Source organism: Pseudoduganella sp. GW821-FHT11H04 (assembly GCF_058807935.1).
Genome location: NZ_JBXARE010000007.1, coordinates 203,937 through 258,075 on the forward strand (window position 1 = coordinate 203,937; position 54,139 = coordinate 258,075).

Sequence of the window (54,139 nt, forward strand, 5' to 3'; positions counted from 1 at the left end):
GACAGCCAGACCGGTGAGCAGGAAGGCCACTGCAAAGAAGCGCGTCACCTCGCCCGACCGGTCAGCGATATCGCCAACCTGCTTGGCAAAACCGATTACCTCAATCTCGACGTTGCCGTTTTCAAACGGCTTGCGGACCTTCTCTTCCAGCAGGCGGTTGAATGCGATGTAGTCGAGCTTTTGCCCAGTTGCCGGGTCGGTGTCGGACAGTTCGGCCGTGACCAGCGCACTACTCTGGTCACGTGCCACCAGCGTGCCGATATGGCCGCCAGCAGTGGCGCGCTGGCGCATCATGCCGATCACGTCATCCGTGAGCTTCTCCGGCACGATGTCGCCACCGGCCACCGGTTCGGCACGGAAACCATCTTCGGTGATTTCGGTGAAGAACACGTTTGGCGTCCACAAGGAGGTGACGCTGGTGCGCTCCACGCCAGGCAGGTAGGTAACGGCTTCCGTCACCTTGAGCACCTGCGTCAGCGTGGCGGCGTTCCAGACCTCACCCTGGCGGGCATGCACAGCGATGGTCAATCGGTTTGCACCAAACAGCTCGGTGCGGTACTTGTCGAAGGTCTTGATGAATTCATGACCTTGCGGCATCTGCTTGTCAAAGCCGGCTTCCAGATGAAGCTGGGAGGCGAACCATCCCATCAACAGCGTCAGTCCGGCCAGAACCAGCAGGAAGGAACGACGGTGCGCGAACAGCGCCGTTTCCAAACGGAGTATGAGTTTCGCTAACATCAGAACGAGGACGACAGGCTAAAGGACATGAAATTGCGGTCGCGCATCAGGTTGCTGTTGCCACCGCCCCAGTTCTTGGTGAAGTCGACACGCAGCTTCGTTTCAGGCTTCACCTTGAAGTCAATCGTTGCGCCCAATACTGCCGCGCCCATTCCTTTCACAAACCCAGGCAGCGCCGTTGCGGACACGCCGGACACGCCTTGCGAAATGGCGATGTCTGGAATCAGCGAGGAACGCGTGCCGAAAATATTCGGGTAAGTCAGCGAAGCCGCCACCACCACGCCAGAAGATGTCTTGGTCGGCAGCGCGTAATCGGCCGTCACTGCGTAAGGAATGCCAGCGTTCTTCTGCAGTTTCGGGTAGTGCGCTACCGCGGCTTCCGCAGTGATCGTGCCTTCGCTCGCGCCAAAGGCTTGCAGCAAGCCGCCCAGTGGGCCGGATGGGGACATGATGTGAATCCCCGTCAGGTGCAGCTGGAAGTGGCGCGTATCGACCCAGCCCTTGCAACGTGTGCCCACTGGAGCCACTGTAAAATCGGCCAGCGCATTGCAGTAATAGGGATTGCTCGGATCAATCACGGAGCTCGGATCGATCGCCACCCCGTCATGCGGACGGTAGGACAACTCGGTACCGATTGCCCAATCGCCTGCCTGGAAGTTGTACGACACGCCGAGCAGGCTGCGCTTCTGGCCATAATCCTGGTAGGCCTGCCAGCCGAATGGGTTTGCCGGATTGCCGGAAACTTCATAGGAGGCGAAAGGAACCTTGTCGTTATAGCGGTAGTAGTAGATACCCAGTTCATCGCCTGATTCCGGCAAGCGATAGCGCAAAGCGACGCCGCCTTGCCAAGCAGTTGGGCGGTGGTCTGCCGAGCGTGGGATCACAGTCCCCGTGCCAAGCAGCGGGCCTGCCGGGTTGACATCGGCGCTCGCCAGTTCATCGAAACTAAGCATGCGGCCATAACTGTTGATGACGGTCGCAGTGTTGCCGATCGTCCCGTAAGGCATCGCCGGTACGCCTGCCTGCGCCAGCGCTGCATTCAGCACCGATGTTGGCAAGTAGATACCGCGCCCGCCTTTGCCGACAAAATTGGAGGTCGAGAAGAAAGTGCCCGGAGCATCAAAGGCAAAACTGTTCCACTTCCACTGGTAGTACGCCTCAATTCCCAGGCCAGGCGCCAGCGAAGAACTGAGCGAAACAATAGGCGAAGGAATGAACAGGTTTTTCAGCGGCGTTCCCGGCTGGTGCGCTGCAGGCACGTAGATCGGGTTGATCGCATTGATGCCGCCGGTAATGAACAGGTTCTCGCCCCAGTTCAGCACTTGGTTGCCGACACGCAGGCGCGCCTCCTGGCTGCCGATATCGAACTTCTTATTGATGTAGGCATCGAGCCAGCGAGGGTTGCTCTTGGCGAAATCCTTCGCTTCCGGATCAAGCGGCACGCGCTTGGTCTTGTCGATCGAGAAGTCCTGGTTCACCACCCCGCGCACCAAGCCGCTCCAGCCATCGCTGGCCCGTACATACAACTCGGTCGAAAACTGCAGGTTGGAGGAGACTACCTGGCCGCGCTTGTAATTCAGGTTGCCCAGGTCCTGGTTCAAGCGCAGCGTATCGAGGTTCATCGAGAACGCCACCGGATTGCTGGCCTGCAGCGGCGTCACGGCATCGCTCACGCAACCGCCGTTGTCGTTGCCGATAAAGCGGCACTGCGGCTTCGACGTTCGCACGGCAAGGCCGAACGATACGTTCGAATCGAGGTTGACGATCCAGTTGTTTTCCAGCGTCCACTGAGTGGCATTGGCCAGCCCGGATTGCACAGCCAGGGCGCCCATCACAGCATGTCGTAATTTCATGATGGTCTCCTTAGCGAGTGGTGGCGCGACGCAGGCCGTCAGGTTCAAAGACGGAAGACTTCAGGCGCCCTTCCCTTGCAGCAAGCCAGTCCGGCTCCTTGCGGCCAGCCAGCACGCGGTCCAGCACAACACGGTGGGAGAGATGGTCGTAGCTGCTGTTGGCAGCCCACACGCAGGCAGGAACTTCCCATGCCATGTACGGTCCCATTTCTGTGGTGCGCCATACCTTGCCTTGCGCGTCGAACATGTCCGCAACCAGGATGATCCAGCTGTCTTCATCGATATAGAAGGTCCGCTTGGGGAACATGTGGCGCATGCCTTCCTTCAGGGACGCCTCCACTACCCATACACGGTGCAGCTCATAACGCGAGTGGTCGCGGCTGAAGAACTTCGGCTTGACGACGTCTTCCACCTGGTTCGCGGGGGAGTTCAGGCGATAGGTGTTATAGGGGACGTAGAGCTCTTTTTTGCCCACCAGCTTCCAGTCGTAGCGGTCGAGCGGACCGTTGAACTGCAGGTACTGGTCGACCACCAGCAGGTTCTCGGTATTCAGCTGCGGCGCGTCGTACTGGTAGGTCGGCGCGCGGCGTACGCGGCGCTGGCTGGAGAAATACAGCCATACATCATTGGGTTTGGCGAAGTTGTACTGCGCCAGCGTGGCGTCGCCAGCGATCGAGGCTGGGCCGGTATAGGTGTTCAGCAGCTGGTATTCGATGCCGCCCGCATCGGCAACACCCTTATTGGAAGGAGACCACATCGGCGACATTTCCCACTCTTCCTGGACGATGGCTTCGCCGATACTGTCGCTGCCCTTCGGTGGAATAAACCCCGCGTGCGTGATATGGAAGCCCTCTCCACGCCAGTGCAGCTTGTGGTTCCAGACCGCCTCCGCGCCATTGCGCGGCATTGGGAACGGCACGCCGGTGCCAAGGACTTCGGCAATATCGTAGCCATTGACAGCCATCTTTGCGCTGCTCGCGTTCTTTTTGCTGCGCTCGTAGTAGAAGTCCGGATAACCGCAGGAGCGATGGGTCGCATAGATGTCCATGCGGTAGCCGGGAACGCTCTTGATCATCTCAGCCTGCCCCGCGGCCAGCTTGTCCTTGTAGCGATCGACATTGCTTGCGTCGATCGAGAAAAGGCGCTTTTCACCCGCATACGGATCGGGACGCGGCGAGCCGGTCTTCCAGCCGGCCGGCGCTTTCATGTCGCCACCGGTCCATGCCGGAATCGTTCCTTCTTTATTGCCCGCACGCTCGGCGCCGACCGGCGTCAGGTCTTTGCCGAGGCGCGAAACATCCTGGTCAGCGCCTGCTGCGCCGGCCGAACTACCCAGCACAAGCAAGGTGCTGCAAAACACTGTCTTGAGGCTCACCATCGTCTCCTTAGTAAATCTTTGTAGGACAACAAACCAATCTTAGGACAAATGTACAAACATGAATCTAAAAAAAACCGCGGACTACTTTGTCCCGCTGCCCGCAACTGCAACTGCACGGATTTCGATCACCAGTCCAGGCAAGGCCAGCTCAGTAATCCCAACCGCCGTCCACGATGGATAACGCTCAGGAAAAAACTGGTCCTTGACCGCCGAAAATGCCGGCACATCGGCTTGCAGATTCGTGTGGAAGGTCGTCAGTTCGACCACGTCGGCCAATGTGGCGCCTGCATGTTCCAGAATGTATTTCAGATACCCAAAGGCCAGCGTTGCCTGTGCTGTGATGCCTTCAGCTGGTTTCATTTCCGCATCCAGGCCAACCTGGCCGGAGACCCAGATGGTGTCACCGACACGAGTCGCAGGAGCGAAGTGAAAACCGTCATACAGCGCCTGGGTACCCGGCGGAATAATTGCTTGGCGTTTCATACGTAAGCCTTTCGTGAAGTAGGAAGCTTGCGAGAGATCGCGTTCTGCTCCGCGCACTCCAAAGCGCAGTATGCGTAATACAACTCGACGCACAGCGAAGACCAGGCCAATCCCGCAAGGATGTAGAAAACTATGTGTTCGGCATCACCAGGAATCTGGTAAAAGTCGTAGATGCTGGCGATCGCTTGTGTCAGGATCAGGACGACGATGACACCTGCAGCGTGGCCACCTTCTCCCGCATTGAAAAGGCGCTTGGCGAAATACGCAAGATAGAACGAAAAACCCGTCCACATCACGACATAGAAGACCGGTTTGAACGGGGCGAGTGACGGCACTGCGACCAATGCAACCGCTCCTGCAAAGGACAAGGCAAACAACCATGCATCCACCTTCAGCGAAGGTTTGAACCTGTGCGTGATAGCCATCAAGCCCAACGTCGTCACAATCGGAATACCAAAGGCACGGGAAAACGCATCGCAGAAATAAGAGATGCTGTAAGCCCCCTGGATACCGGCCAGCGCAAAGATCAGGAAGTTCGAGCCGGAAAAGGTCACGATCAGCCATTCAAGCCCCAGCAGATAGTTGCCACGCTTGAGGAACTTGATGCCGTACACCAGCGATGTCAGCACCAGCACCGAAGTCGAAAATAAGAGCAAATCAGTTTTGAAGTCCACGTCCATTCTCCTTTGAGTCGCTTATTCCTGTGTCCAACCGTTGCGGTAGAGATGGCCGGCCAGCACCCCCAGGCGCGACGTCAGGATGTAGTTTTCGCCGTCCTCGATCAGGGCCGAGCGCACGTCTCGGAAGATTTTCTCGATCGGGAATTCCTGCGTGGTGCCGTTGGCGCCAAAGAGCTGGAAGGCCTCATGCGTAATCTTCATGGCCTCTTCCGTCACACTGACCTTGGCCTGCGCGGTGACGTAAGGGTGGCTTTGTGGTGAGATGCGTGCGAAGGAAAGGCTGCGGCGTGCTGTGGCGCGCGCCATCTCCAGGCGGCGCAGCATTTCGCCAATGCGCAGCTGCGTCATCTGATGGTCGATGAGCAGCGCCCCGCCCTGTTTGCGCTCGTGGGTATAGGCCAACGCCAGCTCAAACGCCGAACGAGCCGCACCAACGAATACTTGGCACATATGGGTGCCGGCGAAAGACCACATCGACGCCAGGTTGCCCAGATATTCCTCTTGCAGCGCGATGGCAAAGCGCTTGGGCACCTTGACGTTATCAAAGTAGATCTCGCCTTGCGGCAGTCCGCGCTGGCCGATCTTGGCCAACGGCTTGCCGCGCGTGATACCAGGAAGGTCCAGCGGCAGGATCATTGCGATGCCATTGGTGAAAGTAGGATTAGCACCATTGTTATGGAAGCCGTCACCATAGTCCGCAGCCATATAAGCCAGGGCCACCTGTGCCACAGAGCCATTCGAAATCCAGGCCGAAGTCTGGCCATTGATGACGATTTCATCGGCGCCTACCTTCGCGGTCAGGTTGCCGACCGGCTGCTTGCCCTCTGCCGCCAGCTCTTCGCGATACAGGATGGCCGCATCGGAGCCGCGATCGGGTTGGGTGTTGATCCAACAGCCGATCTTGCCGGTACACATATCGATCAGTTCCTGGTCGCCGACCGACTGCGCCATCATCAACGGCGCGGCAGCAGCACCAATCGATACGGCCAGGCCCGAGTCGCCCCAGCCCATTTCCTCGCCGATCAGCGATTCGATACGCACAGCGGTTTCAGGCGGGAATTGGGAGATCAGTTGCGGGTCGAGGCCCAGCTTCGCCGCCTCGAACATCGCGGCCCAGTACGGGGAGGATGGAGCAATGACTTCTTCCGGCGTCATACGGTCAAGCTCGCGGCCAACCGGGCGTAAAACGTCGCGCGCCAGGCGGTGAACGGTGTGCTGAATCGCGTTTTCTTCTTCACCCAGTGGGGTTTCGAAACCGCTCAGACCAGCCAGTGGCAATGCAGTGGATTTGTACAGGCGAATCATTTGGTGCGTCTCCTTTCAATGTTGGCCACCAGGTCACCAAGCCCCGGTAACTTTCTTCATTGTAGGACAGAGTACCAAACATAGGACAAAAGTACAAAGTAAATCTGAAAAGTGTTGCGGCGCGGCTTCGCCAGCCACGCCGCAGGAGATAAAACAGGGGGATGTCAGGCCAGGAGAGACTTGACCAGGGTGTGCATTTGCTCGTCGAGATCACGCAGATAACTGCGCCGGCCGCGTCCACCGCCAACCTGGAATGCGATACCGTCGGCCATGGCGATGAGCAGCGTTGCCTTCTGCAGGCACTCCTTGAGTCCCAAGGAAGGGTTAATGCGATTGATGAGCGAGCCAATCTCGTGCGTCAGCGTTTCGTACCACTCATCCAGGAGCCGCGAACACTCGGGATCGACTGCCGCCAACGATGCGAAATGGCACCATAACGATGACCCCTCGACGTTTTTCACGTCGAGCAGTACTCGCGCGACCAGCACTGACAATGTTTCGCTGGGCGGCGTATCGGCAGCCATGGCGCTACTCAAATCAGCCATATAGGCCTCTACCACCGGTTCAACAACCGCGCGCAATACAGACAGCCGAGTCGGAAAGTAGTACTGCAGGTTGCTGATACTGATGCCCGCGCGCAGCGCAACTTCGCGCAAGGTAAATTCCAGGCTGCCGCCTTCGAGCAGAAGCTTGCGCGCAGCCTCGATGATTCCGTTGCGCGTACGCTGGCCTTGCGCCCGCAAGTCGCGACGCACTGGTTCGTCTGAAGTTTCCTTGGCAGCCCGACGCTTGCGCGCAGGACGTTCATCGGTTGAGACTGTCATTGTCATTCTATCTAAACATAAGAAATGCCATTGTTATGTTTATTGACCTAAGAAGTCAATGGCCGCGCTGCTCCAGGGCGCAGTAAGCATAGAACAGTTCCAGGCAAAGATAGGCCGCCACAGCGCCCTCGATCATGAAGTAAAACATGCGATTTTGCGCATCGACAATGCCAGTAGAGATCACGATGACCTGTATGCCAAACAAGGCAAGCGCAACACCAATCGCATGGAGATACTCGCCAACGTCGGCCAACCTCTTGGCGAAGTACCACAAATAGACCGAGAACGCTGCCCACGTCCCGATGCGGACACATGGCTCCAGCCAGTCGATTGCAGTCGCAGATTCAAGCAATGCCGAGCCAACGAGTACGAAGCTGAGGAACAGCAGGCTGGCGCGTGCAGAGGGCCGGTAGTGGTGTGTCACAGCCATAAGCCCGGCGGTTGCGACGACAGGAGTGCCAATTCCCCGCGAAAACACATCGCAAAGGTTCGCGATGTCGTAAGCAGCCAGCACGCCATAAAGCCCAAATAAGAGAAAATTCAAACCTGAGAAGGCCAGGATGAACCACAAACTGCCTAGCAGGTAGTTTCTTTTGCCTAACAACGCCCAACCCGATGTGCTGGCAATCGTTACAAGGAGTAAAGTGGCCAGTGAGAGCGCGAAAGTTTGGATGTCCATGGCGGCACCTGCAATCTGAGGTTTATAGGTACATGTTAGCAAACTTAGGACAATAAACCAAACAAATAAAATGGAGCGACAAATGAATACCTGTCGCGAGGTTCTACGTTTGAATGTGGACGGCACGTACTTGGGGCGGAAATTCCTTGCGTATCGCGCTCAAACAAGCCTGCTCATCGCGCTAACTGCCCTATTGGGTGCCGGCGAATGGGTACTCGACTACATGAATGATCCTGCCACCGCCGGCAACCTAGTATGGCCGCGATTGGCGTTTGTGTGGATGATCATCCCAGCATGGGGAGTCTGGCGCACCAACAACCATAGGCTCGCCGCCCTCATCGCACTATTCGCCTTGGCCCTGGCGCAGTTTCATGACATCGCGATCCTGAAAACGCAGTCCGGTGAATTGACCGCAGCGGTCATGAGCTCGATCTTCTATCCAATGGTTGCAGTGTTGCTATGCCTGGGCTTTTCGCTATTTGTCAATTGGGCGGCATTAGGATTGGTATCAATCAGTCCCTTCCTTTTAGCGACGACTGGATGGCTCGGATACTTCCCATATCAGCTGTATGGCATGGTTATCTGGCCCACCTCGATTTTCCTGGCGCTCATTTGCGTGGCATTCGCGTTCGGCGATCGGCGCCGGCATCTGCTTGAGAAGGCGCTCGAGAATGCCTCCAACACGGATCCATTGACCGGCGTGGCCAACCGCAGGCACTTCCAGCACTTGCTGCAGCGTGAGACTTCACGTTTCTTGCGTACGTCGCATCCCTGCACGCTTCTGATGCTCGATATCGACTATTTCAAGCACATCAACGACACCTTCGGCCACCCCACCGGAGACCACGTAATACAAACGCTGGCCAATTTATGCAACAAGACCTCACGTGACGTCGACATCGTCGCGCGGCTCGGGGGCGAAGAATTCGCGATCCTCATGCCGGAAACCGGCCTTGATGGATCAGCGCACCTGGCAGAGCGAATCCGCCTGCAAGTACAAGAATTAAAGTTGCGGAGCCACTCGGGCCAGGAATTTCAGTGGACGGTGAGCATAGGCATCGCCAGCTTGGAATTGCCGGTGCAGACTGGCAAAGATCCCGCTGGATTGGGAGAGCAGCTCATGGCGCGCGCAGATGCTGCACTTTACGACGCCAAGGACGCGGGACGAAACTTGGTCAGGTTTGCCAGTTGATCCGCGCTATATCGACGATCGACTTGAAATGCCTTTAGTGTGCAGTATGCCTTCGTTCTGGCGGAGGAAGTGTCCGTCGAACCTGGATAGAGAATCCCGTTCTTCATCACTCCATTCCCCTAACTATCCACCTTTTAGCCCCCTTGGGAACGACAGGGGGGCGCAATTCGATCAAGGAAAAGTGCCTACGCAATGCCTACGCAAAGAAATGGCCCTAACGTCAGATTTCTTAAAAAGGCTTGATTTTGCTAATTTCATTATATCGAGTGAAGCATCCAACCCTCGGCCAAAGAAGCCGATGGTCTACGGCACGCCGACGACGCCCCCCATAGCACACTTGGTCTCTCATAGGGGGAGAGTGAGGAGGAAGGTGGCCTGCCCTACAGGAGTCGAACCTGTGACCGCCGGCTTAGAAGGCCGATGCTCTATCCAACTGAGCTAAGGGCAGAGACGCGGGCAAGGCGATGAAAACCGTTGCCGCAAATGAAAAGCGGGTTGTCCGAAGACAACCCGCTCGAGGAATTTCTTGGTCGGAGTACAAGGATTCGAACCTTGGACCCCCTGCTCCCAAAGCAGGTGCGCTACCGGGCTGCGCTACACTCCGATGAACGAATAATACCCCGGCGAGGCATCATTCGTCAATGTCACGGCGGCAACTTTACGCTGCCAGCGCCGTTTCAACTTTATCGGCGATGCGGCGCGCCATGCTCTGCGCTTTGTCGGCGTCGCGCGCTTCGACCATCACACGGATCAGAGGCTCGGTGCCGGAGGCACGGATCAGCACGCGGCCGGTGTCGCCCAGCTCGGCTTCCACCTTTTCTTTTTCCGCAACCATGGCGGCGTTCTTGGTCCAGTCGAAGCCGGCCTGAACGCGCACATTGATCAGGGTCTGCGGGAACAGCGTGACTTCGCCAGCGATCTGCGCCAGGGTCTTGCCGCTGCGCTTGAGCGCGGACAGCACTTGCAGCGCGGAGATGATGCCGTCGCCGGTGCTGTGCTTGTCCAGTGCCAGCAGGTGGCCGCTGCCCTCGCCGCCCAGGATCCAGCCTTTTTCCTGCATCACTTCGAGCACGTAGCGGTCGCCGACTTTGGCGCGTGCGAAGCCGATGCCCTTTTCTTTCAGCGCCACTTCGACGGCCATATTGGTCATCAGGGTGCCGACTGCGCCGGCCACGCCGCCATTGGCTACGCGGTCCATCACCATCACGTACAGCAGCTCATCGCCGTTGTACATGCGGCCGGCTGCGTCGCACATGATCAGGCGGTCGGCGTCGCCGTCCAGGGCGATGCCGAGGTCGGCTTTGTGCTCCAGCACGGCTGCGGCCATGGCTTTAGGCGCCGTTGCGCCAACGCCGTCGTTGATGTTCAGGCCGTCCGGCTTATTGCCGATGGCGACCACTTCCGCACCCAGTTCGTGGAAGACGTGCGGGGCGATATTGTAGGCGGCGCCGTGGGCGCAATCGACCACGATCTTCAGGCCGCGCAGGTCCAGCTCGTTCGGGAAGGTGCTCTTGCAGAATTCGATGTAACGGCCGGAAGCGTCGTCCAGGCGGCGGGCGCGGCCCAGCTTCTCCGGCGACACGCATTCCATCGGCTGCTCCAGCATGGCTTCGATGTCCAGCTCAACGGAGTCAGGCAGCTTGGTGCCCTGGTCGGAGAAGAACTTGATGCCGTTGTCCTGGAATGGGTTGTGCGAAGCCGAGATCACGACGCCAGCCTGCAGGCGCAGCGCGCGGGTCAGGTAAGCAATGGCTGGGGTCGGCATCGGGCCGGCCAGTTTCACATCAACGCCGGCGGCGGCGAAGCCGGCTTCCAGCGCGGCTTCCAGCATATAGCCGGAAATACGGGTGTCCTTGCCGATCAGTACGGTAGGACGGGCAGTGCCGGTGCTGGCGGTCTTGGCCAGCACTTTGCCCGCGGCATAGCCGAGGCGCATGACGAAATCAGGGGTAATCGGCGCCTGGCCTACCAGGCCGCGAACGCCATCAGTACCGAAATATTTACGTGCCATATTTTGTTCTCTTCCTTTCTTAATGAGCCGCCTGCCACACGCTCAGTGCGTCGACGGTCTCTGCTACATCGTGCACCCTGACGATCTGGGCGCCATGTGCGACTGCTGCCAATGCGCCGCCGATACTGCCGGCCAGGCGCTGCTCAACCGGCTTGCCGGTGACCGCGCCAATCATGGACTTGCGCGACAGGCCTGCCAGCAGCGGCACGCCGAGCTCGGCCACCATCTGCTTGCCGGCCTTCAGCAGCGCGTAATTTTGTTCAACCGTTTTCCCGAAACCGAAGCCGGGGTCGATCCACAGGCGCTCCTTGTCGATGCCAGCCGCCGTCAGGACGGCAATGCGTTCGGCCAGGAAATCCGTGACTTCGCGCACGACGTCATTGTACTCGGGGTTGGATTGCATTGTTGTAGGATTATCAAGCATGTGCATGATGCACAACGCACAATCGCTATCTTTCACGGCTTCGATCGCGCCGGGAGCGCGGAAACCGTTTATATCGTTGATCATGTCGACGCCTGCGAGTACCGCTTCGCGCATGACTTCCGGTTTATAGGTGTCAACGCTGATGGCTTTGCCGCAGTCGCGCAGGGCGAAGATGAGGGGCATGACGCGGCGCAGTTCTTCGTCCAGCGACACGGAGGGTGCGCCGGGGCGGCTGCTCTCGCCGCCGATGTCGATGATGTCGACGCCGTCGCGGATCATCTGTTCGGCATGGGTGATGGCGTAATCGAGGCTGGCGAACTGGCCGCCATCGCTGAAGGAGTCAGGCGTGGCGTTGAGGATGCCCATGACCAGCGCGCGGCTGGTAGGGAAATTGAAGCGTCCGAATTTATGAGGCATAAATAAAAAGGGCGAGGACCATGCCTCACCCTTTCATAACAAATCAGATCATTAAGCTGGGGCGGTGGCGTTCGGGTTCGGGTTGGAACCGGAACCGCCGTCGTTGCCTGGCTGCTTGCGGATGGTGGTGCCGGCCTTCGGTGGGCGCGGATCCTGGCCAGCCATGATGTCGTTCACCTGGTCCGCATCGATGGTTTCCCATTCCAGCAGGGCCTTGGTCATCACTTCGACTTTTTCGCGGTTCTCTTCCAGCAGCTTGCGCGCCAAGGCGTATTGCGAGTCGAGGATGGTGCGGATTTCCGCGTCGACCTTTTGCTGGGTCGCTTCGGAGATGGTCTTGTTGGCGCCGCCCAGCCAGCCGTCATTCTGGGTGTCTTCGTACACCATCACGCCCAGCGCATCGGACATGCCGTACTTGGTCACCATGGCACGTGCCAGCTTGGTGGCACGGGCGAAGTCGTTTGACGCGCCGGTCGACATCTGGCCGACGAAGATCTCTTCTGCGATGCGGCCGCCGAACAGGATAGAAATCTCTTCCAGCATCTTGTCCTTGTAGCCCGAAATATTGTCGTGCTCTGGCAGCTGCCAGGTCAGGCCCAGGGCCCAGCCGCGCGGCATGATGGTCACTTTATGGACCGGGTCGGCCTTCGGCAGCAGCTTCGCCACAACGGCGTGGCCGGACTCGTGGTAAGCGGTATTGCGGCGCTCTTCCTCGCGGATCACCATGGACTTGCGTTCCGGGCCCATGAAGATCTTGTCCTTCGCATCTTCGAAGTCGATCATGTCGACCAGACGCTTGTTGCGGCGCGCGGCAAACAGTGCGGCTTCGTTGACCAGGTTGGCCAGGTCGGCGCCGGAGAAGCCCGGGGTGCCGCGTGCCAGGATGTCTGCTTTCACGTCGGTGCTGATCGGCACTTTGCGCATGTGGACGTTCAGGATCTGTTCGCGGCCGCGGATATCCGGCAGGCCCACGGAAACCTGGCGGTCGAAACGGCCCGGACGCAGCAGCGCCTTGTCCAGCACGTCGGCACGGTTGGTCGCGGCAATCACGATCACGCCGGACGAAGCTTCAAAGCCGTCCATCTCAACCAGCAGCTGGTTCAGGGTCTGTTCGCGTTCGTCGTTACCGCCGCCCATGCCGGCGCCACGATGGCGGCCAACAGCGTCGATCTCGTCGATGAAGATGATGCAAGGCGAATGCTTTTTGGCGTTCTCGAACATGTCGCGCACACGGGATGCACCCACGCCGACGAACATTTCAACGAAATCCGAACCGGAAATCGAGAAGAACGGCACCTTTGCTTCGCCCGCAATGGCGCGTGCCAGCAGGGTTTTACCGGTGCCTGGAGGACCAACCATCAGCACGCCGCGTGGAATACGGCCGCCCAGTTTCTGGAACTTGGTCGGGTCTTTCAGGAAGTCGACGATCTCGGTCACTTCCTCTTTGGCTTCGTCGCAACCCGCCACGTCGGCGAAAGTCACGGTGTTGTTGGTTTCGTCCAGCATGCGCGCCTTCGATTTACCGAAGGAGAACGCACCGCCCTTGCCTCCGCCCTGCATTTGTCGCATGAAGAAAATCCATACGCCGATCAGCAGCAGCATCGGGAACCACGAAACGAACACTTGTTGCAGGATGCCTGGCTCTTCAGGCGGCTTCACGTCGAAACGCACGCCGTTTTCGCGCAGGTCGCCGATCAGGCCACGGTCCAGGAAGGTGGACGTGGTGCGGACTTTGGAATCGTCGAGACGGGTGGCGGTAATGGCGCTGCCTTCGATCACCACCTCTTTGATGCGTTTCGCTTTGACCTCATCCAGAAGATCGGAATATTGGATGGCTTTTACGCCGCCGGAAATGCTGTGACTGTCAAATTGCTTAAACAGCATAAATAACAGCAAGGCCACGACGACCCAAATAGCCGATTTAGAAAACATGTTATTCACGAAAACTCCTTGGATGCGCGGGCGCACCAGTTACCTGTAGCAGAAATCCGATTTTACTCGTTAAACCCGGGCCATGCTACAGACAGGCCCAATGGTGCACACTCCTGCGCCGGATATGTGGGTTTTTCCGGTCAAATCAAGGGCCAAATTAACATTATTCCAGCGGATTTTTCAGTCCGCGCCCCAGAAGGAAGATTTCAGACGATTTATCGCGGCTGGCTTTCGGCTTTTTCTGTACCACGGTCTTGAATTCGCGGCGGAATTTCTCGACGATCTGGCTGAATCCCATGTCCTTGAAACATTTCACCAATAAAGCGCCACTTGGCTTCATATGGTGCTGGCTAAAATCGATGGCGATATCGATCAGGTCTTCCATTCGGGCCGCATCGGCCACCGAGATACCGGACAAATTGGGCGCCATATCGGACAAAACAAGATCGGCTTTCCGACCTTGCAGCACCTCGGCCAGCTGGTCGAGGACCTCCTGCTCGCGGAAATCGCCCTGGATAAAGTGCATATCGGCGATCGGCTCCATCGGCAGGATATCCAGGCCGATCATGGTGCCATTGATACCGCCATCTTCTTTGCCCGCCAGCTTGCGGCGCACATATTGCCCCCAGGAGCCGGGAGTGCAGCCCAGGTCAACGATCACCTGGCCGGGCTTGATCAACTTGGCGTCTTCATCGATCTCTTTGAGCTTGTAGGCTGCCCGGGCACGGTAGCCGTCCCTTTGGGCGGCCTTCACATATGGATCGTTAATATGGTCGTGCAACCAGTTTTTGTTTAATTTGTTCTTAGCCATTAGCGTAGAATACTGCCTTTAAGAGAAACCTATCCAAAAATAACTATGCTGAACCTTACCCCTGCCGAACGCAGCGTCCTGCGCGCCGAAGCCCATGGCCTGAAGCCAATCGTCCTGGTGGGCGAATCCGGCCTGACCCCTTCCGTGATGAAGGAGATCGAGCTCGGCCTGGACTCCCACGGCTTGATCAAGGTGCGCGTTTTCGGCGACGACCGCGAAGCCCGCATCGGAATGTACGAAACCATCTGCGAAAAGACTGGCGCGGCGCCGGTCCAGCACATCGGCAAGCTGCTGGTGCTGTACCGTCCGAAAGTGGATGCTGAGAAGTCCTCTTCCGGCAAGGCCGGCAAAGGCATGCGCATGGTGACCATCGTCAAGCCAAGCGCTTCCGGCACCAAGAAGCCATCCGTGAGCAAGGTCCTGCTGAAAGGTAACGAACGCGTTACCGCCGGCGGCACCATCAAGCGCGTCAAGAAGAAAGTCGGCACCAAGAAAACTGTCGCTTAGAACCGGTACCCCAGTGTCAGACCCGAAGGGTCTGACACTTGATAATCGGCTGTCGCAGGCCAGGTGTCTGACCCTGCGGGTCAGACATCGATGTACCGGTTTACTGCTTCCAGACCAGCCAGCCTGCCAGCAGGCTTTGCACCAGGTAGATGGTGCTCGAAATTCCATGCAGCTTACCGAAGCTGCCGTCATTCGCAGCCTTGGCCGCGGCCATCATCGGCTGCAGGCCGAAGTGCGACGCCACCGTGCACATCACCATCGCCACCACGATCAGCAGCACCGAGCGGCGCCGCTTTGGCGTCCAGTCGCGGGTGCCGAAGAACAGCAGCACGCCCATGGCGGCGCCGCAGCCCAGCGACAGCATCGCTTCGGCATGGAACATCAGTCCGGCAATCGAACCAGCCAGCACCCGGTCCAGCGACGCAAACAGGGTCGGCGCGACCAGGTAGCCAACCGCCCACAGGCTGCCGGCCCATAGGGCGGCCACCAGCAGGCGTACTTTAGCCAGCATCATTAAATGTAGCGGACTTCGAGGATTTCGTATTCGCGCGGGCCGGATGGGGCCTGCACTTCAACCACGTCGCCGGCGTATTTGCCGATCAGGGCGCGGGCGATTGGCGAGGTCACGGAAACCTTGGCCATTTTCAGGTCAGCTTCATCGGTGCCGACGATCTGGTAGCTCACCTTGGAGCCGGACTCCAGGTCTTCCAGGTCCACGGTGGAGGCGAACACCACGCGGCCTTCCGCGTCCAGGGTGGTTGGATCAACGATCTGCGCCGAGCTCAGCTTGCCTTCCAGTTCCGCGATACGGCCTTCGACGAAGGCTTGGCGCTCCTTGGCGGCATCATATTCTGCGTTTTCGGACAGGTCACCGTGCGAGCGCGCTTCGGCGATGGCATCGATGACAATGCGGCGTTCCTTGGTCTTGAGCTGGTGCAGCTCGTCTTTCAGGAGTTCGGCGCCGAATTTAGTCAGTGGAACGGTATTCATGTCAGTCTCTTGTTAAATTGCTAAAAAACACAGAGCCCGCGCCATGCTTCGGCGCGGGCTCTGTGGTTATCTTGTCAAGCGTACTACTTACTGAGGCTTAGTTTAAAGACTTATGCAGGCCTTGTAAATCGTACACACGCAATTCGTCCAGATGGCGGATACCGGCGACTGCCGCTTCCGCACCGGCGATCGTCGTGTAGGTGGTCACGCGGGCCGCCAGCGACGAGGTACGGATGTTGCGCGAGTCGTTGATCGCGGTACGCTTCTCTTCCACGGTGTTGATCACCAGGACGATTTCGTGGTTCTTGATCATGTCGACAACGTGCGGACGGCCTTCGGACATCTTGTTCACCGGGGTGACAGGAATGCCGGCAGCGGAGATCACGGCGGCGGTGCCCTTGGTGGCGCACAGGGTGAAGCCTGCATCGACCAGGTCTTTCGCCACTTTCACGGCGCGCGGTTTGTCCGATGCTTTCACCGACAGGAATACCTTGCCCGACTTCGGCAGCTTGACGCCTGCGCCCAACTGCGACTTCACGAAGGCTTCCGCGAAGGTGACGCCCACGCCCATCACTTCACCGGTCGATTTCATCTCTGGGCCGAGGATGGTGTCCACGCCAGGGAATTTCACGAACGGGAACACGGCTTCCTTGACGCTGAAGTATGGCGGCACGACTTCCTTGGTAATGCCCTGGTCAGCCAGCTTCTGGCCGACCATGCAGCGTGCAGCGATCTTGGCCAGTTGCAGGCCGGTCGCCTTGGACACATAAGGCACAGTACGCGAGGCGCGCGGGTTCACTTCCAGCACGAAGACGACGTCTTTGCCGTCTTGCTTCTGGATCGCGAACTGCACGTTCATCAGGCCCACCACGTTCAGGCCCTTGGCCATCAGCGAGGTCTGGCGCTTCAGTTCATCGATGGTCTCTTGCGACAGCGAGTAAGGCGGCAGCGAGCAGGCGGAGTCGCCCGAGTGCACGCCGGCTTGCTCGATGTGCTCCATCACGCCGCCGATGAAGGTGGTGTCGCCGTCGGAGATGCAGTCCACGTCGCATTCGATGGCGTCGTTCAGGAAGCGGTCCAGCAGCACTGGGGAGTCATTCGACACCTTCACTGCTTCGCGCATGTAGCGCTCCAGGTCGCGCTGCTCGTGCACGATTTCCATCGCACGGCCGCCCAGCACGTAGGAAGGACGCACCACCAGCGGGTAGCCGATTTCCTGAGCCAACGCCAGCGCTTCTTCTTCGGTGCGCGCGGTGCGGTTAGGCGGCTGGCGCAGGCCCAGGTCCTGCAGCAGCTTCTGGAAGCGCTCGCGGTCTTCCGCGGCGTCGATCATGTCCGGCGAGGTGCCGATGATCGGCACGCCGTTCGCTTCCAGGTCCAGCGCCAGCTTCAGCGGGGTCTGGCCGCCGTACTGCACGATCACGCCCACTGGTTTTTCCAGGTCGACGATTTCCAGCACATCTTCCAGGGTCAGCGACTCGAAGTACAGGCGGTCGGAAGTATCGTAGTCGGTCGACACGGTTTCCGGGTTGCAGTTGACCATGATGGTCTCATAGCCGTCTTCGCGCATTGCCAGCGCGGCGTGCACGCAGCAGTAGTCGAATTCGATACCCTGGCCGATACGGTTCGGGCCACCGCCCAGCACCATGATCTTCTTCTTGTCGGTCGGGTTGGACTCGCACTCTTCATCGTAGGTCGAGTACATGTACGCGGTGTCGGTCGAGAATTCTGCGGCGCAGGTGTCGACGCGCTTGTACACCGGACGGATGCCCAGTTCGCGGCGCTTGTTGCGCACGGCGGTGTCGCCGCATTGCAGCAGGTAGCCCAGGCGACGGTCCGAGAAGCCCTTCTGTTTCAGCTTGTACAGGGTGTTCTTGTCCAGGTTTTCCAGCTTCTGGGTGTCCAGCCACAGTTCCAGGTCGATGATTTCCTTGATCTGCACCAGGAACCACATATCGATCTTGGTCAGGTTGTACACCTCGTCCAGGGTGAACCCTTGGGCAAAAGCGTCGCCCACGTACCAGATGCGGTCAGGGCCTGGCTCGCCCAGTTCCTCTTCCAGCTTCTCGCGGTCGGTGGTCTTCTGGTTCATGCCGTCCACGCCCACTTCCAGGCCGCGCAGGGCTTTCTGGAAGGACTCCTGGAAGGTGCGGCCCATCGCCATCACTTCGCCCACGGATTTCATCTGGGTGGTCAGGTGGTGGTCGGCTGCCGGGAACTTCTCGAAGGTGAAGCGCGGCACCTTGGTCACGACGTAGTCGATCGAAGGTTCGAACGAAGCCGGGGTCGCGCCGCCGGTGATTTCGTTGCGCAGTTCATCCAGGGTGAAGCCCACGGCCAGTTTCGCCGCCACTTTAGCGATCGGGAAGCCGGTGGCTTTCGATGCCAGTGCCGAGGAACGGGACACGCGCGGGTTCATCTCGATGACGATCATGCGGCCGTCTTTCGGGTTGATCGAGAACTGCACGTTGGAGCCGCCGGTGTCCACGCCGATCTCGCGCAGCACTGCCAGCGAGGCATTGCGCATGATCTGGTATTCCTTGTCCGTCAGGGTCTGTGCCGGAGCGACGGTGATGGAGTCGCCGGTGTGCACGCCCATCGGGTCCAGGTTTTCGATCGAGCACACGATGATGCAGTTGTCCGCCTTGTCGCGTACCACTTCCATCTCGTACTCTTTCCAGCCCAGCAGCGATTCTTCGATCAGCAGCTCATTGGTTGGGGAAGCTTCCAGGCCGCGCTTGCAGATCGCTTCGAATTCTTCTTCGTTGTAAGCGATACCGCCGCCGCTGCCGCCCATGGTGAACGATGGACGGATGATGGTCGGGAATCCGACTTCCTTCTGCACCGCCCACGATTCTTCCATCGAGTGCGCCACGCCGGAACGCGCCGAACCCAGGCCGATCTTGGTCATCGCGTCCTTGAACTTGGAACGGTCTTCGGCCTTGTCGATGGCTTCCGGGGTGGCGCCGATCAGTTCGACCTTGTACTTGTCCAGCACGCCGTTGCGGTGCAGGTCCAGCGCGCAGTTCAGCGCAGTCTGGCCGCCCATGGTCGGCAGGATCGCGTCAGGACGTTCCTTGTCGATGATGCGCTCCACAACTTGCCAGGTGATCGGCTCGATGTAGGTGACGTCGGCCATTTCCGGGTCGGTCATGATGGTCGCCGGGTTGGAGTTCACCAGGATGACCTTGTAACCCTCTTCGCGCAGTGCTTTACAAGCTTGCGCGCCGGAGTAGTCGAATTCGCAGGCCTGGCCGATGATGATCGGGCCGGCGCCAATAATCAGGATGCTTTTAATGTCAGAACGTTTTGGCATTTATTTCTTCTCCGCGGCATTCATCATGTTGATGAAGCGGTCAAACAGGTAGGCGACGTCGGTCGGGCCAGGCGATGCTTCAGGGTGGCCCTGGAAGCAGAATGCCGGCACGTCGGTGCGGGCGAAGCCTTGCAGCGAATTGTCGAACAGCGACACGTGGGTCACGCGGCAGTTGGCCGGCAGCGTGTCCGCATCCACAGCGAAGCCGTGGTTCTGCGAGGTGATCATCACCTTCTTGCTGTCCAGGTCTTGCACCGGGTGGTTGGCGCCGTGGTGGCCGAACTTCATCTTCAGGGTCTTGGCGCCGGAGGCCAGTGCCATGATCTGGTGGCCCAGGCAAATGCCGAACACCGGGAGCTTCTTCTCCATGAAGACTTTGGTCGCTTCGATCGCGTAATCGCATGGCTCAGGATCGCCAGGGCCGTTGGACAGGAACACGCCGTCCGGGTTCAGCGACAGCACGTAGGCGGCGGAAGTCTGCGCCGGCACCACGGTCACTTTGCAGCCGCGCGAAGCGAGCATGCGCAGGATGTTGCGCTTGACGCCGAAGTCGTAGGCAACGACGTGGAATTTAGGGTCGGCTACCCTGCCATAGCCTTTGCCCAGTTCCCACTCGGTTTCAGTCCACTCGTAGACTTCCGGTGCGGTGACGACTTTCGCCAGGTCCATGCCCGCCAGGCCAGGGAAGCTGCGCGCCAGTTCCAGCGCCTGCTGCGCGGACGGCTCGTTGCCCTGCACGCCGGTCACGATGGCGCCGGCCTGGGCGCCCTTCTCGCGCAGGATGCGGGTCAGCTTGCGGGTGTCGATACCGTCGATGGCGACGATGTTCTCGGCCTTCAGGTAGTCGGACAGCGACTGGTGCGAACGGAAATTCGATGCTACCAGCGGCAGGTCACGGATGATCAGGCCGGCGGCGTGGACTTTGGATGCTTCGACGTCTTCGGTATTGATACCGTAGTTGCCGATATGCGGGTAAGTCAGGGTGACGATCTGGCGGCTGTAGCTAGGATCGGTCAGGATTTCCTGATAACCCGTCATGGAGGTATTGAAAACGACTTCGCCCGTCGTATGACCGGCAGCACCAATGGAAAAACCTTTAAAGATAGTTCCGTCGGCTAGGGCCAGGATGGCTGGAACGGCAGGGCCAGAAAAAAATGGCGGCAAGGGCAACTCCTGATTAAGTTACCGTAGCGACGCCACTCAGACAACCCACGGGACGCACGGGCGCAATGCCGGGTTCGCGGGTCAGTTGATCATGGATGTGTGAGGTAGGCGCTACGGTCGAATGGTAATTGGCTAAACCTTTGAATTATAACCCAAAGTTCCCTCGCCGGCAAGCCCGCCCTAGGGATGTTTCACCTGCCGCAGCGCCTCGGCCAGCCGCTGGACCAGGGCCGCATGGCGTTTGTGCAGGTATAGGTAAAGCGGCACTTGTTCCAGCGGCGGCAGCAATTGCTGCAAATCGGGGTCGGCGGCCAGGGCTGCCACGATCTCGGTATTGCGCCGGTCCATGATAACGATCTCGCAGCCGCCCTCGCGCAGCATGCGCAGCAGGGAGGCGTCGCTTTCCAGCCTTTGGCGCTGCATGCCGGCCGTGCGCCGCTCCGTCAGCGTGTAGCCGCGCCGCACGCACAGGGTATGGCCGCGCAGCGACTTCCAGCCATGCGAGACGTCGAATTTACGATAGGCGAAGGCGGTGGGCTCATACATATAGACGGCTTCCGGCACCTGCACCAGGTCCGGGTAGTCGCTGGCGGCCAGTATGCTGCGGCCGATGGCGCCGTCCACCACGCCCTTATTGGCCAGGACCATGCCGCGGTCGGGCGGCAACGGACGCACAGCCACCCCGATACCGGCGCGGCGTGCGGCCGCCTCCACGGTCTGCCAGGCTTCGATATGGGCTGGCGTGCCGGGAATCAGGTAGAGCTGCAGATCCTGGCCATGCAGGGGCGCCGAGAACAGCGCGAACAGCATGGCAGCCAGGATCTTCATCTCACTCCCCTTCCCCGAGCAGCTTATGCATGGTGCCGTCGGCCCGCATCTGCTTCAGTGCCGCGGCTACTTTGGGCACCAGGGCAGCATGTGTCTTGTGCAGGTAGATATAGAGGGGCATGATTTCCATCGGCGGCAGCAGGCGCAGGAGCGGCGGGTCGGCTGCCATGGCTGCGCGCGCCAGCGCATTATTGCGCTCCATGATAGCGATTTCGCAGCCGCCGGCGGCCAGCATGCGCAGCATCGTTGCCTCATCCGGCAGGATCTGGCGCGCCATTTCCTGGGTGCGCTGGTCGGTCTGGCGCAGGCCGCGCCGGATGCAGATCGTGTGCGAGCGCAGGGATTCCCAGCTGCCCGTAACGTCAAAGCGCTTATAGGCGAAGGCGGTGGGAGCGTACTGGTAGATCGGCTCAGGGACCTGGATCAGGTTGGGGAAGCTTTTTTCAAGGCCGGCGGTACGCCCGACATCGCCATCGGTCGTGCCCTCGTTGGCCAACACGGCAGAGCGTTCAGGCGACACCTCCCGCACCACGGCAGTCACGCCGGCGCGCTGGAACGCCACTTCGGCAGCCTTCCACAGGTCAGTATGCGTGGTACTGCGCGAAATGACGGACAGTTGCAGCTCTTCCGCCCGGGCCGGCAGCACCAGCAAAAGGCAAAGCGCGATCAGTGCTTTCATGGGTCTAGTCGTCGAGGATCTTCTGTAGTGTACCGTCCTGGCGCATTTGCTTCAAAGCTTGCGCGAAACGCGGCACCAGCGCAGCGTGGCTCCGGTGCAGGTAGAGGTAAAGGGGCGCGACTTCCAGCGGCGGAAGCAGTTTATGGAGCGGCGGCCGCGCAGTCATCGCCGCCTTGACGACAGCGCTCTCCGGTTCCAGCAGCGCCAAATCGCAGCCGCCGTTCCGCAGCATGCGCAGGATCGATCTTTCATCGTCCAGCATCTGGCGCTGCAAGTTCTGGGTACGCAATTCGAACAGCTTGATGCCGCGCCGGATGCAAATGCCATGGCCGCGCAGGCTTTCCCAGCCAGCCGTTACTTCCAGCTTGTTATAGGCAAAGGCGTAGGCGGAGTATTGGTAAACCGGCTCCGGCACGCGCACCAGGTTGGGATATTGCCGTTCGAGACCCTCAATGCGGGCGACGTCGCCGTCGGTGTCGCCGCTATTGGCCAGGGCCAGGGCGCGCTCGGCAGGCACGAGGCGCGCCGCCACTGGAATGCCGGAGCGCCTGGCTGCGGCCTGAACCACGCGCCAGACATCTTCATGGGTGGGATTGCCTGCGATCACCGATAGCTGCAGCTCCTCCGCCCGCAGCGGAAGCGACAGGAGCAACAACAAGGAGAAAGCAGCTTTCATCCTTGCATCTTAGGAATATCTTTCCTTAATTACAAGCAATGTTTGCCGACGGGATCACGCCAGGGCGGCGATGCCTGCCTTGGCGACTTGCGCATCTTCGTTGGATTTGACGCCCGAAACGCCAACGGCGCCCACGGTATGGCCGTCCACCACGATATTGACGCCGCCTTCCAGCGGCGCTTCCACCATCGGCACGCCGACGAAGGAAGTGCGGCCGCCGTTGATCATGTCTTCATAGACCTTGGATTCGCGACGGCCCAGGGCCGACATGCGCGCCTTAGCAGGGGCAATGTGGGACGACAGCGGCGCCGCGCCATCCAGGCGCTGCAGCCACAGCAGGTGGCCGCCGTCATCGACGATGGCAATGGTAACTGCCCAGTTATGCTTGATCGCTTCCGCCTCGGCGGCAGCAGCGATTTTCTTGATGTCTTCCAGGGACAGCACTGGCTTGGTGATCATGTCTCGTTTCCTTCAATTTTTATTATGGGGCCGGGGTTTCACGGCGCGCCTTCAGCTTCTGCTTCAGTTGCGCCATGACGGCCATGGTTGCCCGCTCGCCCGCCAGCATGGCGCCCGCGCGGTTGTTGAATTCTGCTGAACCCATCTTGCCCAGAGGTGGCTGGATCACGACGTCGGCATCGCGCAGTTCCAGCTGGTTGATGCGCTGGCCCATGATGGAGAAGGTCTGCATGATGACCTCCAGCGAAGAATTGGTCGCCTGCGAATCAGCCTGGGTGGAGATGTTCACCGCGATGATGAACTCCGCCCCCATTTCCTTGGCAAAGCGCACCGGCACCGGCGCCACCAGGCCGCCGTCGACATAAGTATGGTCACCGATCTTCACCGGCTGGAACACGCCCGGTACGGCCGAACTGGCGCGCACCGCCATGCCGGTATTCCCGCGCTGGAAGAGGATAGGCTGGCCCGTCTTCAGGTCCGACGCCACGGCGCCGAACGGCATTTTCAGCTTTTCGATGGTGACGTTGTGCACAGCCTTGTTGACGAAGGCTTGCAGCGCCTCGCCTTTCAGCACGCCGGAAGACTTGCTGAACAAGGGCAGCGCCCAGTCGGAAATGGCCGCCTCATCGAGGTCGGTCGCCATTTTCTGCAAAGTCTTTGCATCATTCCCGGCCGCATACAGCGCGCCCACTACGGAGCCAGCGCTGGTGCCGACCACGATGTCCGGCACGATGCCCTGGGCTTCCAGGGCCTTGATCACGCCGATATGGGCAAAGCCACGCGCAGCGCCGCCGCCCAGGGCGAGGCCGATCTTCACCTTGCGCTGGACAGGAGGCGCCGGCGGCAGGACCTGCTGCTGTGGCGGTTCAACGGAAACCAGCGGAACATCGGTCGCTTTGACCGGCGGCGGCAAATCGGTGGTAACGGTAGTAGGGGTAGTCTGGCACCCGGCCAGCACTGCGGCGGCAAGGATGGCAAAGGCGAAACGTTTTAGCTGCATGTAAAGGTTGATCTGCTCGTTTTTTTAGGGCGAGCAGATTGTACCTCAAGCCGGCAACGCAAAAAATGTCCACCTTGGGGTCAGGAACGAATGTGGACATTTCCTGCAGAAATGTCCACATTCGTTCCTGACCCCAAGGTGGACATTTTTTGCCTTAGGCGGCTTGTGCCGGCTCCACTGTCGTTGAGACCAGCGATTTCGGCAGGTTGACGGTGAAGGTACTGCCCTGCCCCGCCTCGGAGCTGATATTCAGCTTGCCGCTGTGGCGCAGCAGCACGTGCTTGACGATGGCCAGGCCCAGGCCCGTGCCCTGGGTCTCGCGCGAGCGGCTCTTGTCGACCCGGTAGAAACGTTCGGTCAGGCGCGAGATATGTTCCGGGCTGATGCCGATCCCGGTGTCCTGCACCTGGAATTGCACGCCGGTCGGCGTATCTTCCCAGCGCAGGCGAATGGAGCCGCCCACCGGCGTATAGCGCACCGCATTCGACACCAGGTTGCCGAAGGCGCTGTGCAATTCGTCCATATTGCCCATCACATCGCCGCCATGCACTTCCAGCGAAATCTCGTGCTTGCCGCCCGACAGCGCGCGTCCTTCGTGCAGCACCTGCTCCAGCAGCGCAGGAATATTCACGTGCTCCGGCCGCATCGGATGGTCTACGGATTCAAGGCGCGACAGGGTCAGCATGTCCTCGATCAGGTGCTGCATGCGCGTGCTCTGCTCCATCATCAGCTTGAGATGGGCGGCCCGGGTTTCCGGATCCAGCTCCATCGAAGCGGCGATTTCCAGGAAACCGGCAATCACCGTCAGCGGCGTACGCAGCTCGTGCGAAGCGTTGGCGATAAAGTCGCGGCGCATCATCTCGGCGCGCTGCGTCTCGGTGATGTCGTGCGTGACCAGGATCTGGCGGCGGTTTTCGAACGGGATGATATGCGCCACCAGCTTGCGGCCGCGGAAATTCAGCGTCAGCGGCTGATCGTAGCGGCCGAGGATCAGGTAATCCATGAAGTCCGGGCTGCGTACCAGGTTAGTCACCCGCATGCCCTTGTCGCGCGCTTGCTGCAGCCCCAGGTGCTCTTCCGCCGCCGGGTTGCACCATTCGAGGAACAGCACATCGTCCATGATCACCACGCCGTCCGGCAGCAGGTGCATGGCCTGGCGGAAGCGCGCCAGCCATTCGGTCAACTCGGCCTGGTTTTTTTCATCGTCGCGGCGCAGGCGGTACAGGCGGGCAAAGATATCGGTCCATTCGCCCCAGCCGTCCGGCAAGCGGCCGGACTCCGGCTTTTCCAACCATTCGCTTAACTGGTACAGGTATTTAAGCTGGATGAAAACGGCTGCCAGGATGCCGGCGAATGCGGCCACAACGCCAGCCGCCATGCCAAACCACCACCAGACCAGGGCGGCACCGCCCAGCAGAAAGGCCAGCCGGATCCCGACTGGCACCCAGAATACGACTTTTGGATTCATGGTTTCTCTGTGAGCATATATCCCACGCTGCGCACCGTCTTGATCAGGTGCTCGGCATCTTTCAGCGCCTTGCGCAGGCGCAGCACATGGACATCCACCGTGCGCTCTTCAATCACCACATGGTCGCCCCACACCTTGTCCAGCAGCTGGCTGCGCGAGAACACGCGCTCCGGGTGGGCCATGAAGAACTTGAGCAGCTTGTACTCGGCATGGCCGATGTCGATCTTATTTTCGTGCATCGACACCGTGCAGCTGACCGGGTCCAGCACCACAGGGCCAGCCTTGAGCTGGGTTTCTGCCAGCTCGGGGCTCTTGCGGCGCAGCAGCGCGCGGGCGCGGGCCAGCAGCTCGCGCGGCGAGAACGGCTTGGTGATGTAGTCATCGGCGCCGCCGTTGAGGCCTGCCAGCTTGTCCTCTTCCATGCTTTTTGCGGTCAGCATGATGACCGGTACAGCGGCAAAGTGGCGGTCGCCGCGGATGCGGGCCAGCAGGCGCAGGCCGCTCTGGTCCGGCAGCATCCAGTCCAGCAGCACCAGCTGCGGGGTGCGGGTCTGCATGCATTCCCAGGCTTCCTGCGTGGATTGCGCCACCACGCAGTTCCAACCCGCTTCGCGCAGCGAGAACCTTACCAGCTCGACGATCGCCGGCTCATCTTCAACAATCAGTACAGTTGTTTTGTCGGATGCCATTATTTATTTACAGCTTCTTGGGTCGCTCCGTGGGTATGGCGGATATCCTTGCCTTCCACCACGTAGATCACGTACTCGGCGATATTCTTGGCGTGGTCGCCGATGCGCTCGATGGCCTTGGCCACCCACATCGTGTCCAACGCTGCCGAGATTGTACGCGGATCTTCCATCATGAAGGTAATCAGGTTACGCATGATGGAGCGGTATTCGTGGTCGATCACCGCGTCCTGGGCAATCAGCTGCACGGCAGCCTTGCCGTCGCCACGCGCGAAGGCGTCCAGTGCGTCGTGCAGCATGTCGCTGGTGGCGGTGGCAATGGTGCGCACCATTTCGTAATGGTTCAGGGTCACGGCGCCGCGTCCGTGCAAGGCCTTGGCGATGCGTGCGATCTTGGCCGCTTCGTCGCCGATACGTTCCAGGTCGGTGATCACTTTCAGCGTCGCCATCACGGTGCGCAGGTCGTTCGCGGTCGGCTGGCGCTTCACGATCAGGTGGCTGCACTGGTCGTCCAACTGCACTTCCAGCTGGTTGACGTTGGCGTCTTCGGCAATCACGCGCTCGGCGCGCTCGGTATTGCCGATGCGGAAGCAGGTCATCGCGTCCAGGAACATGGTTTCAACCATGCCGCCCATCAGCAGCACTTTGGAACGGATGCCTTCGAGTTCGGTGTCGTAAGCCTTGGAGGAATGTTCGCCCATCATAATGTCTTCTCTCTCTTTTTCTGTTTGCTAATCAGCCGAAGCGGCCGGTAATGTAGTCCTGGGTCTCTTTGCGCACAGGATTCATGAAAATCTGGTCGGTCTCGCCGAATTCCACCAGTTCGCCCAGGTACATATAGGCGGTGTAGTCAGAGCAGCGGGCTGCCTGCTGCATATTGTGGGTCACGATGGCGATGGTGTAGTCCTCTTTCAGCTCGGAGATCAGTTCTTCGATCTTGGAGGTGGAAATCGGGTCCAGCGCGGAAGTCGGCTCGTCCAGCAGCAGGACGTCAGGCTTCACCGCCACGCCGCGCGCGATGCACAGGCGCTGCTGCTGGCCGCCGGACAGCGACAGGCCGCTCTTGCTCAGCTTGTCCTTCACTTCGCCCCACAGTGCGGCCTTTTTCAGCGCCCATTCAACGCGTTCGTCCATCTCGCCTTTCGACAGGTCTTCATACAGGCGCACGCCGAAAGCGATATTGTCATAGATCGACATCGGGAACGGGGTCGGCTTCTGGAACACCATGCCCACTTTGGCGCGCAGCATGTTCACGTCCAGGCCCGCTTCCAGGATATTGTGGCCGCGGTAGCGGATGGCGCCTTCAGCGCGCTGGCCTGGATACAGGTCGTACATGCGGTTCAGGGTGCGCAGCAGGGTCGATTTACCGCAGCCGGACGGGCCGATGAAGGCGGTCACCTTCTTCTCGTGGATGTCCAGGTTCACGTTATGCAGGCTGCGCGTCTTACCGTAGTAGAAGTTCAGGCCGGAGATTTCAATGATTTTGCTTGCTTTAGTCATGATCTGTACTCGTTATTTTGGTGCTTTTTGTGCGAACACGGTGCGCGACAGTATGTTCAGTGCCAGCACGCTGAAGGTGACGATCAACGCGCCGCCCCAGGCCAGGGCGCGCCAGTTGTCGTAAGGGCTCATGGCGAACTGATAGATCACTACCGGCAGGTTGGCCAGCGGCTGATTCATGTCGGCGCTGAAGAACTGGTTATTCAGTGCGGTGAACAGCAGCGGCGCCGTTTCACCGGAAACCCGGGCCACGGCCAGCAGCACGCCGGTCATCACGCCTGCCTTGACGGCGCGCAGGCGCACCATCATCGACACTTTCCAGCGCGGTGCGCCGAGGGCGTAGGCCGCTTCCAGCAAGGAGTTGGGCACCAGTTTCAGCATATTGTCGGTAGTGCGCACCACCACCGGAATCGCGATCAGCGACAGCGCGATGGAGCCGGCATAACCGGAGAAGTGCTGCACGTTCGCTACATACATGGCGTACACGAACAGGCCGATCACGATCGACGGTGCGGACAGCATGATGTCGGTCACGAAACGGGTGATCTGTGCGATCTTGTTTTCCTCGCCGTATTCAGCCAGGTAGATGCCGGCCAGGATGCCGACCGGGGTCGACACCGCGGTGGACAGTCCCACCATCATCAACGAGCCGACGATGGCATTACGCAGGCCGCCGCCCTCGCTGCCCGGCGCCGGCGTATCGTTAGTGAACATCAGCACGCTCAGGGACTCGAAGCCGTTGATCAGCAGGGTCGCCAGGATCCACAACAGCGCGATCAGGCCGACCGACATTGCGCCGACCGACAGCGTCATGCCGACGCGATGGTAGAACAGTCGTTTGCGGTAGACAGGGTTTTTATTCTGGATCATTTCACGCCCTCCTTGCGCGACAAGCCCATCAACATCAGCTTGGCGCCGGACAGGACGATAAAGGTAATAATGAACAGGATCAGGCCCAGCGCGAACAGCGAGGACACGTGCAGTTTGCTGGAAGCCTCGGCAAATTCATTGGCCAGGGTCGATGCGATCGAGCTGCCTGGCGAGAACAGCGAGGTTGGCAGCTTGGCCGCGTTACCGATCACGAAGGTGACAGCCATGGTTTCGCCCAGGGCGCGGCCCAGGCCCAGCATGACGCCGCCGACCACACCGGTCTTGGTATAAGGCAGCACGACCTTGCGCACCACTTCCCAGCGGGTGCAACCCAAGCCGTATGCCGATTCCTTCAGCACGGCCGGTACGATCTCGAACACGTCGCGCATCACGGAAGCGATGAACGGGATGATCATCACAGCCAGGATCAGGCCTGCGGTCAGGATGCCGATACCCATGGTCGGGCCCTTGAACAGCGCGCCAATGAACGGGATCGCGCCGAAGGTGGATTTCAGCAGCGGCTGCACGTATTCGCTGAACATCGGCGCGAACACGAACAGGCCCCACATGCCGTAGATGATCGATGGCACGCCGGCCAGCAGTTCAACCGCGGTGCCCAGCGGGCGGCGCAGCCAGACCGGGCATACCTCGGTCAGGAACAGGGCGATGCCAAAGCTGACCGGGAAAGCGATCAGCAGCGCGATGCCGGCGCTGGCCAGGGTGCCGACGATGGCAATCGCGGCGCCGAACTGGTCGTTGACCGGATCCCATTCGACGGTGGTGATGAAGGCGGGACCGAACTCTTTCAGTGCGGGCAGCGCGCCGTTGATCAAAGAAATGATAATGCCGACCAGTACGAACAGTACGGTCAGCGCAAATACCATCGTGATTTTATGGAAGAACCAGTCCTGGATGCGCTGCTTGCGCACGACGGACTGCATGGCAGCTACGGAGGCACTCATGGTGGCGGGTTCCGATAACCGGATGGGAGCTGGTGAGGTGATTTCTGCACTCATAATTTTATGTATGGTTAGCTAACCGGGGAAGCCTGCACTCAAGCTGCCCCGCTTAACTTCACCTTTAAACCGGTACTGCGGTGTCTGACCCTGCGGGTCAGACACTGCTTTACCGGTTTCAGAAGATCAGTACAGCGCCTTGCCCGAAGCATCCTTCAGGTTAGCCTTCCACGAACCCTGCACCAGCTTCACAACAGCTTCTGGCAGCGGCACGTAGTCCAGCTCGACAGCAGCTGCGTCGCCGTTCTTGAAAGCCCAGTCGAAGAACTTGATGACTTCCTTGCCCTTGTTCGCGTCAGCCTGCGCTTTGTGCATCAGGATGTAAGACACGCCAGTGATCGGCCACGAGTTCTTGCCAGCCTGATCAGTCAGCACCACGCCGAAACCTGGGGTCTTGGTCCACTCAGCGTGAGCAGCGGCAGCTTTGAAGTTGTCGTCGTCAGGCTGCATCCAGTTGCCGTCCTTGTTCTTCAGCTGGGTGTGAGCGATCTTGTTCTTCTTGGCGTAGGCCCATTCCACGTAGCCGATTGCGCCCTTGATACGCTGCACGTTGGCGGCAACACCGTCGTTACCCTTGCCACCCACACCGGTTACCCACTTCACTGCGGTACCAGCACCGATCTTGGTCTTGAACTCTGGGTTCACTTTCGACAGGTAGTCGGTGAACAGGAAGGAAGTGCCGGAGCCGTCAGCGCGGTGAACCACGGTCACTTCGGTAGCTGGCAGCTTCACGCCTGGGTTCAGGGCAGCAATCGCTGCGTCGTTCCACATGGTGATCTTGCCCAGGTAGATATCCGCAACCACTGGACCGGTCAGCTTCAGCGCGCCAGGAGCGATACCGTCGATATTTACCACGGTCACCACGCCGCCCATGATGGCTGGGAACTGCATCAGGCCGTCAGCGTCCAGCTCTTCTGCCTTCAACGGCATGTCGGAAGCGCCGAAATCGACGGTCTTGGCTTTGATTTGCTTGATACCTGCGCCGGAACCGACGGACTGGTAGTTCAGGCCGTTGCCGGTGGATGCTTTGTAGGCTTCCGCCCACTTGGCGTAGATCGGATAAGGGAAAGTTGCGCCTGCGCCGGTCATGTCCGCTGCGAATGCGGTCGAGAACGCCATTGCCGCGGATGCGCCAACAACGAAGGAGGTCAACAACTGTTTCATACGCATATCAAAGGTCCTTTTCAGGGGTTGGGTTGAATGCTGCGCAGTTTATGACTCGAATATGACACCTTTATGACACGTAAAAATTTAGTCTAGTACAACGTCACAAAGTTGTCATATTTCTCAAATATACTATTAGTTATGAAAACAGCATTCCTTGATCGGGAGCTCTCACAGCTAGCGTTTAACCGCCGCGTGATGGCCCAGGCAGAAGACATCACCATCCCGGTGCTCGAACGCCTGCGTTACCTATGTATCGTCAGCAGCAACCTGGACGAGTTCTTCGAAGTCAGGGTGGCCAGCCTGCTGGCCGCCGCCAGCGTCGATGGCGACCTGGTCACCCACCCTGCCCTGGCGGCGACGCTGGAACGGGTCAGCAATGAATGCCACGAACTGGTGAAGCGCCAGTACGAAGTGTTTAATACGGCCGTGTTGCCGGAAATGAAAGCCCAGGGCCTCCACATCGTACGCCACAGCCAGCGCAACGAAGCGCAGCGGGCCTGGGTCAAAGACTATTTTGACCGCGAAGTACGCCCCCTGTTGACCCCGATCGGCCTTGATCCGGCCCACCCATTCCCGCAAGTCGTTAACAAGAGCCTTAATTTCATCGTCGCCCTGAGCGGCAAAGATGCCTTCGGGCGCGGCACGGCCATCGCCATCGTCAAGGCGCCGCGCGTGCTGCCGCGCGTGATCCGCCTGCCGGATAACCTTTCAAAAGAAGGCGGCGCGTCCTTCGTCCTGCTGTCCTCGGTCATCCACGCCCATATTTCGGAGCTGTTCGCCGGGCGCGACGTGATGGCCTATTCCCAGTTCCGGGTGACGCGCGATTCCGACCTGTGGGTTGATGAAGATGAAGTAAAGAACCTGCGCCAGGCCCTGAAAGGCGAGCTGCAAGGCCGCGCTTTCGGACGCTCCGTGCGGATCGAGGTGGCCAAGAATTGCCCACCCGAGCTCTCGCAATTCCTGCTCGACCAGTTCGAGTTGGACCAGAGCCGCCTGTACCGCGTCGACGGCCCGGTAAATATGGTGCGCCTGAACGAGATCGTGGAGCAGGCGCGCCGCCCCGAGCTGCGCTTCCCACCCTTTATGCCGGGCGTGCTGGCCAAGACTGTCAACAATGACATCTTTGCCACCATCCGCAAGCACGACATCCTGCTGCACCACCCGTTCCAGAGCTTCCAGACGGTGATCGACTTCATCCGCAGCGCGGCACATGATCCGGCCGTCGTGGCGATCAAGCAGACCGTCTACCGCACCGGCATGAACTCGGACCTGATGGAAGCCCTGATCGCCGCCGCCCGCAGCGGCAAGGAAGTGACGGTCGTAGTGGAACTGATGGCGCGCTTCGATGAAGAAGCCAATATCAACTGGGCCGACAAGCTGGAACAGGCTGGCGCCCAGGTGGTGTATGGCGTGGTCGGCCTGAAAACCCACGCCAAGATCGCCCTGGTGATCCGCCGTGAAGAAGGCGGCCTGCGCTGCTACGCCCACCTTGGCACCGGTAACTACCACCCCACCACGACCAAGTTCTATACCGATTTCGGCATGCTGACCTGCCAGCCCGAGCTGGGACGCGACGTCAACGAAGTCTTCATGCACCTGACGAGCCTGACCAAGCCGCAGCGCATGAACCATATCTGGCTAGCGCCGTTTGCGTTGCAGGACCAAGTCATAAAAGCGATCAGGAATGAGGCAAAAATCGCGAAAGCCGGGCGTCCGGGCCGGATTATCGCTAAAATCAACGCATTAACCGATGAACCGGTGATCCGTGCGCTGTACGCCGCCTCGAAAGAAGGGGTCAAGATCGACCTGATCGTGCGCGGCGCCTGCACCCTGATGCCGGGCGTGCCGGGACTGTCCGAAAATATCCGGGTGCGTTCCATCATCGGCCGCTTCCTGGAACATAGCCGCATCTACTACTTCCGCAACGACCTGGCGCATGACGTCATGCTGGCCAGCGCGGATTGGATGAACCGCAACCTGCTGCGCCGCATTGAAGTGGCGTTCCCGGTCCTGGACCGCAGCCTGAAACGGCGCGTGATTGCGGAAGGTTTGACGCCTTACCTGAAGGACAACTCCAACGCTTGGGAGCTGGATTCGCACGGCCACTACCAGCGCCGCAAATCGCGCGGCAAGGTCAAAGCCTACAGCGCCCAGCAGCACCTGATGGAGTCGCTTGGTACGCCGGCCGACATGGCGGTGGATTAAAGCCTGCTCACGGGAGGAAGCATGGACCTGATCTTGTGGCGCCACGCCGAGGCCGAACCACCACAGCCCGGCCTGGACGACCTGGAACGCACGCTGACGCCGAAAGGACATAAGCAGGCGCGCCGCATGGGCCAGTGGCTCGATTCCGTCCTTCCCGAAAATTGCCGCATCCTGGTCAGTCCGGCCACGCGCACGGTGCAGACCGTAGCCGGCCTGGGCCGCAAATACAAAGTCCATCCCGACCTCGCGCCGGGCGCCGACGCCAGCGACATCCTGAAAGCGGCCAACTGGCCCGCGTCAAAAGAAGCGGTGCTGATGGTTGGACACCAGCCCACGCTGGGCCAGGCCGCAGCCTTGCTGATGACGGGAGAAGATCGCGATTGGGAGATGAAAAAGGGCGCTGTGTGGTGGTTCGTGCAGCGTGAACCGGACGACCCCGCCAGCCTTTATCTCAAGGCGGTAATGCAGCCTGACCTTGTTACGAAATAGATTATTCTGATGGGCTTGTAATTGCCACTTTGGATGCTAGAGTTTAATTGTATCAACTCTAGGGAGCGGCCTTCGGAAACGCTGGCTGGTTTGTTATGTGGGTACTGTTCACCATGGGCATATTCGGCGCCATGATCGCGTTAATCGCGTTCGAAGTTATCGCTGAATATCGCGGCGGACATCATCGCTTGATCGATCGCTACCACGAGTAGCACTGCGCTTCTGCAGAAGCGAGGCTCCACGACAGCTCCTTCGGGATCCTGCCGTTGGAGCCTTCAGTCTTTTGGGGATCAGGCAAACAGGTCGAGGATGGAAGACGAGCCGCCAAGCTGGTCTTCCTGGGTATAAAGCCGCACCAGCGCTTGCGCCTGTACCGTCAGCATTTGCGCCATCGTCGAACGGCGGCTTTGCAGCGACTCCACTTCCCGGTTGGCCTGGGTTAAAGCAAACGAGACCACGCTGCGCTGCCCGCCCAGCGAATCGAGACGCGAGCCCAGCGCATCGGCCAGCCCCCTGCCCTCATTCGTGAACAGCTTGGACAGCGCGTCCGGGTCCGCCGCGACGGCGACGTTCAGCTTGTCCTTATCGAGCTTGAGGCGTCCATTGCCGTCGACGCTCAGGCCGGCATTCGCCAGCTGCTCGCTGCTGCCGCCTGCCGTACGCACCAGCTGGTCAAGCTGCGTGCGCACCTGGCCAAGCGCCGTATTGCCCCGCAATGCTCCCTTACCCAGACTGTCGAAGCGGTCCTGCAGTGCATTGAAGCCTTTCACAAACGCGTCCACGTTTTTCGCGATTTCAGCATTATCCTGGGCGACGGTGACGGTGGAATCGCCTGTGCCCGCCAGCTTCAGCGTGACGCCTTTGATCGCGCCCTCAACATTGTTGTCGGCACTGCTGATGGTTTTGCCGTCGACAGTCAGGACCGCATCTTGCGCAGCCTGGGTTTCTTCAAGGCCGCCAAACAAGCTGCGGAGCGTGGCGTCGCCCGCCACCGAGATGCTGAGCGTGTTGTCCTCGCCGCTCGCACTGCGCAATTGCAGCGCCGTGCCGGTACTGGATCGCACCAGGCTGGCGTCAAAACCCGCGTCCTTGAGCGCATCGGCGATGCCCTGCAAGGTATTGTTGCGGCTATCGATGGTGATGCTCTTGCTGGTACCATCGCTGCCAATGCGGATCACCGTCGGGGAACCTGTGCCGAGCGGCGTGGTGGGAGAGTCGGCTTCCGGACTGATGAGGATTTGCTGCTGGGCCAGTTGGCTGACGCTGATATCATGCGAGCCGATCTCGGCCGTGGCACTGGTCGTCACGCCGAGCACTGTGCTGGCTGAGCTGCTGCCGCGAGTGCTGAGCCCGCTACCTGCAAGGCTCTCCGCCAAATCCTGGAATACCGACAGCGCCGATTGCAACTGTCCCAGGCCCGAGAACCGGGCTTGGCTGGCCGTAATGCTTGCGTTGAGTTTGGCTGCGGCACCGCGCTGCGGCGCCAGCGTCTGTTCCACCCGCGCCAGCACATCAGTTGATGGCGTCCCGACGACACTGGCATTACCCAACGCCAGCGAGGTGCCATACATCGTGCTTAGCAGGCTGCTCACATAGTCCATGCGTTCAGTTTAGCGCATGAACTTGGTAATTGCTCCGGCTGCTTCGTTGTCGAGGGGAAGGAAGGTGAAACCGATCTTGAACTCGTTTCCACTGAAGATGCAATTGTTGACCTTGCCGCGCGTGTTGACGATTTGCGGCTTGCCATCGACAAGCATCTCGAACACGATCTGGCCGGCGGCCCCTATCTGCACTTTATTTTCGGCGGTCAGGGAAATACCTGCCAGGCCGAGGTCAAAGGTGCGCGCGGCAATCGGGCCGCCGCCGTCCATCACAATCATTGCACGCACGCGCAGGATCTTGCGTGCACCTTGCCTTGAATCAACTAACAATTTCTTTTCCGGAATTAGTTACTAACGAGGCTGGTATTGTAGCTAATATTTCGTAAAAATCTACATCACTGCAGTTCACGCAGGCGGTTGAAGGCATCGTCGATGCGCTCAACAGGGATAATGGTCATGCCTTCGATCGGTTGTTTCGGTGCATTCGCCTTCGGGATCATGGCGATCGAGAAGCCGAGCTTGGCCGCTTCGCGCAAGCGCTCCTGGCCGCGCGGTGCGGGACGGATCTCGCCGGCCAGGCCAACCTCACCGAAGACCACGAAGCCGTTCGGCAGCGCCTTGTTGCGCATCGAGGAGTTAATCGCCATCAGCACCGCAAGGTCGGCCGCCGGTTCGGTGATCTTCACGCCTCCAACCGCGTTGATGAACACGTCCTGGTCGAAAGCAGCAATGCCGGCATGGCGGTGCAGGACGGCCAGCAGCATGGCAAGCCGGTTCTGCTCCAGGCCCACCGAAAGGCGGCGTGCGTTCGGCAGATGGCTGGTGTCGACCAGGGCTTGCACTTCCACCAGCAGCGGGCGCGTGCCCTCTTGCGTCACCATCACGCAGGAGCCGGGCACCTGGTTTTCGTGAGAAGACAGGAACAGCGCGGAGGGGTTCGAAACGCCCTTCAAGCCCTTCTCCGTCATGGCAAACACGCCCAGCTCATTGACCGCACCGAAGCGGTTCTTGATCGCGCGCACCAGGCGGAAGCTGGAATGGTTGTCGCCCTCGAAGTACAGCACGCAGTCCACGATATGTTCCAGCACGCGCGGACCTGCCAGCGAGCCTTCCTTCGTGACGTGGCCGACCAGGATGATGGTCGTGCCGCTCGTCTTGGCCACACGGGTCAGTTGGGCCGCGCATTCGCGCACCTGGGCCACCGAGCCGGGGGCCGAGGCCAGCGCATCCGAATACAGGGTCTGGATCGAGTCGATCACCGCCACTTGCGGCTTGAGGTCGGCCAGGGTGCCGAGGATTTTCTCGAGCTGGATTTCGGCTTGCAGTTTCAAGTCCTTGGCATCGACCGCCAGCCGTTTGGCGCGCAGCGCGATCTGGGCGCCGGATTCCTCGCCGCTGACATACAGCACGCTCTTGACCTGTGACATATTGGCCAGCGCCTGCAGCAGCAGGGTCGACTTACCGATGCCGGGATCTCCGCCGATCAGCACCACGCCGCCGGCTACCAGGCCGCCGCCCAGCACGCGGTCAAATTCTTCAATGCCGGTGCCGAAGCGCGGCACGTCCAGCGCTTCGATATCCTGCAGCGACAGCACGGGCGCGGTCTGTGCCAGCGACTGGTGCTGCGCCTGCGAGAACCGGTTGGCGCCAGCGGCCTCGATCACCGTCTCCACCATGGTGTTCCACTGCTGGCAGGATGAGCATTGGCCGGTCCACTTGCTGCTGATGCCCCCGCATTCGCTGCAGGTGTAGTTGGTTTTCGCTTTCGCCATTTATGCCTCGACCACAGCCACGCGCGGCGCCAGGGCGCACATCAATTCATAGCCGATGGTGCCGGCAGCCGTCGCCACATCGTCGATCGGCATGCCCTCGCCCCACAGCACGACTTTGCTGCCGACGCGGGCATTCGGCACCTTGCTCAAGTCCACGGTCAGCATATCCATCGACACGCGGCCCACGAGTCGGGTGCGCACGCCATCAACCAGGATCGGGGTATCGACCGGCGCGTGGCGCGGGTAGCCGTCGGCATAGCCGCAAGCCACCACGCCGATGCGCATAGGCTGTTCGGCCTTGAAGCGGCTGCCATAGCCCACGTAATCGCCCGGCGCGATTTCCTGTACGCCGATCAATTCGCTGGTCAAGGTCATGGTCGGCTTCAGGCCGAATTCTTCGGCGCTCTTGCCGCCCGGGGTGCCGCCGTACAGCATGATGCCTGGACGGATCCAGTCGGTTGCCAATTGCTCGCCCAGCTCCGGCATGTGCAGGATGCCCGCCGAATTGCACAGGCTGCGCGGGCCTGGCAGTCCAGCCGCGCCTTCATTGAAGCGGCGCACCTGCTCTGCCAGCGGCATGCACGGGTGGTGCAGTTCGTCGGCATTGGCGAAATGGGTCATCAGGGTGATGCTGCCGACGTGCGGGATGGCGCGCAGGCGGGCGTGGACGGCGGCAAATTCGCTTGGCATGAAGCCAAGGCGGTTCATGCCGGTGTTCATCTTCAAATGCACATTGATTGGGCGCTTCAAAGGAGTGCGTTCCAGCATTTCAATCTGCTCGATGCAGTGAACCGAGCCCTCGATATCATGCTCGGCCATCGCCAGCAAGTCGGCAGTGTCGAACCATCCTTCTAATAAGAGAATCGGCTTGGTCCAACCCAGCTCGCGCAGGCGCACCGCGTTGTCGGGTTCGATCAGCGCCAGGCCGTCCGCCGCGGCGAAGCCGCGCATGCCGCGTTCCAGGCCATGGCCGTAGGCATTGGCTTTCACTACGCCCCAGGCTTTGGCGCCTGGCGCACAGGCTTTGGCTCGGACCAGGTTATGTTGCATTGCTGCGAGATGGATGTGGGCGACGATTGGCCTTGGCATGACAAAAACCGGCAGAATAAGAATGCAGCATTCTACCTTTTGTGCCTGCCGAATGCTGGCCGAATTCTTGGGAAACCTTACTTTCCATGGTATAAAGCATCCCGAGATAATTATCTGGCGTCCTGAATGAATCGTGGTTTCTATACCATCATGGCCGCGCAGTTCTTTTCGTCGCTGGCGGACAATGCTCTGCTGATTGTGGCGATAGACCTGTTGCTGGCCATGCAAGCTCCGGCATGGGTCACCCCATTGCTGAAGCTGACTTTTGTGCTGTTTTACGTGCTGTTGGCAGCATTTGTAGGCGCCTTTGCCGATGCCCTGCCTAAAGGCCGGGTCATGTTCATTTCCAACCTGATCAAGATCTTTGGCTGCGCGCTGATCTTCTATCATGTGCACCCGCTGGCCGCCTACGCCGTGGTCGGCTTTGGCGCCGCCGTTTATTCGCCAGCCAAATACGGCATCCTGACCGAGCTTCTTCCGCCGGAAAAACTGGTAGTCGCCAATGGCTGGATTGAAGGCCTGACCGTGAGCTCCATTATCTTCGGCATCGCCATGGGCGGCGCCTTGATTGGCGGCCCGGTCGCTGCCGCGCTCTTGCGCGTCGATATTCCTGGCATTGAAACCGGCCTGAATACCACCGCCGAAATCGCGCTGGCCGTCGTTGGCGCGACCTACTTGCTGGCGGCGCTGTTCAACCTGCGCATTCCCGATACCGGCTACGTCTACGAACACCAGGAACGCAATCCGCTGCGCCTGATCACCGAATTCGCCAACTGCTGCAGCATCCTGTGGCGCGACAAGCTGGGACAGATTTCGCTGGCCGTGACGACCCTGTTCTGGGGCGCCGGCGCCACCCTGCAATTCATCGTGCTGGAATGGGCCAAGCAGTCCCTGGGCCTGCCGCTGAACAAGGCAACCAGCACCATCGCCATCGTGGCAGTTGGCGTGGCGATCGGCGCCGGCATGTCGGCCCGCTTCATCTCCCTGCGCCGCTCGCTGACGGTTGTTCCGCTTGGCGTCGCCATGGGCATTATCGTAATGGGCATGGTCTTCGTACACGACCTGCGCCTGGCCTATCCCCTGCTGCTGATCGTGGGCCTGCTGTCCGGCTTCTTCGTCGTGCCGATGAACGCCTTGCTGCAGCACCGCGGCCACGTTCTGATGAGCGCGGGCCACTCCATCGCGGTACAGAACTTCAATGAAAACCTGTCTATCCTGACCATGCTGGCGGTATATTCGCTGATGGTGAAGCTGCATCTGAGCCTGAATGCCATCATCGTGCTGTTTGGCCTGTTCGTGGCCGGCTCCATGCTGGGCATCATGCGACTGCATGCTGCCAACCAGCGCGCGCACGACTCGCTCAGCCTGATCGGAGAGCATAAGCACTAAGCGCAATGAAACGAGGCTTTTACACCATTATGGCGGCGCAGTTTTTCTCGTCGCTGGCCGATTCCGCGCTACTGATCGTCGCAATCTACATGCTGGGCGTCATGAAGTCGCCGGCCTGGATGACGCCGATGCTTAAGGAAACCTTCGTCCTGTTCTACGTGCTGCTGGCGGCCTTTGTTGGCGCCTTTGCCGATGCCCTGCCAAAGGGCCGCGTCATGCTGATCGGGAACATGATCAAGATCTTCGGTTGCGGCCTGTTCTTCTACGACGTCCATCCCCTGGCCGCCTATGCCGTCGCAGGCCTGGGCGCAGCGATCTACTCGCCTGCCAAATACGGCATCCTCACTGAATTGCTGCCGCCTGAAAAACTGGTGGCCGCCAATGGCTGGATCGAAGGCCTGACCGTCAGCTCGATCATCCTTGGCACCGCACTGGGTGGCGCACTGATCGGCGGGCCGGTGTCTGCCGCCTTGCTGGCCTTTGACGTGCCAGGCATCCAGACCGGATTCGATACGGTCAGCGAGATCTCGCTGGCCTGGGTCGGAGTGATTTACCTGCTGGCGACCCTGTTCAACCTGCGCATTCCGGACACCGGCTATGTGTATGAGCGCCAGGAACGCAATCCCTTCCTGCTGGTGCGCGATTTTGCGGAATGCTGCAGCATCCTGTGGCGCGACAAGCTGGGCCAGATTTCCCTGGCTGTGACCACCCTGTTCTGGGGCGCCGGTGCGACCTTGCAGTTCATCGTGCTGGAATGGGCCAAGCAGTCGCTTGGCATGCCGCTTAACCGGGCTACAAGCACGGTTGCAGTCGTCGTGGTCGGCGTGGCCCTGGGCGCAGTGATGTCGGCGCGCTTCATCACCTTGCGCAAGGCGCTGTCGGTGATCCCGCTCGGGATCGCAATGGGCGTAATCGTGATCTCGATGATCTTCGTGCACGACCTGCGCATTGCTTACGTGCTGCTGCTGGTGGTTGGCGCGCTGTCCGGCTTCTTCGTGGTGCCGATGAATGCGCTGCTACAGCACCGGGGCCACGTTCTGATGAGCGCAGGCCATTCGATTGCGGTGCAGAATTTCAATGAAAACCTGTCCATCCTGACCATGCTGGCCGTGTATGCCGGGATGATGAAAATGGGCCTGGCGCTGAACACCATCATCGTACTGTTTGGCTTGTTCCTGGCGGGTTCGATGCTGGCCATCATGGCGCTTCATGCAGCAAACCAGCGCGTACAGGATTCACTCGCGCTGATCGGCGAGCACAAACATTAATTAAGCGGGCAAAGCCCCGTTTCCACGGCGCGCCTGGGCACGGGCGCGCCAATCGTCCGGCACGACGAAGCCGCGCTCCACTTCCTCCAGCCAGCCCCCCTCCTCCTGCACCGTTGCGACCAATACGGGACCGGGATCGGTGGTGAATTTTTCCGCCAGTACGTCCAGTAATGCGCTTCGCGTAAGGGGCTCGGGCGTTGGCGTTGCTTCGCTGCGTTCGAGCGGCGTGCGAAGGGGCGCGAGCCAATGCAGGCGCGGCATCACCACGTATTGCTCGCCGGGCCCGGCGGCTTGCTCACTATGCGTTCGCCAGTGGCCGCGGCAGTGGTCGGGCGAGATGCCTTCGATTTGCGGCTCCGCTTCGGTGGCGTGATAAAACAGCCAGCCTTTGACCAGGGCTTGCGCGCTGGTGACTGGCGCCGGCACCACCTGCTGCGCGGCGGGATGATGGGCCAGTTGCAGTTGTGCGTTGAAGATCTTGCGCATCTTCAGGCCGAGCGTGTCGGCCAGGTTGGGGCCGATCAGGCGATTGTAATTTCCCGCATCGGGGTCGCCGTCGAGCAGGTAGAACTTGGTGGCGAATTCGATGTGGCGCAGGCCTGTCTCACCCTCTTTATGCAGCAGGAAGTCGAATTCGCCGATGGTGCCGTTCTTGCCGTCCCGGACCTGAAGGCCGTGGGCGGCCAGCTTGCCGTGCTCGGCGAAGTAGAAGGCCATCAGCTTTTCGGCGTACAGGCCGAGGCGCGTGTAGAAGCGGTTGCCGAGCGCCGCGTCCAGCGGGGATGGGTCGGCATCAAGGTCGTCCAGCCAGTTGGCGACGGCGGGCGTGATGGGATCCAGGGTGGCGATCTTGCCTTGCCAGTGCGGGCTATTTGGGTCGAGCAGGTCGGGCGAATCGAGCAGCCAGGCCAGCGCGCGGACGTGGGGCCGCGCGAGATGGCCCCACTTGCGGTGGAATGATCTAGCGTCGGCCGGCATGGGCGGCTTTGGCAAGGCACAGGTCCTGCCATGCCTTGGCCTTTTCTTCCGGCTTCTTCAGCAGGTCGGCCGGGTGGTAGGTGGCGACGACTGGCACACTGCCGTGCAGCATGATGCGGCCGCGGGCGGCGCCGCCCAGCAGGCCTTTGCCGGTGGTGTGGCCGAAGGCGACGATGACTTTTGCCTGCGTCAGTTCCAGCTCGCGCTGGAGGTATGGACGGCAGGCTTGCAGTTCTTCTTCGCTTGGCGCGGATGGGGCGTGGCACTTCACCAGGCTGGTGAGGTAGGCGCCTTTTTCCGTTGTCTGGCCGACAGCTTTCAGCATGTTGTCGAGCAGGTAGCCGGGGTCGCCGGCGAATTGGTAGCCTTCGGTGTCTTCATCCTGGCCTGGGGCGGTGTCGAGGGCGATCCAGGTCGCCTGTTCGTCGCCTCGGCCAGCGACGGCTTGCTGGCGGGTTTCGCAGCGTCCGCAGCGCGTGCAGCTTGCCACGGCGGCTTGCAGGGCTGGCCAGTCCATTTGGGCGATTTCTTCGTCACTCACCTGCCCTGCGACCACGGCGCGAGCTGGCGCGTCGCTGCGGGCAGCGGCGGGCGCTGCCGGCTGCTCGTCGTCGAACCATGATGGCGGTTCGTCCATCGGAATGTCGTCGAATGCTGGCATGTCGTCGGCCATAGCGGGAGGCGGTGCGCTTGCAGCGCGCTGCGGCATCGGCTGGCGGCCTGGCTGCATCGGTTGGCGGGCGGGCGGCATTACTTGCGCCGGTGCTGCTGGACGCGGTGGCTGCGCGGCGGCGGGCTGCTCGGGAGCTGCCACTTTCTTGCGCTGCGCCTTGTATTCCGGCGTTGGGGCGTCGTCAAACCAGGACATGTCCTCGCCGGTCGACGCGATGCTTGGCGTGCCGGGGACGCGCGTCGGCGCGGCTGGTGCGGCCGGCGCTGCTGGTGGGACATGGCCCGCGTCGCCGGGGCGGCCTGGCGCCGTCGCTGCGGTGCGTGCGGCGGCAGCTGCGGCTGCGACCGGAGATTGAGGCACGGCGGGCGCCATTGCGTGGGGCGGCGCGGATGCTTGGACCGGCGCGGGCATATGAACTGGTGCGGCTTCGGCGGCGGAAACGAAGGCGTCCGGGGTAACGGTGCCTGCGTCAGCATCGGCAGCGGCGTAAGCGTCGGCATCAGCGGATGCAGGACGATTCCGCAAGCGCCATTGCGGGCCTACGCCCATCTCCTCCAGGAACACAGAGTTACGACGATCAGTCATAAGCCAAAACGCATCACAATGGCGTCCTCGCGGGTTGAATTAGCCGATGGGTAGTAACCCTTGCGGCGCCCGATTTCAGAAAAACCGTAGCGTTGGTAGATCTCCAACGCGCGAACGTTGGACGGCCGCACTTCGAGCAGGATCGATTCCATGCCCAGCCCGCGCGACAACGCGACGGCCTGGTTCACCAGCAAACGGCCCACGCCCCGGCCCTGCCAGGAACGCGACACGGCCACATTCAACAAGTGCGCCTCATCGACAATCCCCATAACGAGGAAGTAGCCCATCAACTCGCGGTCCTGCGCGCGCAGCACCCAGGCGTGATAGCCCTGCGACAGGGAATCGACAAAATTGGTGCGGCTCCACGGGTAGGGATAAACTTCCTGCTCCACCGCCACCACCTCATCGAGGTCGCTTTCCTGCATCGGCTCGTAAATGAGCCGGGCCAGATCCCAGGTTTGTGCCATCATGCCTGCGCCGCCTTCATCACTTCGCGTTCAGCCTTGGTGTAGGCGACCTTATTACGCAGGTAAAGCGGCTGCGCCTCTGCGGCGGGAACGGCGTGGCCGGCGGCGAAGGCGACGCGGCCCAGCTGCGCAACCTGCACTGCGTGCGGCATGATTGCACCATCCGCGCCGCCGGCAAACGCTTTGCCGGCAAAAGCTTCAGAATAAGCGCCAAAGCCGTTGCCGCAAGGGCGAGCCGGACCAGAAGGCGCGACCGCGCCAGGCGCGGACAAGGCTGGCGGCAGCACGGCGACCGGCTGCCCGCCTTCAAATCGGTATTGCGCCCAATAGACTTCGTTCATGCGGGCGTCAAGCACCGTCAGGACTTCGTCCGCGCCGTGACGCTCGCGACAAGCCAAGGCCATCGCGTCAAGCGTAACAACCGGCAGCAGCGGCAGGCCGGCGCCAAAGCCCAAGCCCTGGGCGATGCCGCAGGCGGTACGCACGCCGGTGAAAGAGCCGGGGCCGGCGCCATATGCTATGGCATCGCAATCGCGCAGGACAATGCCTGCCTCCGCCAGCAATTCCTGGATCATGGGCAGCACGGCCTGGGAATGGGTGCGGACACCGGACGATTCGCGGAAATACACGCGCTCCCCGCGCAGCAAGGCGCAGGAAGCCATTTCGGAGGATGTTTCGATTGCAAGAATGGTAGCCATGGCCGGTATTTTACCCTGTGGGCATGTACAATAGCACCCCATGCACAGCACTACCCTACATGCCGACAACCGTGCCGAAGTAGCCGCCGCGCTGGCGCAGGACCACCTGGTGGTCGCCTGCCTGTGCGCCGCCTGGTGCGGCACCTGCGCATCCTACCGCGCAGTATTCGAGGAATTGGCAAGCCGCCACCCGGACAAATACTTCCTGTGGGTCGATATCGAAGACCACGCCGACTTGGTGGGCGACCTCGATGTTGAGAACTTCCCTACCCTGCTGATCCAGCGCCACGAGCACGTGGCCTTCTTCGGCACCATGCTTCCCGACCCGAACGTGGCTCACCGCCTGATCGAAACCCAGGCGGAACTCAGTGACGAGGAACTGGCGCAGCAGGCAGCGTCCACCGAGGAGCGCCGCCAGTGGCAGCAGGAGTGCAACCTGCGTGCGCTGCTAGATTAGGCGTAAAGGAAGACTGCGCAGGCGCTGCCCGGTCAGCGCAAACACCGCATTCGCCACCGCCGGAGCGATGGCAGGCGTCGCCGGCTCGCCAACGCCTTCCGGCGGCTCGGCGCTCAGTACGATGACCGTTTCCACCGCCGGCACCTCATTCATGCGCAGCACCGGATAGTCGCCGAAATTGCTTTGCGCGACCTTGCCGTCCTTGATGGTGATTTCGCCGGCCAGTGCTGCCGACAGCCCATACACCACTGCCGATTCAACCTGCTGTGCGATGATATTCGGGTTCACGGCCAGGCCGCAGTCGATCGCACACACGACGCGGTGTACGCGGATCTGCTTGTCCTGCACCGAAACTTCCGCCACCTGCGCGACGATGGTGCCAAAGGACTGGTGCAGCGCCACGCCATGGGCCCTGCCTTCCGGCGCCTGGCCTGCTTTGGTCACGGCCGCCTCCAGCACTGCCAGGTGGCGGGGGTGGTTCAACAGCATGGTGCGGCGGAATTCCACCGGATCCTTGCCGGCCGCACTGGCCATTTCGTCGACGAAGCTCTCCTTGAAGAAGGCATTCTGCGAGTGCCCGACCGAACGCCAGTTCCCCAGTGCGACCGCGCCGTCGACCACCACATGGCTGATCGACTGGTTGGGAATTTCGTACTGCATGTCGTACACGCCTTCGGCGGTCGAACGGTCCGGGCCCGCGCCCGGCAAGCCCAGGTTGCGCTTGGTGAACTGGTGCGTCAGCGCACCGCCCGCCGTCTTCGCTTCCCAGGCAATGATATTGCCCGAAGCATCCAGGCCGCCCGTCATGCGTGCAACCGCGGCGGGACGGTACACATCGTGGGTGGTGTCGTCTTCGCGGGTCCAGATCACCTGCACCGGCAAGCCCTTGGCTTCGCGCGCAATGGCAACGGCCTGCGCCACCATGTCCGCTTCCAGCCGGCGGCCAAAACCGCCGCCCAGCAGGTATTCATGCAGGATCACGTCCGATTCGCCGACACCACCTACGCGGGCCGCGGCGCGGCGCGCAAAGGTCGGCGCCTGGGTGCCGACCCAAACGGTGACCTTGCCGTCCTTGACTTGGGCCGTGCAGTTGATCGGTTCCATGCAGGCGTGCGCCAGGTACGGCACGCGGTACAGCGACTTGACGGTGCGCAGCGCGCTGGACGCATGGCTTATGTCGCCGCGCTTGTGGTAGCTGTCGCCATCTTCAGTATCGAGGGCACTTGTCAGCGAAGAGTAAATCGTATCGCTCGAGAGCTTGGCATTGGCGCCATCGTCCCAGCGGATCGGCAACGCTGCCGCCGCCTGCCTGGCTTGCCAGAAAGAGCGCGCCAGTACCGCCACGCCGGCCCCGGCGCCGTAATGTTCTTCGATAGCGTTGGAAAAATCGACGACGGCCAGCACGCCCGGCATCTTCACCACTTCAGTTGGCGTGACGCCGGCGATCTTGCCGCCTACCACAGGCGACATGCGCACCGCGGCGTAAACCATGCCTTCCGGGCGGACGTCGATGCCGTACATGGCGGCGCCTTCGGACTTGATGCGCGAATCGCGGCGCGGCACGCTGCTGCCAATCAGGCGGAAGCTGTGCGGGTCTTTCAGCGTCACCTTGCCCGGCTGGCCAAGCGCCGCGCGTGCTGCAATGGCGCCGTAGCCAAGCGATTTCTTGCTGATGTCGTGATACAGCACGCCATTCTCGGCGCGAATCTGCTCGGCCGGCACTTTCCAGTCCAGGGCCGCCTGCGCCACCAGCATGGCTCGTGCGGTAGCGCCGGCTTCACGCATCGAGGTCCAGGCATCCTTCACGCTGGAGGAGCCGCCGGTAATCACCACGCCCATCTCGCGCGCCACCTTGCCCAGCATCCAGGTAGCGAAGGCGCGCGCACGGCCCGAGTCGTCCGGATGGAAAGGGAAAGTCTCGCGCATCACGGCGACGTTGCCGTAGATTTTGTCGGCCGGCGCCTGGATCAATTTGATCGCATCCAGGCTCACATCCAGTTCTTCCGCCACCAGCATGGGCAGCGCTGTATACACGCCCTGCCCCATCTCCGCACGCGGCATGGCCAGTTGCACGCTGCCGTCTGGCGCAATGGCGATCCAGCCGTTCAGCGCGACGGCGCCGTTTTCCAGCGGCAGCGCCGCATTGCCGCGTACGCGCTGGCGGGCAGGCATCACGCCCCAGCCGACCACCATGGCGCCAGCGGCGGCAACACCGCTAAGCAGGAAGCGGCGGCGGGAAATCTTCTTCGGTGTCAGCATGGCACTCTCGTTATGGCAGCCAGCGCTGCAGCAGATCGTCCGGCATCACCGGACGGCTGTAATAGAAACCCTGCGCCTGGTTGCAGCCATGGCGCAGCAGGAAGGCTGCCTGCTGCTCCGTCTCCACGCCTTCGGCGATGACGGACAGGTTCATGCTGCGTCCCAGCTGGATAATGGCAATGGCGATCGCCTCGTCGTTGGCGTCGGTCGAAATGTCCTTGATGAAGGAGCGGTCGATCTTCAGCGTCTGGACCGGCATCTGCTTCAAGTAGGCCAGCGAGGAATAGCCGGTGCCGAAATCGTCGATGGCCAGTGATACGCCGACAGCGTGCAGGTCATTGATGAAGGCCAGCGCATCGCCGGTGTTCATGATCACCGATTCGGTGACTTCCAGCTGCAAGCGTTCCGGCGCCAGGCCGGTTTCGCGCAGGATGTCTGCCACGCGGGTCACCATGCTGCCGCGCTCGAACTGGCGCGCCGACAGGTTGACCGCCATCTTCGGCACATTCAGTCCTGCCTCGTCCCAACGCACCATCTGGCGGCAGGCTTCGTACAGCACCCACTGGCCCAGCTGGTCGATAAAGCCCGTATCTTCGGCCAGCGGAATGAAACGCACCGGCGGCACCAGGCCAAGCTCAGGATGGTTCCAGCGCACCAGCGCTTCCACGCCGAGCAGCTTGCCGGTATCGATTTCCACCTGCGGCTGGAAGTTCAGGAACACTTCCTGTTTCTCGATAGCGCGGCGCAGATAGGTTTCCAGGCGCAGGCGTTCGACGCCCTCGCCCGTCATGGATGGCTGGTAGAAGCGGTAACCGTTACGGCCACGCGCCTTGGCCTGGTACATGGCCACATCAGCGTTACGGATCAGCATATTCAGGTCGCTGGCGTCGGTCGGGAATACCGAGACGCCGATCGAGCAGGTCACGAATAGCTCGTGGCCCGCCACCATGAACGGATGTTCGAACATGCCCACCAGCTTTTCCGCTACCTGGCCGGCGCCGTACTGGCCTTCGACATCTTCCAGCAGCACGATGAATTCGTCGCCCCCCAGGCGCGCCAGCGTATCGCCTTCACGCAGCTTTTCGGACAGCGCGTGCGCCACCTGCTTGAGCAGCTCGTCGCCGATATGGTGGCCCAGGGTGTCGTTGACGTTCTTGAAGCGATCCAGGTCAATGAACAGCAGCGCCAGTTGTTCGTTGGCGCGTGTAGCGCGCTGGATGGCGTGCTGCAGACGGTCGTGGAACAGCAGGCGGTTCGGCAGCTGCGTCAGTGCGTCGTGGTGGGCCAGGTGATCGAGCTTTTCCTGCGATTCCTTGACCAGGGTGATATCGCTGAACACGCCGACATAGTGGGTCGTCACGCCGCGCAAGTCGCGCACGGCGGTCAGCGTCAGCCATTCCAGGAACAATTCACCGCTCTTGCGCATGCTCCAGATTTCGCCGCGCCAGTAGCCATGTTCGACCAGCTCTTTCCACAATTCGGCGTGGAAGCCCTCGTCGTGGCGGCCGGAGCGGGTCAGGCCCACGTCGTGGCCCAGTGCTTCGATTTCTGTATAGCCAGTGATCTGGGTGAAGGCCGGGTTGACGGCGACGATGGTGCCTTTGTCGTCGATCACCATCACGCCATCGGCAATGTGTTCCAGCACGGTAGCCGACAGGCGCAGTTTTTCCTCCGCTTCCTTGCGGGCGCTGATGTCGGCGTAGACCCAGATCGAGCCCTCATTCGGACGGTTCTGGTCGATGGCGCAGCCGGACACCATGCACCAGAACAGCGAGCCGTCCTTGCGGCGGTAATTGCGTTCTTCGCTGAAGTACTCTCCGCTGCCCAGCGTGGAATATTGGCGCGCGCCGGCCGACTCGAAATCGAAAGCGGTCGGGAATACGATGGCGGTGGAAGCACCGATCATCTGCCCCGGCTCGTAGCCGAACAGCTCTTCGCAGCGGCGATTCACCGACACGATGGTCCGGTGGCGCACGAACATCACACCGAACATCACGTTATCCAGGATCGCGCTCTGCTCGGCCAGCAGGCCCTCAATGCGCATTTCATTGTGCTTACGCTGGCTGATGTCGTAGATGATGCCGTCAACCCAAGGCGAGCCGCCAGCCTCCGCCGCTTGCGGCTGGCCGTTCTCCGCCACCCAGCGCTCGGTGCCGGTGGAGTCCATGATGCGGTACTCGATTTCGTACGGCTTGCCGTCCTGGATCGCCTGCACCACGCAGCGGCGCTGGCGTTTGCGGTCTTCCGGACAAATCAGGTTGGCCCAGGCATGGGTGGTGCTGCGCATGAACTGGGCAGCGGAATAGCCGGAGATTTCTTCGATCGCGTCGGACACAAAATCGATCGGGCCATCGGGACGGAAGCGGAACACCGCGCCCGGCACCTGGGTCACGATGGTGCGGAAGCGCTCTTCGCGCTGGGCGATGTCTTCGAACAAGTGCTTGATCGCCACCCGCATCTGGTCCAGCTGGCCGGCCAGGCGACCCAATTCATCGCTGCCGCTTAATTCCATGCGGGTTTCGAAATCGCCATGCGAGAGGCGATCCGAAAAGCGCATCAGCTTGCGCAGGGGCTTCAGCAGGCGCTGGTTCAGGAACAGCACGATCAGCAGCAACGAAACGGTGAGCTGGGCCGCCAGCACGAAAACGTAGGACAGCTGCTTCTCGCGCAATTCCTGCTGGCTGCGCGCATCGTCCATTTCGACCATGATCTTGCCGATCTTCTCGCCGCGCACCGTGATTTCGCGCTCGGCGCGCACCACGTTGCCGATGACGCGCTTGGGCGCTTCCACGTGCATGAACTGGGTGTCGGCCTGGCCGGTGACCTGCACTTGCAGCACCGAGCGGTCGCGCATGACCGATTCGACCAGCGAGTGGGCCGAATCGGCATTCATATTCCAAAGGGATTCCTGCATGCCGAGGGCCAGGATGTCGGCGTTGCGCTGCAGGGATTCGTTGAGGGCCGTCTGCGCAGATTTTTGTTCGTGCACGCCGATCAGCAGATAAGAGCCGATAATCGCAGGAATAACCAGGCCGCCGAATACCACCAGTAACAGCGCGCCATAAATGGACAAGCCATACAATGCGCTCAGGCGGGACCTTAGTTTGTTATAAATATTCCGAGCCATCAAAGCGGGTCTGGTGGAAAAAGATTATCCAGCAGCAATTATGCACGTAACTTGATATCATCGCCACTCTATATCAGAGGAGTTTCCCTATGTCGTTTTCTATGTATTCCGCTTCGATTCCAGTATTCCGCCAGCTTCTGGGCAGCCTGCTGGCCATCCTGGACAAGGCTGAGGCTCATATCGAAGAGAAAAAGATCGACCCGAATGCCCTGCTGCAGTTCCGTTTGTTCCCGGACATGCTGCCGTTTACCCGTCAGATCCAGATTGCTGCCGATTTCGCCAAGGGCGCTGGTGCGCGCCTGGCCGGTGCGGATGTGCCTGCCTACGAGGACACTGAAAAGACCATTGGTGAACTAAAACTGCGCATCCAGCGCACGCTGACTTTCCTGGACTCGCTGCCACGCCAGGCGATTGAGGATTCGGCCCAGCGTTCGGTCACTACCGGTAGCGGCGAGAAGGCCAAGCAGTGGGTGGGCCAGGAATATTTGATGCACTACGCGCTGCCGCATTTCACTTTCCATGCGACGACTGCTTACAACATCCTGCGCCACAATGGGCTGGAAATTGGCAAGAAGGACTTTATTGGGGCGTGGAAGGCTGAGTAAAACCGTCTAAACCGGTAAACCGGGGTCAGACCCAAGGGTCTGACCCTGTCTGCGGTACCGCTAGGGGTTTCGGTTGTGCGAAGTTGATCTTCGACGAACGTCAAAAGCCTATAACCAGCACATGGCCCGAAGACCGTTGGGGGTCTGACCCTGCGGGTCAGACCCTGGTTTACCGGGTTTAATCAGCTATTCCGCCGTGGATATCCTTGAGAAAGAATCCGCTCCCAAACCTTCTCCTTCTCCTCCGCACTCATCGCCACCCAGTGCGCGACCTCGATGTAGGTGCGCCCACACCCCCGGCAAATCTCATCAAACGTCGTCGAGCAAACCGCCACGCAAGGCGTATCCGGCCGCTCCGGAACTTTATCTTCTGCCATCACTTCACCTGCAAATCCAGCTTATCCCAGCCCTCATGGCCGAGCTTTTCCATGGTTTCGATATTCTTCTCAAAGATATCCGCCGCCTCCGGGAACGCCTCCACCGCGCGGTCAATCGACGCCTCGCGCAAGATATGCAGGGTCGGATAAGGCGAACGGTTCGTATAGTTCGAAATATCGTTCTTATCCGTGTCCGCAAACTGGTAATCCGGGTGGAAACTGGCCACCTGCAGCTCGCCATCCAGCTTCAGCTCTTCCAGCGCAGCATCCGCCACGTCCAGGAACTCGTTGTAATCCTCAAAATCCTGCAACACCAGCGGATGGATCAGCAGGGTCGTATCGACCACTTCCGCATCCTCCTCAGCCAGGAATTCCAGCTCCTTGATCAGGTCTTCCAGCAATTCTTCCGGCGAAGAAGCCTCCGACACCACATAGCGCACCTGCTTTTTCACATGCACGGCCTTGGCGAAGGGGCACAGGTTCAGGCCGATCACAGCCTTCTCCAGCCACTGCTCGGTAGCCGCGATCACGGCCTCGTAATCCACTCGAGTGTTGCTCATCTATACATCCAAAAAACGTTATCCAAGGCGCCAATTATATAGCCACTTCGACATATTTATCCAAGAAAATCAGTGACATAGCGAATTTTTTCTTGACTCGACCGGCATTCAACCCTACACTCCCGCCTTAGGTAGTAAGCCCATTGTTACTTCACGACAACTGCGAAACGCTATGCAAGATCGAATCAAAAATGCTGTCCTGATCGCCCTGGCACTGAGTGCCGCGGTACCAGCAGCCTCCGCTTTTGCAGCCGCTGAAGCGCCGAAATCTGTCGTACTGCAACCTGCCGTCGAAGATTACAAGGAAACCGATGTCTGGGGCCGTATCCGCTCTGGCTACGCCATTCCGGACGTGAACAACGCCCTGGTGTCCAAGCACGTCAAATGGTACGCCGACCGCCAGGACTACCTGGATCGCACCACCGCACGCGCCTCGCTCTACCTCTACCACGTGGTGGAAGAGCTGGAAAAGCGCGGCATGCCGACCGAACTGGCCCTGCTGCCGTTCATCGAATCCGCCTTCAACCCGCAAGCCCTGTCGAGCGCCAACGCCGCAGGCCTGTGGCAGTTCGTACCGGGCACCGGCCGCGACTACGACCTGAAGCAAAACGCATTCAAGGATGACCGCCGCTCCGTGCTGGCATCCACCGACGCCGCCCTGAGCTACCTGCAGCGCCTGTACACCATGTTCGGCGACTGGCACCTGGCCCTGGCCGCCTACAATTGGGGCGAAGGCAATGTACAGAAAGCCATCAAGCGCAACCAGGCTGCCGGCAAGCCGACCGATTTCGAAAGCCTGTCCGAGCTGATGCCAGCCGAGACCCGCAACTACGTACCGAAGCTGCAGGCCGTCAAAAACATCGTCGCCAACCCAGCCCAGTACGCCGTACACCTGCCGGTGATCGACAACGAACCCTACTTCACCGCAATCGACAAGACGCGCGATATCGACATGGCCCTGGCCGCCAAGCTGGCTGAAATCTCGGTTGACGAATTCAAGGCCCTGAACCCACAGTTCAAGAAGCCTGTCATTACCGGCAACGAACAGACCAAAATCCTGCTGCCGACCGAAAATGCCGCCAAGTTCGCCACCAATCTGGCATCGTGGACCCACGCCCTGTCGAGCTGGACCACGCATAAGATTTCCAGCGCCCGCGAAAGCATCGCCTCCCTGGCCCGCAAATTCGGCACTACCCCGGACGCAATCCGCCAGGCGAACAATATCCCGCAAAAGTCGGTGCTGAAAGCCGGTTCGACGATCCTGGTGCCGACCGCCTCCGCCGCCCTTGGCCCGGATATTTCGACCGACATCATCGAAAACGCAGCACTGGCTGTAGAAGCCGAACGTGCGCCAAAACGCAGCAACTACCGTCAAGCTTCCTCCTCCCGCAGCGATTCCAAGCCTGCGGTCAGCATGGTGAAAGCGCGCGTAAAGCGTGACGAAGCTGGCAAATCGAAGTCCCACCGCAGTAATTGAACGCATTAAACGCGCGCCGGCCCTTGCTAAACTTGCAGGGCTGGCGTCATGACGTTTACAATCCCGTTCTTGCGGTATAACCCCATTGGAGTAGATATGGCTTTCTTGCAAGGCAAAAAAATCCTGATTACTGGCGTCCTGTCCAACCGTTCCATCGCCTATGGCATCGCTAAAGCTGCCCACCGCGAAGGCGCCGAACTGGCTTTCACCTACGTTGGCGAGCGCTTCAAAGACCGCATCACTGAATTCGCGGCCGAATTTGGCAGCAACCTGGTCTTCGACTGCGACGTGAGCAGCGACGAACAAATCGCCAACCTGTTCACCGACCTGGCCAAGAGCTGGGATAGCCTGGACGGTTTCGTGCACGCTATCGGCTTCGCCCCGCGTGAAGCGATTGCCGGCGAATTCCTGGACGGCCTGTCCCGCGAAAACTTCCGCGTGGCACACGACATTTCGGCTTACAGCTTCCCGGCCATGGTGAAAGCCGCCCTGCCGCTGCTGAAGCCTGGTTCCTCCGTGCTGACCCTGTCCTACCTGGGCGCGGTTCGTGCAATTCCTTACTACAACACCATGGGCCTGGCCAAGGCATCGCTGGAAGCCTCCGTGCGTTACCTGGCAGAGAACCTGGGCCAGCACGGCATCCGCTCGAACGGCATTTCCGCCGGTCCGATCAAGACCCTGGCCGCCTCCGGCATCAAGGACTTCGGCAAACTGCTCGGCTTCGCCGCCGGCCACGCCCCGCTGCGCCGCAACGTGACCATTGAAGAAGTTGGTAACGCCGCTGCCTTCCTGCTGTCCGACCTGTCCTCCGGCATCACCGGCGACATCATGTACGTCGACGGTGGCTTCTCGCACGTGATGGGCCTGAACTCGAGCGACTACGAGTAATCTTCGCATTTCGCCAAATCCGAAAGCCGCCTCCGAGCGGCTTTTGTTTTTAAAGTCGGGGTCAGGTCGAGCAAACGGACAAAGCGCATGCGCTTTGTCCGTTTTCTCCTGTTTCTTCTCCC

At 60.5% G+C, this 54,139-nt stretch carries 50 protein-coding genes and 2 tRNA genes (1 of these 52 running past the window's edge); 10 read left to right on the forward strand and 42 right to left on the reverse strand.

The window, feature by feature from the left end; translation table 11 throughout:
• The 8 genes from AC1RTP_RS17445 to AC1RTP_RS17480 all read right to left on the reverse strand — a co-directional run.
• Window positions 1–738 carry the beginning of an efflux RND transporter permease subunit gene (locus AC1RTP_RS17445; RefSeq protein ID WP_498608958.1) on the reverse strand. It extends 1,629 nt beyond the left edge of the window, so 738 of the gene's 2,367 nt are visible here — the first part of the coding sequence; it begins with the start codon at window positions 736–738; the stop codon falls past the left edge of the window.
• Complete coding sequence (locus AC1RTP_RS17450; protein ID WP_498608960.1) at window positions 738–2,591, reverse strand: DUF1302 domain-containing protein; 1,854 nt, start codon at window positions 2,589–2,591, stop codon at window positions 738–740. The genes AC1RTP_RS17445 and AC1RTP_RS17450 overlap by 1 nt, the downstream gene beginning before the upstream one ends.
• 10 nt (window positions 2,592–2,601) lie before the next feature.
• The gene (locus tag AC1RTP_RS17455) at window positions 2,602–3,969 is read right to left on the reverse strand and encodes a DUF1329 domain-containing protein (RefSeq protein WP_498608961.1); all 1,368 of its coding nucleotides are present in this window, start codon (window positions 3,967–3,969) and stop codon (window positions 2,602–2,604) included.
• 81 nt (window positions 3,970–4,050) lie between these two features.
• Window positions 4,051–4,452, reverse strand: a complete 402-nt coding sequence (locus AC1RTP_RS17460; protein ID WP_498608963.1) for a RidA family protein — start codon at window positions 4,450–4,452, stop codon at window positions 4,051–4,053.
• Window positions 4,449–5,126 (reverse strand): hypothetical protein, encoded by a 678-nt coding sequence (locus tag AC1RTP_RS17465; protein WP_498608964.1) that lies wholly within the window; start codon window positions 5,124–5,126, stop codon window positions 4,449–4,451. The genes AC1RTP_RS17460 and AC1RTP_RS17465 overlap by 4 nt, the downstream gene beginning before the upstream one ends.
• Window positions 5,127–5,147: 21 nt before the next feature.
• Window positions 5,148–6,437 (reverse strand): acyl-CoA dehydrogenase family protein, encoded by a 1,290-nt coding sequence (locus tag AC1RTP_RS17470; protein WP_498608965.1) that lies wholly within the window; start codon window positions 6,435–6,437, stop codon window positions 5,148–5,150.
• Between the two features lie 164 nt (window positions 6,438–6,601).
• Window positions 6,602–7,261, reverse strand: a complete 660-nt coding sequence (locus tag AC1RTP_RS17475; RefSeq protein ID WP_498608967.1) for a TetR/AcrR family transcriptional regulator — start codon at window positions 7,259–7,261, stop codon at window positions 6,602–6,604.
• Between the two features lie 55 nt (window positions 7,262–7,316).
• Window positions 7,317–7,940: a hypothetical protein gene (locus AC1RTP_RS17480; protein WP_498608969.1), complete on the reverse strand. Its 624-nt coding sequence runs from the start codon at window positions 7,938–7,940 to the stop codon at window positions 7,317–7,319.
• Window positions 7,941–8,022: 82 nt separating this feature from the next.
• On the opposite strand from AC1RTP_RS17480, the gene AC1RTP_RS17485 reads away from it, so the two are divergent.
• Window positions 8,023–9,132, forward strand: a complete 1,110-nt coding sequence (locus tag AC1RTP_RS17485) for a GGDEF domain-containing protein (RefSeq protein ID WP_498608971.1) — start codon at window positions 8,023–8,025, stop codon at window positions 9,130–9,132.
• 371 nt (window positions 9,133–9,503) lie between these two features.
• Here AC1RTP_RS17485 and AC1RTP_RS17490 read toward each other — a convergent pair.
• From AC1RTP_RS17490 to AC1RTP_RS17515, 6 genes are all read right to left on the reverse strand, one after another.
• Window positions 9,504–9,580, reverse strand: a tRNA-Arg gene (locus AC1RTP_RS17490).
• 79 nt (window positions 9,581–9,659) lie between these two features.
• Window positions 9,660–9,736, reverse strand: a tRNA-Pro gene (locus AC1RTP_RS17495).
• A 54-nt stretch (window positions 9,737–9,790) separates the two neighbouring features.
• A complete protein-coding gene (gene glmM / locus AC1RTP_RS17500; RefSeq protein ID WP_498608973.1) occupies window positions 9,791–11,143 on the reverse strand; it encodes a phosphoglucosamine mutase in 1,353 nt (450 codons plus the stop codon).
• A 19-nt stretch (window positions 11,144–11,162) separates the two neighbouring features.
• Window positions 11,163–11,984 (reverse strand): dihydropteroate synthase, encoded by an 822-nt coding sequence (gene folP / locus AC1RTP_RS17505; protein WP_498608974.1) that lies wholly within the window; start codon window positions 11,982–11,984, stop codon window positions 11,163–11,165.
• 51 nt (window positions 11,985–12,035) lie between these two features.
• Window positions 12,036–13,925: an ATP-dependent zinc metalloprotease FtsH gene (ftsH, locus tag AC1RTP_RS17510; protein WP_498608976.1), complete on the reverse strand. Its 1,890-nt coding sequence runs from the start codon at window positions 13,923–13,925 to the stop codon at window positions 12,036–12,038.
• A 154-nt stretch (window positions 13,926–14,079) separates the two neighbouring features.
• On the reverse strand, window positions 14,080–14,727 hold the full coding sequence (locus tag AC1RTP_RS17515) for an RlmE family RNA methyltransferase (RefSeq protein ID WP_498608978.1): 648 nt from the start codon (window positions 14,725–14,727) through the stop codon (window positions 14,080–14,082).
• A gap of 45 nt (window positions 14,728–14,772) precedes the next feature.
• Here AC1RTP_RS17515 and AC1RTP_RS17520 point away from each other — a divergent pair, with 45 nt between their 5' ends.
• Window positions 14,773–15,234, forward strand: a complete 462-nt coding sequence (locus AC1RTP_RS17520) for a YhbY family RNA-binding protein (RefSeq protein WP_498608980.1) — start codon at window positions 14,773–14,775, stop codon at window positions 15,232–15,234.
• A gap of 100 nt (window positions 15,235–15,334) precedes the next feature.
• Here the strand turns inward: AC1RTP_RS17520 and AC1RTP_RS17525 are convergent, their stop codons facing one another.
• The 16 genes from AC1RTP_RS17525 to pstS all read right to left on the reverse strand — a co-directional run bounded on the left by AC1RTP_RS17525 (window position 15,335) and on the right by pstS (window position 31,056).
• Window positions 15,335–15,748: a DUF4149 domain-containing protein gene (locus tag AC1RTP_RS17525; RefSeq protein ID WP_498608981.1), complete on the reverse strand. Its 414-nt coding sequence runs from the start codon at window positions 15,746–15,748 to the stop codon at window positions 15,335–15,337.
• The gene (greA, locus tag AC1RTP_RS17530; protein WP_498608983.1) at window positions 15,748–16,224 is read right to left on the reverse strand and encodes a transcription elongation factor GreA; all 477 of its coding nucleotides are present in this window, start codon (window positions 16,222–16,224) and stop codon (window positions 15,748–15,750) included. The genes AC1RTP_RS17525 and greA overlap by 1 nt, the downstream gene beginning before the upstream one ends.
• A 97-nt stretch (window positions 16,225–16,321) precedes the next feature.
• Complete coding sequence (gene carB, locus AC1RTP_RS17535) at window positions 16,322–19,540, reverse strand: carbamoyl-phosphate synthase large subunit (protein WP_498608984.1); 3,219 nt, start codon at window positions 19,538–19,540, stop codon at window positions 16,322–16,324.
• The gene (carA, locus tag AC1RTP_RS17540) at window positions 19,541–20,704 is read right to left on the reverse strand and encodes a glutamine-hydrolyzing carbamoyl-phosphate synthase small subunit (RefSeq protein WP_498608986.1); all 1,164 of its coding nucleotides are present in this window, start codon (window positions 20,702–20,704) and stop codon (window positions 19,541–19,543) included.
• 180 nt (window positions 20,705–20,884) lie between these two features.
• Window positions 20,885–21,532: a substrate-binding periplasmic protein gene (locus AC1RTP_RS17545; RefSeq protein WP_498608988.1), complete on the reverse strand. Its 648-nt coding sequence runs from the start codon at window positions 21,530–21,532 to the stop codon at window positions 20,885–20,887.
• Between the two features lies 1 nt (window position 21,533).
• The gene (locus AC1RTP_RS17550) at window positions 21,534–22,211 is read right to left on the reverse strand and encodes a substrate-binding periplasmic protein (protein WP_498608989.1); all 678 of its coding nucleotides are present in this window, start codon (window positions 22,209–22,211) and stop codon (window positions 21,534–21,536) included.
• Between the two features lie 4 nt (window positions 22,212–22,215).
• A complete protein-coding gene (locus AC1RTP_RS17555) occupies window positions 22,216–22,887 on the reverse strand; it encodes a substrate-binding periplasmic protein (RefSeq protein ID WP_498608991.1) in 672 nt (223 codons plus the stop codon).
• A gap of 54 nt (window positions 22,888–22,941) precedes the next feature.
• Window positions 22,942–23,346 carry a heme-binding protein gene (locus AC1RTP_RS17560; RefSeq protein WP_498608993.1) on the reverse strand — a complete coding sequence of 135 codons (405 nt, stop codon included), beginning with the start codon at window positions 23,344–23,346 and terminating at the stop codon, window positions 22,942–22,944.
• A 22-nt stretch (window positions 23,347–23,368) separates the two neighbouring features.
• Window positions 23,369–24,346: a patatin-like phospholipase family protein gene (locus tag AC1RTP_RS17565; RefSeq protein WP_498608994.1), complete on the reverse strand. Its 978-nt coding sequence runs from the start codon at window positions 24,344–24,346 to the stop codon at window positions 23,369–23,371.
• Window positions 24,347–24,500: 154 nt separating this feature from the next.
• Window positions 24,501–25,814 carry a phosphate regulon sensor histidine kinase PhoR gene (gene phoR / locus AC1RTP_RS17570; RefSeq protein ID WP_498608996.1) on the reverse strand — a complete coding sequence of 438 codons (1,314 nt, stop codon included), beginning with the start codon at window positions 25,812–25,814 and terminating at the stop codon, window positions 24,501–24,503.
• Entirely contained in the window at window positions 25,811–26,503 is a 693-nt protein-coding gene (phoB, locus tag AC1RTP_RS17575; protein ID WP_498608998.1) for a phosphate regulon transcriptional regulator PhoB, read from the reverse strand. The genes phoR and phoB overlap by 4 nt, the downstream gene beginning before the upstream one ends.
• Window positions 26,503–27,204, reverse strand: coding sequence for a phosphate signaling complex protein PhoU (phoU, locus tag AC1RTP_RS17580; RefSeq protein WP_498608999.1), 702 nt, complete (start codon window positions 27,202–27,204; stop codon window positions 26,503–26,505). Before phoU ends, phoB begins: the two co-directional genes overlap by 1 nt.
• Before the next feature lie 31 nt (window positions 27,205–27,235).
• Complete coding sequence (gene pstB / locus AC1RTP_RS17585; protein ID WP_498609001.1) at window positions 27,236–28,000, reverse strand: phosphate ABC transporter ATP-binding protein PstB; 765 nt, start codon at window positions 27,998–28,000, stop codon at window positions 27,236–27,238.
• A gap of 12 nt (window positions 28,001–28,012) precedes the next feature.
• A complete protein-coding gene (gene pstA / locus AC1RTP_RS17590; protein WP_498609003.1) occupies window positions 28,013–28,870 on the reverse strand; it encodes a phosphate ABC transporter permease PstA in 858 nt (285 codons plus the stop codon).
• Window positions 28,867–29,832, reverse strand: a complete 966-nt coding sequence (gene pstC, locus AC1RTP_RS17595; RefSeq protein WP_498609005.1) for a phosphate ABC transporter permease subunit PstC — start codon at window positions 29,830–29,832, stop codon at window positions 28,867–28,869. The genes pstA and pstC overlap by 4 nt, the downstream gene beginning before the upstream one ends.
• Before the next feature lie 180 nt (window positions 29,833–30,012).
• Entirely contained in the window at window positions 30,013–31,056 is a 1,044-nt protein-coding gene (pstS, locus tag AC1RTP_RS17600; protein ID WP_498609006.1) for a phosphate ABC transporter substrate-binding protein PstS, read from the reverse strand.
• A gap of 135 nt (window positions 31,057–31,191) precedes the next feature.
• Here pstS and ppk1 point away from each other — a divergent pair, with 135 nt between their 5' ends.
• Together ppk1 and AC1RTP_RS17610 are read left to right on the forward strand one after the other, a co-directional pair.
• On the forward strand, window positions 31,192–33,258 hold the full coding sequence (ppk1, locus tag AC1RTP_RS17605; protein ID WP_498609008.1) for a polyphosphate kinase 1: 2,067 nt from the start codon (window positions 31,192–31,194) through the stop codon (window positions 33,256–33,258).
• A 21-nt stretch (window positions 33,259–33,279) separates the two neighbouring features.
• Complete coding sequence (locus AC1RTP_RS17610) at window positions 33,280–33,747, forward strand: SixA phosphatase family protein (protein ID WP_498609010.1); 468 nt, start codon at window positions 33,280–33,282, stop codon at window positions 33,745–33,747.
• A gap of 290 nt (window positions 33,748–34,037) precedes the next feature.
• Here the strand turns inward: AC1RTP_RS17610 and fliD are convergent, their stop codons facing one another.
• From fliD to alr, 4 genes are all read right to left on the reverse strand, one after another.
• Window positions 34,038–35,348, reverse strand: coding sequence for a flagellar filament capping protein FliD (fliD, locus tag AC1RTP_RS17615; RefSeq protein WP_498609012.1), 1,311 nt, complete (start codon window positions 35,346–35,348; stop codon window positions 34,038–34,040).
• 9 nt (window positions 35,349–35,357) lie between these two features.
• The gene (locus AC1RTP_RS17620) at window positions 35,358–35,678 is read right to left on the reverse strand and encodes a PilZ domain-containing protein (protein ID WP_498609014.1); all 321 of its coding nucleotides are present in this window, start codon (window positions 35,676–35,678) and stop codon (window positions 35,358–35,360) included.
• A 65-nt stretch (window positions 35,679–35,743) separates the two neighbouring features.
• Entirely contained in the window at window positions 35,744–37,120 is a 1,377-nt protein-coding gene (radA, locus tag AC1RTP_RS17625; protein WP_498609015.1) for a DNA repair protein RadA, read from the reverse strand.
• Window positions 37,121–38,209: an alanine racemase gene (alr, locus tag AC1RTP_RS17630; protein WP_498609017.1), complete on the reverse strand. Its 1,089-nt coding sequence runs from the start codon at window positions 38,207–38,209 to the stop codon at window positions 37,121–37,123.
• A 126-nt stretch (window positions 38,210–38,335) separates the two neighbouring features.
• Here alr and lplT (AC1RTP_RS17635) point away from each other — a divergent pair, with 126 nt between their 5' ends.
• The gene (lplT, locus tag AC1RTP_RS17635; RefSeq protein ID WP_498609019.1) at window positions 38,336–39,598 is read left to right on the forward strand and encodes a lysophospholipid transporter LplT; all 1,263 of its coding nucleotides are present in this window, start codon (window positions 38,336–38,338) and stop codon (window positions 39,596–39,598) included.
• Window positions 39,599–39,603: 5 nt separating this feature from the next.
• Entirely contained in the window at window positions 39,604–40,866 is a 1,263-nt protein-coding gene (gene lplT / locus AC1RTP_RS17640; RefSeq protein WP_498609020.1) for a lysophospholipid transporter LplT, read from the forward strand.
• Here lplT (AC1RTP_RS17640) and AC1RTP_RS17645 read toward each other — a convergent pair whose 3' ends face one another.
• From AC1RTP_RS17645 to tsaB, 4 genes are read right to left on the reverse strand one after another with little or no spacing between them, the layout of a single operon-like run.
• The gene (locus AC1RTP_RS17645) at window positions 40,867–41,859 is read right to left on the reverse strand and encodes a DUF1853 family protein (protein WP_498609022.1); all 993 of its coding nucleotides are present in this window, start codon (window positions 41,857–41,859) and stop codon (window positions 40,867–40,869) included.
• Window positions 41,828–43,102, reverse strand: coding sequence for a uracil-DNA glycosylase (locus AC1RTP_RS17650; protein WP_498609024.1), 1,275 nt, complete (start codon window positions 43,100–43,102; stop codon window positions 41,828–41,830). The genes AC1RTP_RS17645 and AC1RTP_RS17650 overlap by 32 nt, the downstream gene beginning before the upstream one ends.
• On the reverse strand, window positions 43,099–43,569 hold the full coding sequence (rimI, locus tag AC1RTP_RS17655; protein WP_498609097.1) for a ribosomal protein S18-alanine N-acetyltransferase: 471 nt from the start codon (window positions 43,567–43,569) through the stop codon (window positions 43,099–43,101). The genes AC1RTP_RS17650 and rimI overlap by 4 nt, the downstream gene beginning before the upstream one ends.
• Window positions 43,569–44,267 (reverse strand): tRNA (adenosine(37)-N6)-threonylcarbamoyltransferase complex dimerization subunit type 1 TsaB, encoded by a 699-nt coding sequence (gene tsaB / locus AC1RTP_RS17660; protein WP_498609025.1) that lies wholly within the window; start codon window positions 44,265–44,267, stop codon window positions 43,569–43,571. The genes rimI and tsaB overlap by 1 nt, the downstream gene beginning before the upstream one ends.
• A 40-nt stretch (window positions 44,268–44,307) precedes the next feature.
• Here tsaB and AC1RTP_RS17665 point away from each other — a divergent pair, with 40 nt between their 5' ends.
• The gene (locus AC1RTP_RS17665) at window positions 44,308–44,724 is read left to right on the forward strand and encodes a thioredoxin family protein (protein ID WP_498609027.1); all 417 of its coding nucleotides are present in this window, start codon (window positions 44,308–44,310) and stop codon (window positions 44,722–44,724) included.
• On the opposite strand, the gene AC1RTP_RS17670 is transcribed toward AC1RTP_RS17665, so the two are convergent.
• Together AC1RTP_RS17670 and AC1RTP_RS17675 are read right to left on the reverse strand one after the other, a co-directional pair.
• A complete protein-coding gene (locus tag AC1RTP_RS17670) occupies window positions 44,716–46,983 on the reverse strand; it encodes a xanthine dehydrogenase family protein molybdopterin-binding subunit (protein ID WP_498609028.1) in 2,268 nt (755 codons plus the stop codon). The two genes, AC1RTP_RS17665 and AC1RTP_RS17670, sit on opposite strands and share 9 nt — an antisense overlap.
• Window positions 46,984–46,993: 10 nt before the next feature.
• Window positions 46,994–50,110 carry an EAL domain-containing protein gene (locus AC1RTP_RS17675; RefSeq protein WP_498609030.1) on the reverse strand — a complete coding sequence of 1,039 codons (3,117 nt, stop codon included), beginning with the start codon at window positions 50,108–50,110 and terminating at the stop codon, window positions 46,994–46,996.
• An 89-nt stretch (window positions 50,111–50,199) separates the two neighbouring features.
• Between AC1RTP_RS17675 and AC1RTP_RS17680 the strand changes: the two genes are divergently transcribed.
• Window positions 50,200–50,715, forward strand: coding sequence for a DUF1993 domain-containing protein (locus AC1RTP_RS17680; protein ID WP_498609032.1), 516 nt, complete (start codon window positions 50,200–50,202; stop codon window positions 50,713–50,715).
• A gap of 182 nt (window positions 50,716–50,897) precedes the next feature.
• Here AC1RTP_RS17680 and AC1RTP_RS17685 read toward each other — a convergent pair whose 3' ends face one another.
• Window positions 50,898–51,092 carry a DUF1289 domain-containing protein gene (locus tag AC1RTP_RS17685; protein ID WP_498609034.1) on the reverse strand — a complete coding sequence of 65 codons (195 nt, stop codon included), beginning with the start codon at window positions 51,090–51,092 and terminating at the stop codon, window positions 50,898–50,900.
• Entirely contained in the window at window positions 51,092–51,652 is a 561-nt protein-coding gene (locus AC1RTP_RS17690) for a DUF1415 domain-containing protein (RefSeq protein ID WP_498609035.1), read from the reverse strand. The genes AC1RTP_RS17685 and AC1RTP_RS17690 overlap by 1 nt, the downstream gene beginning before the upstream one ends.
• Window positions 51,653–51,824: 172 nt before the next feature.
• Between AC1RTP_RS17690 and AC1RTP_RS17695 the strand changes: the two genes are divergently transcribed.
• Both AC1RTP_RS17695 and fabI read left to right on the forward strand, forming a co-directional pair.
• Window positions 51,825–53,129, forward strand: coding sequence for a transglycosylase SLT domain-containing protein (locus AC1RTP_RS17695; RefSeq protein ID WP_498609037.1), 1,305 nt, complete (start codon window positions 51,825–51,827; stop codon window positions 53,127–53,129).
• Window positions 53,130–53,225: 96 nt separating this feature from the next.
• The gene (gene fabI, locus AC1RTP_RS17700) at window positions 53,226–54,017 is read left to right on the forward strand and encodes an enoyl-ACP reductase FabI (protein ID WP_498609039.1); all 792 of its coding nucleotides are present in this window, start codon (window positions 53,226–53,228) and stop codon (window positions 54,015–54,017) included.
• Window positions 54,018–54,139: the final 122 nt, after the last annotated feature.

Coding starts and splice junctions, on each gene's coding strand:
- AC1RTP_RS17450 (WP_498608960.1), bottom strand. CDS start 2,591: ATGAAATTACGACATGCTGTGATGGGCGCCCTGGCTGTGCAATCCGGG.
- AC1RTP_RS17455 (WP_498608961.1), bottom strand. CDS start 3,969: ATGGTGAGCCTCAAGACAGTGTTTTGCAGCACCTTGCTTGTGCTGGGT.
- AC1RTP_RS17460 (WP_498608963.1), bottom strand. CDS start 4,452: ATGAAACGCCAAGCAATTATTCCGCCGGGTACCCAGGCGCTGTATGAC.
- AC1RTP_RS17470 (WP_498608965.1), bottom strand. CDS start 6,437: ATGATTCGCCTGTACAAATCCACTGCATTGCCACTGGCTGGTCTGAGC.
- AC1RTP_RS17475 (WP_498608967.1), bottom strand. CDS start 7,261: ATGACAGTCTCAACCGATGAACGTCCTGCGCGCAAGCGTCGGGCTGCC.
- AC1RTP_RS17480 (WP_498608969.1), bottom strand. CDS start 7,940: ATGGACATCCAAACTTTCGCGCTCTCACTGGCCACTTTACTCCTTGTA.
- AC1RTP_RS17485 (WP_498608971.1), top strand. CDS start 8,023: ATGAATACCTGTCGCGAGGTTCTACGTTTGAATGTGGACGGCACGTAC.
- glmM (WP_498608973.1), bottom strand. CDS start 11,143: ATGGCACGTAAATATTTCGGTACTGATGGCGTTCGCGGCCTGGTAGGC.
- folP (WP_498608974.1), bottom strand. CDS start 11,984: ATGCCTCATAAATTCGGACGCTTCAATTTCCCTACCAGCCGCGCGCTG.
- AC1RTP_RS17515 (WP_498608978.1), bottom strand. CDS start 14,727: ATGGCTAAGAACAAATTAAACAAAAACTGGTTGCACGACCATATTAAC.
- AC1RTP_RS17520 (WP_498608980.1), top strand. CDS start 14,773: ATGCTGAACCTTACCCCTGCCGAACGCAGCGTCCTGCGCGCCGAAGCC.
- AC1RTP_RS17525 (WP_498608981.1), bottom strand. CDS start 15,748: ATGATGCTGGCTAAAGTACGCCTGCTGGTGGCCGCCCTATGGGCCGGC.
- greA (WP_498608983.1), bottom strand. CDS start 16,224: ATGAATACCGTTCCACTGACTAAATTCGGCGCCGAACTCCTGAAAGAC.
- carB (WP_498608984.1), bottom strand. CDS start 19,540: ATGCCAAAACGTTCTGACATTAAAAGCATCCTGATTATTGGCGCCGGC.
- AC1RTP_RS17545 (WP_498608988.1), bottom strand. CDS start 21,532: ATGAAGATCCTGGCTGCCATGCTGTTCGCGCTGTTCTCGGCGCCCCTG.
- AC1RTP_RS17550 (WP_498608989.1), bottom strand. CDS start 22,211: ATGAAAGCACTGATCGCGCTTTGCCTTTTGCTGGTGCTGCCGGCCCGG.
- AC1RTP_RS17555 (WP_498608991.1), bottom strand. CDS start 22,887: ATGAAAGCTGCTTTCTCCTTGTTGTTGCTCCTGTCGCTTCCGCTGCGG.
- AC1RTP_RS17560 (WP_498608993.1), bottom strand. CDS start 23,346: ATGATCACCAAGCCAGTGCTGTCCCTGGAAGACATCAAGAAAATCGCT.
- AC1RTP_RS17565 (WP_498608994.1), bottom strand. CDS start 24,346: ATGCAGCTAAAACGTTTCGCCTTTGCCATCCTTGCCGCCGCAGTGCTG.
- phoR (WP_498608996.1), bottom strand. CDS start 25,814: ATGAATCCAAAAGTCGTATTCTGGGTGCCAGTCGGGATCCGGCTGGCC.
- phoB (WP_498608998.1), bottom strand. CDS start 26,503: ATGGCATCCGACAAAACAACTGTACTGATTGTTGAAGATGAGCCGGCG.
- phoU (WP_498608999.1), bottom strand. CDS start 27,204: ATGATGGGCGAACATTCCTCCAAGGCTTACGACACCGAACTCGAAGGC.
- pstB (WP_498609001.1), bottom strand. CDS start 28,000: ATGACTAAAGCAAGCAAAATCATTGAAATCTCCGGCCTGAACTTCTAC.
- pstA (WP_498609003.1), bottom strand. CDS start 28,870: ATGATCCAGAATAAAAACCCTGTCTACCGCAAACGACTGTTCTACCAT.
- pstC (WP_498609005.1), bottom strand. CDS start 29,832: ATGAGTGCCTCCGTAGCTGCCATGCAGTCCGTCGTGCGCAAGCAGCGC.
- pstS (WP_498609006.1), bottom strand. CDS start 31,056: ATGCGTATGAAACAGTTGTTGACCTCCTTCGTTGTTGGCGCATCCGCG.
- ppk1 (WP_498609008.1), top strand. CDS start 31,192: ATGAAAACAGCATTCCTTGATCGGGAGCTCTCACAGCTAGCGTTTAAC.
- AC1RTP_RS17610 (WP_498609010.1), top strand. CDS start 33,280: ATGGACCTGATCTTGTGGCGCCACGCCGAGGCCGAACCACCACAGCCC.
- fliD (WP_498609012.1), bottom strand. CDS start 35,348: ATGGACTATGTGAGCAGCCTGCTAAGCACGATGTATGGCACCTCGCTG.
- radA (WP_498609015.1), bottom strand. CDS start 37,120: ATGGCGAAAGCGAAAACCAACTACACCTGCAGCGAATGCGGGGGCATC.
- alr (WP_498609017.1), bottom strand. CDS start 38,209: ATGCCAAGGCCAATCGTCGCCCACATCCATCTCGCAGCAATGCAACAT.
- lplT (WP_498609019.1), top strand. CDS start 38,336: ATGAATCGTGGTTTCTATACCATCATGGCCGCGCAGTTCTTTTCGTCG.
- lplT (WP_498609020.1), top strand. CDS start 39,604: ATGAAACGAGGCTTTTACACCATTATGGCGGCGCAGTTTTTCTCGTCG.
- AC1RTP_RS17650 (WP_498609024.1), bottom strand. CDS start 43,102: ATGACTGATCGTCGTAACTCTGTGTTCCTGGAGGAGATGGGCGTAGGC.
- rimI (WP_498609097.1), bottom strand. CDS start 43,569: ATGGCACAAACCTGGGATCTGGCCCGGCTCATTTACGAGCCGATGCAG.
- tsaB (WP_498609025.1), bottom strand. CDS start 44,267: ATGGCTACCATTCTTGCAATCGAAACATCCTCCGAAATGGCTTCCTGC.
- AC1RTP_RS17665 (WP_498609027.1), top strand. CDS start 44,308: ATGCACAGCACTACCCTACATGCCGACAACCGTGCCGAAGTAGCCGCC.
- AC1RTP_RS17670 (WP_498609028.1), bottom strand. CDS start 46,983: ATGCTGACACCGAAGAAGATTTCCCGCCGCCGCTTCCTGCTTAGCGGT.
- AC1RTP_RS17675 (WP_498609030.1), bottom strand. CDS start 50,110: ATGGCTCGGAATATTTATAACAAACTAAGGTCCCGCCTGAGCGCATTG.
- AC1RTP_RS17680 (WP_498609032.1), top strand. CDS start 50,200: ATGTCGTTTTCTATGTATTCCGCTTCGATTCCAGTATTCCGCCAGCTT.
- AC1RTP_RS17685 (WP_498609034.1), bottom strand. CDS start 51,092: ATGGCAGAAGATAAAGTTCCGGAGCGGCCGGATACGCCTTGCGTGGCG.
- AC1RTP_RS17690 (WP_498609035.1), bottom strand. CDS start 51,652: ATGAGCAACACTCGAGTGGATTACGAGGCCGTGATCGCGGCTACCGAG.
- AC1RTP_RS17695 (WP_498609037.1), top strand. CDS start 51,825: ATGCAAGATCGAATCAAAAATGCTGTCCTGATCGCCCTGGCACTGAGT.
- fabI (WP_498609039.1), top strand. CDS start 53,226: ATGGCTTTCTTGCAAGGCAAAAAAATCCTGATTACTGGCGTCCTGTCC.